Source organism: Mesorhizobium sp. GW821-FHT07A06 (genome assembly GCF_059419085.1).
This window is the reverse complement of sequence record NZ_JBWKRC010000006.1, coordinates 163707-217259: the sequence shown is the minus strand read 5'-3', so window position 1 is coordinate 217259 and position 53553 is coordinate 163707. Positions and strand designations below refer to the sequence as shown.

Annotated in this window: 60 protein-coding genes (2 of these 60 running past the window's edge); 26 read left to right on the top strand and 34 right to left on the bottom strand. The window is 63.7% G+C overall.

Going from position 1 to position 53553, the window contains the following annotated elements; all coding sequences use genetic code 11:
* From AC07SZ_RS21035 to AC07SZ_RS21020, 4 genes are all read right to left on the bottom strand, one after another.
* On the bottom strand, nt 1-228 hold the 5' portion of the coding sequence (locus tag AC07SZ_RS21035; RefSeq protein ID WP_494915684.1) for a glycosyltransferase family 4 protein. It extends 795 nt beyond the left edge of the window; only the first 228 of its 1023 coding nucleotides appear in the window; it begins with the start codon at nt 226-228; its stop codon lies beyond the left edge, outside the window.
* Between the two features lie 221 nt (nt 229-449).
* Nucleotides 450-1865: an ATP-binding protein gene (locus AC07SZ_RS21030; RefSeq protein ID WP_081295141.1), complete on the bottom strand. Its 1416-nt coding sequence runs from the start codon at nt 1863-1865 to the stop codon at nt 450-452.
* Nucleotides 1866-2010: 145 nt separating this feature from the next.
* Nucleotides 2011-2730: a response regulator gene (locus tag AC07SZ_RS21025; RefSeq protein ID WP_056578934.1), complete on the bottom strand. Its 720-nt coding sequence runs from the start codon at nt 2728-2730 to the stop codon at nt 2011-2013.
* Nucleotides 2717-3250: a MarR family winged helix-turn-helix transcriptional regulator gene (locus tag AC07SZ_RS21020; protein ID WP_056579037.1), complete on the bottom strand. Its 534-nt coding sequence runs from the start codon at nt 3248-3250 to the stop codon at nt 2717-2719. The genes AC07SZ_RS21025 and AC07SZ_RS21020 overlap by 14 nt, the downstream gene beginning before the upstream one ends.
* Nucleotides 3251-3510: 260 nt before the next feature.
* Between AC07SZ_RS21020 and AC07SZ_RS21015 the strand changes: the two genes are divergently transcribed.
* From AC07SZ_RS21015 to AC07SZ_RS21005, 3 genes are all read left to right on the top strand, one after another.
* The gene (locus tag AC07SZ_RS21015) at nt 3511-4404 is read left to right on the top strand and encodes a branched-chain amino acid aminotransferase (RefSeq protein WP_494915683.1); all 894 of its coding nucleotides are present in this window, start codon (nt 3511-3513) and stop codon (nt 4402-4404) included.
* 145 nt (nt 4405-4549) lie between these two features.
* Complete coding sequence (locus AC07SZ_RS21010; protein WP_056578928.1) at nt 4550-4864, top strand: hypothetical protein; 315 nt, start codon at nt 4550-4552, stop codon at nt 4862-4864.
* A gap of 142 nt (nt 4865-5006) precedes the next feature.
* Complete coding sequence (locus AC07SZ_RS21005; protein ID WP_056578925.1) at nt 5007-5645, top strand: MBL fold metallo-hydrolase; 639 nt, start codon at nt 5007-5009, stop codon at nt 5643-5645.
* Between the two features lie 145 nt (nt 5646-5790).
* Here the strand turns inward: AC07SZ_RS21005 and AC07SZ_RS21000 are convergent, their stop codons facing one another.
* From AC07SZ_RS21000 to AC07SZ_RS20990, 3 genes are all read right to left on the bottom strand, one after another.
* Complete coding sequence (locus AC07SZ_RS21000) at nt 5791-6219, bottom strand: BA14K family protein (RefSeq protein WP_056578922.1); 429 nt, start codon at nt 6217-6219, stop codon at nt 5791-5793.
* Nucleotides 6220-6405: 186 nt separating this feature from the next.
* Entirely contained in the window at nt 6406-6618 is a 213-nt protein-coding gene (locus AC07SZ_RS20995) for a cold-shock protein (RefSeq protein ID WP_008877668.1), read from the bottom strand.
* Between the two features lie 323 nt (nt 6619-6941).
* A complete protein-coding gene (locus AC07SZ_RS20990) occupies nt 6942-7154 on the bottom strand; it encodes a cold-shock protein (RefSeq protein WP_006202520.1) in 213 nt (70 codons plus the stop codon).
* Between the two features lie 502 nt (nt 7155-7656).
* Here AC07SZ_RS20990 and AC07SZ_RS20985 point away from each other — a divergent pair.
* Nucleotides 7657-8067: a Kazal-type serine protease inhibitor family protein gene (locus AC07SZ_RS20985; RefSeq protein ID WP_494915682.1), complete on the top strand. Its 411-nt coding sequence runs from the start codon at nt 7657-7659 to the stop codon at nt 8065-8067.
* Nucleotides 8068-8083: 16 nt separating this feature from the next.
* Here the strand turns inward: AC07SZ_RS20985 and AC07SZ_RS20980 are convergent, their stop codons facing one another.
* The 6 genes from AC07SZ_RS20980 to AC07SZ_RS20955 form a co-directional block, all read right to left on the bottom strand.
* A complete protein-coding gene (locus AC07SZ_RS20980; protein WP_172372347.1) occupies nt 8084-8701 on the bottom strand; it encodes a flavodoxin family protein in 618 nt (205 codons plus the stop codon).
* A gap of 154 nt (nt 8702-8855) precedes the next feature.
* A complete protein-coding gene (locus tag AC07SZ_RS20975) occupies nt 8856-9074 on the bottom strand; it encodes a hypothetical protein (RefSeq protein ID WP_056578918.1) in 219 nt (72 codons plus the stop codon).
* A 90-nt stretch (nt 9075-9164) separates the two neighbouring features.
* Nucleotides 9165-9302, bottom strand: a complete 138-nt coding sequence (locus AC07SZ_RS20970) for a hypothetical protein (protein ID WP_171883285.1) — start codon at nt 9300-9302, stop codon at nt 9165-9167.
* A 42-nt stretch (nt 9303-9344) separates the two neighbouring features.
* Nucleotides 9345-9611 carry a hypothetical protein gene (locus AC07SZ_RS20965; protein WP_056578914.1) on the bottom strand — a complete coding sequence of 89 codons (267 nt, stop codon included), beginning with the start codon at nt 9609-9611 and terminating at the stop codon, nt 9345-9347.
* A complete protein-coding gene (locus AC07SZ_RS20960) occupies nt 9608-9877 on the bottom strand; it encodes a hypothetical protein (protein WP_056578911.1) in 270 nt (89 codons plus the stop codon). Before AC07SZ_RS20960 ends, AC07SZ_RS20965 begins: the two co-directional genes overlap by 4 nt.
* 162 nt (nt 9878-10039) lie before the next feature.
* Nucleotides 10040-10246 carry a cold-shock protein gene (locus tag AC07SZ_RS20955; protein WP_056578908.1) on the bottom strand — a complete coding sequence of 69 codons (207 nt, stop codon included), beginning with the start codon at nt 10244-10246 and terminating at the stop codon, nt 10040-10042.
* A gap of 327 nt (nt 10247-10573) precedes the next feature.
* Here AC07SZ_RS20955 and AC07SZ_RS20950 point away from each other — a divergent pair, with 327 nt between their 5' ends.
* A complete protein-coding gene (locus AC07SZ_RS20950; protein ID WP_056578905.1) occupies nt 10574-10798 on the top strand; it encodes a hypothetical protein in 225 nt (74 codons plus the stop codon).
* A gap of 187 nt (nt 10799-10985) precedes the next feature.
* On the top strand, nt 10986-12620 hold the full coding sequence (locus tag AC07SZ_RS20945) for a tetratricopeptide repeat-containing sulfotransferase family protein (protein ID WP_494915681.1): 1635 nt from the start codon (nt 10986-10988) through the stop codon (nt 12618-12620).
* Between the two features lie 55 nt (nt 12621-12675).
* Here AC07SZ_RS20945 and AC07SZ_RS20940 read toward each other — a convergent pair whose 3' ends face one another.
* The 8 genes from AC07SZ_RS20940 to AC07SZ_RS20905 form a co-directional block, all read right to left on the bottom strand.
* Nucleotides 12676-13029, bottom strand: coding sequence for a DUF1428 domain-containing protein (locus AC07SZ_RS20940; protein WP_056578899.1), 354 nt, complete (start codon nt 13027-13029; stop codon nt 12676-12678).
* Between the two features lie 102 nt (nt 13030-13131).
* Nucleotides 13132-13548, bottom strand: a complete 417-nt coding sequence (locus AC07SZ_RS20935) for a VOC family protein (RefSeq protein ID WP_056578896.1) — start codon at nt 13546-13548, stop codon at nt 13132-13134.
* A gap of 161 nt (nt 13549-13709) precedes the next feature.
* Complete coding sequence (locus AC07SZ_RS20930; protein ID WP_494915680.1) at nt 13710-13892, bottom strand: hypothetical protein; 183 nt, start codon at nt 13890-13892, stop codon at nt 13710-13712.
* A 94-nt stretch (nt 13893-13986) separates the two neighbouring features.
* Nucleotides 13987-14373 (bottom strand): nuclear transport factor 2 family protein, encoded by a 387-nt coding sequence (locus tag AC07SZ_RS20925; protein WP_056578891.1) that lies wholly within the window; start codon nt 14371-14373, stop codon nt 13987-13989.
* A 109-nt stretch (nt 14374-14482) separates the two neighbouring features.
* Complete coding sequence (locus AC07SZ_RS20920) at nt 14483-16009, bottom strand: ABC-F family ATP-binding cassette domain-containing protein (RefSeq protein WP_056579028.1); 1527 nt, start codon at nt 16007-16009, stop codon at nt 14483-14485.
* Between the two features lie 373 nt (nt 16010-16382).
* On the bottom strand, nt 16383-19664 hold the full coding sequence (gene uvrB / locus AC07SZ_RS20915; RefSeq protein WP_494915678.1) for an excinuclease ABC subunit UvrB: 3282 nt from the start codon (nt 19662-19664) through the stop codon (nt 16383-16385).
* A gap of 126 nt (nt 19665-19790) precedes the next feature.
* On the bottom strand, nt 19791-21419 hold the full coding sequence (locus tag AC07SZ_RS20910; RefSeq protein WP_494915677.1) for a DUF2778 domain-containing protein: 1629 nt from the start codon (nt 21417-21419) through the stop codon (nt 19791-19793).
* A 160-nt stretch (nt 21420-21579) separates the two neighbouring features.
* On the bottom strand, nt 21580-21939 hold the full coding sequence (locus tag AC07SZ_RS20905; protein ID WP_155772538.1) for a hypothetical protein: 360 nt from the start codon (nt 21937-21939) through the stop codon (nt 21580-21582).
* Between AC07SZ_RS20905 and AC07SZ_RS20900 the strand changes: the two genes are divergently transcribed.
* From AC07SZ_RS20900 to AC07SZ_RS20885, 4 genes are read left to right on the top strand one after another with little or no spacing between them, the layout of a single operon-like run.
* Nucleotides 21938-22807, top strand: a complete 870-nt coding sequence (locus AC07SZ_RS20900) for a protein-L-isoaspartate O-methyltransferase family protein (protein ID WP_494915676.1) — start codon at nt 21938-21940, stop codon at nt 22805-22807. The genes AC07SZ_RS20905 and AC07SZ_RS20900 overlap by 2 nt on opposite strands.
* A 54-nt stretch (nt 22808-22861) precedes the next feature.
* A complete protein-coding gene (locus tag AC07SZ_RS20895) occupies nt 22862-25567 on the top strand; it encodes a polyamine aminopropyltransferase (protein ID WP_056578879.1) in 2706 nt (901 codons plus the stop codon).
* Complete coding sequence (locus tag AC07SZ_RS20890) at nt 25567-26502, top strand: hypothetical protein (protein ID WP_056578877.1); 936 nt, start codon at nt 25567-25569, stop codon at nt 26500-26502. The genes AC07SZ_RS20895 and AC07SZ_RS20890 overlap by 1 nt, the downstream gene beginning before the upstream one ends.
* Before the next feature lie 24 nt (nt 26503-26526).
* Nucleotides 26527-26805: a hypothetical protein gene (locus AC07SZ_RS20885; RefSeq protein ID WP_056578874.1), complete on the top strand. Its 279-nt coding sequence runs from the start codon at nt 26527-26529 to the stop codon at nt 26803-26805.
* A 21-nt stretch (nt 26806-26826) separates the two neighbouring features.
* Here the strand turns inward: AC07SZ_RS20885 and AC07SZ_RS20880 are convergent, their stop codons facing one another.
* Nucleotides 26827-27756 (bottom strand): LysR substrate-binding domain-containing protein, encoded by a 930-nt coding sequence (locus tag AC07SZ_RS20880; RefSeq protein ID WP_081295143.1) that lies wholly within the window; start codon nt 27754-27756, stop codon nt 26827-26829.
* Between the two features lie 100 nt (nt 27757-27856).
* Between AC07SZ_RS20880 and AC07SZ_RS20875 the strand changes: the two genes are divergently transcribed.
* Together AC07SZ_RS20875 and AC07SZ_RS20870 are read left to right on the top strand one after the other, a co-directional pair.
* Nucleotides 27857-28657 carry a TauD/TfdA family dioxygenase gene (locus AC07SZ_RS20875; protein WP_494915675.1) on the top strand — a complete coding sequence of 267 codons (801 nt, stop codon included), beginning with the start codon at nt 27857-27859 and terminating at the stop codon, nt 28655-28657.
* Nucleotides 28587-29051: a TauD/TfdA family dioxygenase gene (locus tag AC07SZ_RS20870; RefSeq protein WP_494915673.1), complete on the top strand. Its 465-nt coding sequence runs from the start codon at nt 28587-28589 to the stop codon at nt 29049-29051. The genes AC07SZ_RS20875 and AC07SZ_RS20870 overlap by 71 nt, the downstream gene beginning before the upstream one ends.
* Before the next feature lie 197 nt (nt 29052-29248).
* Here AC07SZ_RS20870 and AC07SZ_RS20865 read toward each other — a convergent pair whose 3' ends face one another.
* A complete protein-coding gene (locus AC07SZ_RS20865; protein ID WP_494915672.1) occupies nt 29249-30505 on the bottom strand; it encodes a hypothetical protein in 1257 nt (418 codons plus the stop codon).
* Nucleotides 30506-30677: 172 nt separating this feature from the next.
* Here AC07SZ_RS20865 and AC07SZ_RS20860 point away from each other — a divergent pair, with 172 nt between their 5' ends.
* Nucleotides 30678-31739: a CapA family protein gene (locus tag AC07SZ_RS20860; protein WP_494915671.1), complete on the top strand. Its 1062-nt coding sequence runs from the start codon at nt 30678-30680 to the stop codon at nt 31737-31739.
* A 192-nt stretch (nt 31740-31931) separates the two neighbouring features.
* Entirely contained in the window at nt 31932-32882 is a 951-nt protein-coding gene (locus tag AC07SZ_RS20855; protein WP_056579022.1) for a DUF3137 domain-containing protein, read from the top strand.
* A gap of 15 nt (nt 32883-32897) precedes the next feature.
* Here AC07SZ_RS20855 and AC07SZ_RS20850 read toward each other — a convergent pair whose 3' ends face one another.
* Nucleotides 32898-33392, bottom strand: coding sequence for a YegJ family protein (locus tag AC07SZ_RS20850; RefSeq protein WP_056578863.1), 495 nt, complete (start codon nt 33390-33392; stop codon nt 32898-32900).
* Between the two features lie 430 nt (nt 33393-33822).
* On the opposite strand from AC07SZ_RS20850, the gene AC07SZ_RS20845 reads away from it, so the two are divergent.
* The 3 genes from AC07SZ_RS20845 (at nt 33823) to AC07SZ_RS20835 (ending at nt 36594) form a co-directional block, all read left to right on the top strand.
* Complete coding sequence (locus AC07SZ_RS20845; RefSeq protein WP_494915670.1) at nt 33823-34062, top strand: DUF1344 domain-containing protein; 240 nt, start codon at nt 33823-33825, stop codon at nt 34060-34062.
* Nucleotides 34063-34252: 190 nt separating this feature from the next.
* The gene (locus tag AC07SZ_RS20840) at nt 34253-35875 is read left to right on the top strand and encodes an FAD-binding oxidoreductase (RefSeq protein WP_494915669.1); all 1623 of its coding nucleotides are present in this window, start codon (nt 34253-34255) and stop codon (nt 35873-35875) included.
* Nucleotides 35876-35970: 95 nt separating this feature from the next.
* Complete coding sequence (locus AC07SZ_RS20835) at nt 35971-36594, top strand: hypothetical protein (protein WP_056578857.1); 624 nt, start codon at nt 35971-35973, stop codon at nt 36592-36594.
* A gap of 3 nt (nt 36595-36597) precedes the next feature.
* On the opposite strand, the gene AC07SZ_RS20830 is transcribed toward AC07SZ_RS20835, so the two are convergent.
* The 4 genes from AC07SZ_RS20830 to AC07SZ_RS20815 all read right to left on the bottom strand — a co-directional run bounded on the left by AC07SZ_RS20830 (nt 36598) and on the right by AC07SZ_RS20815 (nt 39939).
* Complete coding sequence (locus AC07SZ_RS20830) at nt 36598-37119, bottom strand: hypothetical protein (protein ID WP_494915668.1); 522 nt, start codon at nt 37117-37119, stop codon at nt 36598-36600.
* Nucleotides 37120-37250: 131 nt separating this feature from the next.
* Nucleotides 37251-38249 (bottom strand): alpha/beta fold hydrolase, encoded by a 999-nt coding sequence (locus AC07SZ_RS20825; protein ID WP_172372375.1) that lies wholly within the window; start codon nt 38247-38249, stop codon nt 37251-37253.
* Nucleotides 38250-38367: 118 nt separating this feature from the next.
* Complete coding sequence (locus AC07SZ_RS20820; RefSeq protein ID WP_494915667.1) at nt 38368-39498, bottom strand: hypothetical protein; 1131 nt, start codon at nt 39496-39498, stop codon at nt 38368-38370.
* 6 nt (nt 39499-39504) lie between these two features.
* Nucleotides 39505-39939 carry a DUF4383 domain-containing protein gene (locus tag AC07SZ_RS20815; RefSeq protein WP_056578846.1) on the bottom strand — a complete coding sequence of 145 codons (435 nt, stop codon included), beginning with the start codon at nt 39937-39939 and terminating at the stop codon, nt 39505-39507.
* Between the two features lie 744 nt (nt 39940-40683).
* On the opposite strand from AC07SZ_RS20815, the gene AC07SZ_RS20810 reads away from it, so the two are divergent.
* Nucleotides 40684-41622 (top strand): diacylglycerol/lipid kinase family protein, encoded by a 939-nt coding sequence (locus tag AC07SZ_RS20810; protein WP_494915666.1) that lies wholly within the window; start codon nt 40684-40686, stop codon nt 41620-41622.
* A gap of 93 nt (nt 41623-41715) precedes the next feature.
* Here AC07SZ_RS20810 and AC07SZ_RS20805 read toward each other — a convergent pair whose 3' ends face one another.
* Genes AC07SZ_RS20805 through AC07SZ_RS20795 form a run of 3 tightly spaced genes read right to left on the bottom strand, consistent with a single transcriptional unit; the run spans nt 41716 to nt 45457 of the window.
* Complete coding sequence (locus AC07SZ_RS20805) at nt 41716-42633, bottom strand: NAD(P)-dependent oxidoreductase (RefSeq protein WP_056578840.1); 918 nt, start codon at nt 42631-42633, stop codon at nt 41716-41718.
* On the bottom strand, nt 42630-43844 hold the full coding sequence (locus tag AC07SZ_RS20800; RefSeq protein WP_056578836.1) for a mandelate racemase/muconate lactonizing enzyme family protein: 1215 nt from the start codon (nt 43842-43844) through the stop codon (nt 42630-42632). Before AC07SZ_RS20800 ends, AC07SZ_RS20805 begins: the two co-directional genes overlap by 4 nt.
* Nucleotides 43841-45457: a GMC family oxidoreductase gene (locus AC07SZ_RS20795; RefSeq protein ID WP_056578833.1), complete on the bottom strand. Its 1617-nt coding sequence runs from the start codon at nt 45455-45457 to the stop codon at nt 43841-43843. The genes AC07SZ_RS20800 and AC07SZ_RS20795 overlap by 4 nt, the downstream gene beginning before the upstream one ends.
* A gap of 205 nt (nt 45458-45662) precedes the next feature.
* Between AC07SZ_RS20795 and AC07SZ_RS20790 the strand changes: the two genes are divergently transcribed.
* The 3 genes from AC07SZ_RS20790 to AC07SZ_RS20780 all read left to right on the top strand — a co-directional run bounded on the left by AC07SZ_RS20790 (nt 45663) and on the right by AC07SZ_RS20780 (nt 47546).
* The gene (locus AC07SZ_RS20790) at nt 45663-46604 is read left to right on the top strand and encodes a phosphoribosylaminoimidazolesuccinocarboxamide synthase (protein ID WP_056578830.1); all 942 of its coding nucleotides are present in this window, start codon (nt 45663-45665) and stop codon (nt 46602-46604) included.
* Between the two features lie 211 nt (nt 46605-46815).
* Nucleotides 46816-47211 (top strand): acyl-CoA thioesterase, encoded by a 396-nt coding sequence (locus AC07SZ_RS20785; protein ID WP_056578827.1) that lies wholly within the window; start codon nt 46816-46818, stop codon nt 47209-47211.
* A 131-nt stretch (nt 47212-47342) separates the two neighbouring features.
* Nucleotides 47343-47546: a hypothetical protein gene (locus AC07SZ_RS20780; RefSeq protein ID WP_056578824.1), complete on the top strand. Its 204-nt coding sequence runs from the start codon at nt 47343-47345 to the stop codon at nt 47544-47546.
* A gap of 169 nt (nt 47547-47715) precedes the next feature.
* On the opposite strand, the gene AC07SZ_RS20775 is transcribed toward AC07SZ_RS20780, so the two are convergent.
* A complete protein-coding gene (locus tag AC07SZ_RS20775) occupies nt 47716-48084 on the bottom strand; it encodes a winged helix-turn-helix transcriptional regulator (RefSeq protein ID WP_056579017.1) in 369 nt (122 codons plus the stop codon).
* A gap of 92 nt (nt 48085-48176) precedes the next feature.
* On the opposite strand from AC07SZ_RS20775, the gene AC07SZ_RS20770 reads away from it, so the two are divergent.
* Nucleotides 48177-48782: an NADPH-dependent FMN reductase gene (locus tag AC07SZ_RS20770; RefSeq protein WP_494915664.1), complete on the top strand. Its 606-nt coding sequence runs from the start codon at nt 48177-48179 to the stop codon at nt 48780-48782.
* 68 nt (nt 48783-48850) lie between these two features.
* Here the strand turns inward: AC07SZ_RS20770 and AC07SZ_RS20765 are convergent, their stop codons facing one another.
* Both AC07SZ_RS20765 and AC07SZ_RS20760 read right to left on the bottom strand, forming a co-directional pair.
* Complete coding sequence (locus AC07SZ_RS20765) at nt 48851-49660, bottom strand: MBL fold metallo-hydrolase (RefSeq protein WP_494915663.1); 810 nt, start codon at nt 49658-49660, stop codon at nt 48851-48853.
* 65 nt (nt 49661-49725) lie between these two features.
* A complete protein-coding gene (locus AC07SZ_RS20760) occupies nt 49726-50133 on the bottom strand; it encodes a winged helix-turn-helix transcriptional regulator (RefSeq protein ID WP_056578815.1) in 408 nt (135 codons plus the stop codon).
* A 97-nt stretch (nt 50134-50230) separates the two neighbouring features.
* Between AC07SZ_RS20760 and AC07SZ_RS20755 the strand changes: the two genes are divergently transcribed.
* The 4 genes from AC07SZ_RS20755 to AC07SZ_RS20740 form a co-directional block, all read left to right on the top strand.
* A complete protein-coding gene (locus AC07SZ_RS20755) occupies nt 50231-51211 on the top strand; it encodes a quinone oxidoreductase family protein (RefSeq protein ID WP_494915662.1) in 981 nt (326 codons plus the stop codon).
* Nucleotides 51212-51372: 161 nt separating this feature from the next.
* Nucleotides 51373-51921, top strand: a complete 549-nt coding sequence (locus AC07SZ_RS20750; RefSeq protein WP_494915661.1) for a winged helix-turn-helix transcriptional regulator — start codon at nt 51373-51375, stop codon at nt 51919-51921.
* Nucleotides 51918-53021, top strand: a complete 1104-nt coding sequence (locus AC07SZ_RS20745) for an HlyD family secretion protein (protein WP_494915660.1) — start codon at nt 51918-51920, stop codon at nt 53019-53021. The genes AC07SZ_RS20750 and AC07SZ_RS20745 overlap by 4 nt, the downstream gene beginning before the upstream one ends.
* A gap of 7 nt (nt 53022-53028) precedes the next feature.
* Nucleotides 53029-53553, top strand: the start of a protein-coding gene (locus AC07SZ_RS20740; protein WP_494915658.1) for a DHA2 family efflux MFS transporter permease subunit. Its footprint extends 1038 nt past the window's final position; the window shows 525 of its 1563 coding nt (coding positions 1-525); its start codon is at nt 53029-53031; the stop codon falls past the right edge of the window.

Genomic DNA, 53553 nt, shown 5'->3' with positions numbered 1-53553 from the left:
GATGTGGTCGGCCTTGTAGCCGTCGATCAGCTTCGCGACATGGCCGGGCGTGGTCAGCGCCAGGCGGATGTCGGGATAGGTCGGCAGGGGCAGCGTGCGAAAGATGTTGGGCGTCAGGAAATCCACCTCGACGTCAAAGGACTTGAGCGTTTCGGTGAGCCGCTCCAGCGTGTGGACGACGCCGTTGACTTGCGGGCGCCAGGCGTCGGTGACCATCAATATGCGCATGGCGGCCCTTTGCTGGAAAGGTCGACTGTTGCCTTGAGACGATGCCGGAACGGCGACCAGCCTGCCGCCCTCGCTTCGCTCCAGCGCACCCGGGTGGGCACGGGGTCGAAGTGAGGCGGTTGGGCCGAATCAAGTGTGGTCGCGCGCTTCATGCGCGCTCTTCACCATGATTTCATGACGGGCGGATGAAGCTTGATCCTTCGCCTGGTACTTGCTCTCGCCTAGGCCGGGACCTTGATCACCGCGCGCAGGCCGCCGAGCGGACTGTCGTCGAGGGTGATGTCGCCGCCATGGCTGCGGGCGATGTCGCGGGCGATCGACAGGCCGAGCCCGGTGCCGCTGGCATCAAGGTTGCGAGCTTCGTCCAGCCGAACGAAGGGCTTGAACACGTGCTCGCGCCTGTCGACCGGAATGCCGGGACCGTCGTCGTCGACGGTGACCACGAGCGAACCACGGCCGTGGTTGGCATCGACCTCCACCGTCTTGGCATAGCGGAAGGCGTTGCCGATGACGTTGGACAGCAGCCGCGCGAAGGCGTTCGGCCGTACATGCACCGTGGGGTCGCCGGAAAGCGTCGTCGACAGCTTGCATTTGCGCAAGGCGGCTTCCTCGCCGAGCTTCTGGAAATAGGCTTCGAGATCGAAACGTCCCGGGTCCTCCGAAGCTTCGCCGCGGGCAAAGGCGAGATAGCCTTCCAGCATCGACTGCATGTCATCGATGTCCTGGTTGAGTGCGGCCTTGGTCTCGGCCTTGCCGCCGGCCAGCGCCAGCTGCAGCTTGAAGCGGGTGAGGATGGTCCTGAGGTCGTGGCTGACGCCGGTCAGCATGGCGGTGCGCTGTTCTATCTGGCGCTCGATGCGCTCGCGCATCTGGATGAAGGCAAAGCCGGCACGGCGAACTTCTTCGGCGCCGCGCGGGCGAAAATCGCGCGGCATCGGCCGGCCCTTGCCGAAGCTTTCGGCGGCCTCGGCGAGCGTCAGGATCGGCCGGATCTGGTTGCGCAGGAAGGGGATGGCGATCATCAACAGCACCAGCGAGGTGCCGACCATCCAGATCAGGAAGATGTGGGTGTTCGAAGCATAAGCCTGGCTGCGGCGCACGAACACGCGCAGCACCTTGCCTTCAAGCTGGACGCGCACCTCGACGATGTTGGAATTGCCGACCGTGTCGATCCAGAACGGCCGGTTGATCTGGCGGGTGATCTCGGCCGAGAGCACGTCGTCGAGGATCGAGAAGAACGGTTTTGGACCGGGCGGCGGCAAGGGATCCGGCGGCAGCAAATCGACCTTCAGCTGCATGCGGTCCTGCGCGATGCGGATGATGTTGGCGTAATCGGCGTCGTGCGGGTAGGTCTCGACCAGGTCGATGATGGCGGCAATGTCGCGCACGGTGGCCTGCGACAGGCGCTGCGTCACCGTTGCCCAGTGGCGTTCCATGAAGACGAACGCGACCACCGACTGCAAAAGGATCATCGGTGCGATGACGATGATCAGCGAGCGCGCATAAAGGCGCTTGGGCATGTAAAGCGAAACGAGGCGCCAGAACCGGTTCCAGATGCGCGGCACCGCCTTGAGCGTTCGCGTGGCGCGTGCGCTCAAGCCGTCATTTCCCGGCTGTTCCAGTTCCGTGGTCGCCATTGGCTCTTTTCATTTCGCCCGCGGCACTAGATCAGAACGACGTCTGGTTCAATCGCCTTCCTGATCCAACTCTTTGTTGAAGCATGATCTTTCCGAAACCGATTCCCATTTTTCGGGATCATGCCCTAGAGCCGCGCCCGATATTCTATTCCACGCTGAGCCGATACCCAATACCGCGCACGGTCTGCAGCCAGACCGGGTTGGACGGATCGCGCTCGATCTTGCGGCGCAGCCGGTTGATCTGCACGTCGATGGTGCGCTCGCCGACTTCCGAATCGTCGCCGACCAGTTCGTGGCGCGGGATGGTCTCGCCGGCCCGCGCCGCGAAGATCGCCAGGATCTCCTGCTCGCGGTCTGTCAGCTTCAGCGCCTCGCCGCCTCGCTTCAGTTCGCGCCTGGCGATCTGGAAGGTGTAGGGACCGAAGACCAGCTGTTCGACCTTGGGCGTCGTCGCCGGGCCGCCGCGACGCAGGATGTTGTTGATGCGCAGGATCAACTCGCGCGGATCGAAGGGCTTGGGCAGGTAATCGTCAGCGCCGGCCTCCAGCCCGGAGATGCGGCTGTCGGTTTCAGACAATGCCGTCAGCATCAGGATCGGCACGTTCTTTTCGGCGCGCAGCGATTTGGTGAGATCGACGCCGCTTTCGCCTGGCATCATGACATCGAGTACAAGCAGGTCGAAATCGAGGCCGGCGAGCTTGCGCCTGGCTTCGCCGGCATTGCCGGCGACGGTGACGCGAAAGCCGTTTTCGGTCAGATACTGTTTGAGAAGATTGCGGATGCGCGTGTCATCGTCGACCACAAGCAGATGCGGCGCATCGTCGTCCGGTGCGACCGCCTGATCGACCCTCTCAGTGCTCTCCATGGCTTTTTCCTGACATTTTTGCGGACCCAACGTCGATCTGAGCTCTCAGTTCCGGATTGACCATCGCTTCGAGGAAGCGTTCCACCAAGGTCCGTTCGGTGGCGCCGGAATCTTCCAATGCAGCACGGATGCGGCGCGACTGTGGCCGCGCCAGCGCCAGTGCCAGTGCCCGGCCCTTGGCTGTCGGGTAGAGTTCGCGCTGGCGGCGGTCGCGCGGGCCCTGCAATTGCACGATATGGTCGGTGTCGATCAGCTGCTTGAGCACCCGCGCCAGGCTCTGCTTGGTGATCTTCAGCACGTCGAGCAGTTCGGCAACCGTCAGGCCCGGCCTGCGGTTGACGAAATGCAGCACCCGGTGGTGGGCACGGCCGAAGCCATAGTCGGCCAGGATCTGGTCGGGATCGGAGGTGAAGTCGCGATAGGCGAAGAAAAACAGTTCGATGATGGCGAAGTCGATGCCGTCCTCGACTGACATCGCGGTCCTGATCGGTTTTCCGGCAGATGGGCTTCGATCCGTCATCATTTCTCCATGGGAACGGGAGATTATGTCAGTACTATTGACGTAATTTCCCTGCAATGGTAATTTTTGACAAGCTTTTGGGCGGATTGCGAACGAAAAGGCAAGGCAAGCCGGTTTTTCCGGAATTTCCTGAGTTTGCCAGAGCGCGATTATCCGCCTACGCTTCGAGACACCGGCCGGCGTCTCAAATCGTACCGCGCGGCCAAAAAGAACACGCAACGACACTGAGATATTCGGGCTGCGGCCCGCGGGAGGTTACCATGGCATCCGTTCCCTTCGATCAACTGGACGGTTTCATCTGGATGAATGGCGAGTTCATTCCGTGGGGCGACGCCAAGATCCATGTGCTGACGCACGGTTTGCACTACGCCAGCGCCGTCTTCGAGGGCGAGCGCGCTTATGGCGGCGAGATCTTCAAGCTCAACGAGCACACCGAGCGCCTGCATGAATCGGCGCGCCTGCTCGGCTTCAAGATTCCCTATTCGGTCGCCGAGCTCAACGATGCCTCGACCAAGCTTTTGAAGAAGCAGGGTTTCCAGGATGCGTATGTCAGGCCGATCGCCTGGCGCGGCAGCGAGCAGATGGGCGTTTCGGCGCAGAACAATCGTATCAACGTCGCCATCGCCATCTGGCAGTGGCCGAGCTATTTCGACCCGGCTCAGAAGCTCAAGGGCATCCGCCTCGACATGGCGGAATGGCGCCGGCCCGACCCGCGCACGGCGCCCTCGAAGTCGAAGGCCGCCGGCCTCTATATGATCTGCACCATGTCCAAGCATGCAGCCGAAGCAAAGGGCTATGCCGACGCCATGATGCTCGACTGGCGCGGGCAAGTGGCGGAGGCAACGGGCGCAAACATCTTCTTCGTCAAGGACGGCAAGATCCATACGCCCACGCCCGACTGCTTCCTCGACGGCATCACCCGCCGCACGGTCATTGGCCTGGCCAAGGATCGCGGCCTGGAAGTGATCGAACGCGCCATCATGCCGGAAGAACTCGAAGGCTTCGAGCAATGCTTCCTGACCGGGACAGCGGCGGAAGTAACGCCGGTTTCGGAAATCGGCCCTTACCGATTCGAGGTCGGCGAGATCGCCAAGAACCTTATGAACGACTATTCTGCCGCGGTTCAGCCCAAGCACGCGATCGCCGCAGAATAACGATAGTCACAGCTTTTCACGCAAGCAGGGGCGGTTTTCGAGCCGCCCCTTTTATTTCAGCGTTTCTGCATTTGACTTTCATCCAATTCGGCGTCTCATGATGGTGTCGGCCCGGGAGGCTGGCAGCTATGGAGGGACTCATCTTATGGACATGAACACGCTTCTTCCGATCATCATCCAGATCATTACAGGCATCATCGGTGGTCAGGCGGTGGGTGCTGCGATCAAGACCGCGGCGCTTGGGCAGCTGCCCAAAATCCTGGGTGGCGCCATTGGCGGCGTCGGCGGCGCGGCGATCCTGGGCAGCCTGCTCGGCCACGGGGTCGATCCGGCTGCGGCAGCGGCTGCGACGAGCGGCCTGGGCAGCGCGCTCAACCTGCAGAACATCGTCGGCGGCGCCGGCGGCGGCGCGATCCTGACCGGCATCATCGGTGCGGTCCTGGGCGCCATGAAGAAGTAAGGTCCGACGGTCTCAGGTTTGTTCAAATGGGCGGCTTCGGCCGCCCATTTCTGTTTTTCAGACGACTGACTGTTCGTCTTTCGGGGGGTGGACGCGTTTCGCCGGCACCTCTACATCACGCCAGGGATACGAAAGGACGATCATGGGTCAGCTCAATGCCGGCATCGTGCCGGTCACACAGTTTCAGCAGAACTGCACCATCCTGTTCGACATGGACGACAAGCGTGGTGTCGTCGTCGATCCGGGCGGCGACATCGACAAGGTGCTGGAAGTGCTGAAGGACAATGCGATCAGGGCCGAGGCAATCTGGATCACGCATGGCCATATCGACCATGCCGGCGGTGCCATGGAATTGAAGGAGGCGCTCGGCATCGACATCATCGGTCCGCACGAAGCCGACAAGCCCCTGCTCGACAATCTGGAGAACCAGGGCAAGCGCTATGGCATTGTCGGCTCACGCGACTGTGTGCCCGACCGGTTCCTCACCGAGGGCGAGACCGTGTCGTTCGGCGGCCACGTCTTCGAGGTGCTGCATTGCCCCGGCCACGCGCCGGGCCACGTCGTCTACTACAACCGCGCGGCCAAGTTCGCCCATGTCGGCGACGTGCTGTTCCGTGGCTCGGTCGGCCGCACCGACCTGCCGGGCGGCGACCATGCGACGCTCATCGCCTCGATCAAGGACAAGTTGTTGCCGCTGGGCGACGATATCGGCTTCATCTGCGGCCACGGTCCTGGCGGCCGTTTTGGCGAGGAGCGCAGGACCAATCCGTTCCTGACGTGAACCACACCCGGGCGCCCAACAAAAAAGCGCTGGCCTTGCGGTCAGCGCTTTTTTGTCTGGGGCAGGGAAGCCCTAAGCGCTTTCGCGCTTTGTTTGGTGCAAGTCGTTGTCCCAAAACCGCTGCGCGCTTTTGGGCGACACGCACTCAGTTGGCGGTGCAGAAATGCTGCTCGCCATCATTGCCGGTGAAGGTGCCGGTGCGGGAGTTGAAGGTGCGGTAGCGGTCGGAGCAGTATTCGTACCAGTCACGCGTCCACGGTTCGGCATAGCGATCGGCATAGACCACCCGCGGCTCCGCATAGTAGCGGCGGACCGGAGCCGGGCGGATCCGCACGTCACGATCGTAATAACCGTCATCGTAGTAGCGGTCGGCGTAAGGCGGGGGCTGGTCATTGGCCAGCGCGCCACCGATCAGGGCGCCGGCGGCGAGGCCAAGCACGCCGGCGGCAATGGCGTCGCCATTTCCGTGGTGGCGGTGATGGCGCCACTCATCGGCATTGGCCGCGGGCAGGGCCACGAGCATCGTCGCGGCCATGGCGGCGGACAGCACGGCTGTCTTGAAAATTCTGTTCATCTTGGTCTCCTTCGTACCGGGCCGTGCAGTTTTGCAGGGGATGCGGTCCGGCTTTACCCAAGACTAATATGCGACCGTGGCTGAACGGAGGCTGAACGGATTTCGCCCCGCCTGTCCGAGAGGGCGTCAAGAACCACGCTCCAAATGAGCTGGGCTGCCCTGCTGGAGCCGACAGCGTGAAGCCGCTCAGCCGACAGACAGGTTGACCGCCTTGGGCCCCTTGCCGCGCTTGTCCGGCTCGGTGTCGAATGTTACTTTCTGCCCATCTTCGAGACCGGGAAGACCCGACGCCTGCACGGCCGAAATATGGACGAAGACATCCTTCGCGCCATCGTCCGGCGTGATGAAGCCGAAGCCTTTGGCATGATTGAAGAATTTGACGGTGCCGGTCTGCGGCATGGGAAGCTCCTTTGATCCCATAAACTCCAGTCTCGGGCCGGCAAATGCCCGAGAGGAAATTTGTCCTTTATTTTAGCGTCATCGGCAAGAGAAAGTTTTTTAGGCACTTAGAGCGCCTCACGCTTTAAGCCCTTGTTATGATGCATGTCGTCGATCCAAAGCCGGATCCCTTTGGGGCGGCATGCATTCATGCTGCATCGCGGGCATGAAAAAGGCGCGACGAAAACCGCCGCGCCTTTCAAAACCTGTCCGCGTGCCCAGAGGCTGGGCAAGCTCTGGAGCCTCGTTCGCTCGCCCTCAGGGAAGCGCGGCGCGCCGATGGTTCAAGCAGCGCGGAGGTTGACCGCCTTCGGGCCCTTGCCCATGCGATCCGGCTCGACGTCGAAGGTGACCTTCTGGCCGTCGACGAGCGTGCGCAGGCCCGATGCCTCGATCGCGGAAATATGGACGAACACGTCCTTGGCGCCGCCGTCTGGCGTGATGAAACCGAAGCCTTTGGTCGCGTTGAAGAATTTAACGGTGCCGGTCTGGGCCATTGGGGAAACTCCTTCACCCGTTCAGTCTTTGGTGGTCCTGCCCGCCACCTGGCGTCGAGGGCAGTTCCCGGTGGTTGCTTCGGCAGTCATGCATTGGCGCATGGTCAAACCCCCCGCCGAAAACGGGGCCGTCAGAGATTCACAGTATCGGGGAAAGGTCGTCCAAAACGTTCCGCTCTCCGGGTCGCAAATGCCCGAACACGGAATTTATCGCACGGAAACGTGAAGGTTGCAAGATAGCGCCGCGGGCCGCCACATTGGGCGCATCCCGACGCAAGAATCGACCGATCTGGGCGTCGACCGGCCGCAAATAGGCCTGCTTGCCCGGCCGGTCATCGGCCCACGGACAAGGTCACTCATGGGCCAGCGTTGCCAGCGGCGCGGTCGAATGCCCGCCATGGCCCAACCGCCATTTGCCGTGTGGACAGCCGCGAACGGGGTTGCATTTGAAGGGCGAATGGCGAGGATCGAAATCGGGGATGGGATCGAGGGAGAGATCAGCATGAAATTCCTGGCGTCGGTTTTTTCGAGGCAAGGGTTTGCCATCCTGTTCCTGTCGGCGCTGCTGGCCGCCTGTACCGTCGTCGTCGATGACGGGCCGGGACCTCGTCCACGTCCGCCGCGTCCAGAACCGCAATTCTGCACCAGGCAATACGAGCCGGTCTGTGCCCGGCGCGGCGGCGATCGCCAGACCTTCGCCAATGCCTGCCTTGCCGACCGCGCCGGTTACCGCATCGTGAGCGACGGTCCTTGCCGCGACGGCGGTGGCGGTGGTGGCGGTGAAGAGCAGACGTTCTGCACCCGCGAATATGCTCCGGTCTGCGCCCGCCGCCACGGCGAGACGCGCAGCTTCCCCAATGCATGCGAAGCCCGCGCCGCGGACTACCGCATTGTCGGCGATGGGCCATGCTGAGGAGGCGGGAACTCCGTTACTTGTCCACGCCGATATAGGCTTTGCCCTTCAACAGGGCAGCCAGATGTGCCGCATTTGATGCAGCCATCTCGATCATTCCGGTGACCTTTTCGGGGGTCGCCGGCAGGTCGACATAGTTGACGTCGCCCATGGCTTCGCCCACCCAGTAGACGCCGCCATTGGCCGGTATGGTGAAGCCGACATCGTTGAGCGCCTGGAAGCATTCGGCATGGCAATGGTGTGCGCCGTCCTCATTGCCGACGATCGCCACCAGCGCCACCTTGCCGGCAGCCGGCATGCGGCCCTTGTCGTCGGCCTCCTCGAGAAAGGCATCCATGCGCTCCATGACGCGCTTGGCGACGCTGGAAGGCTGACCCATCCAGATTGGCAGGCCAAGAATGAAGATGTCCGCAGCGATGATCTTCGCGCGCAGGTCGGGCCAGTCGTCGCCCTTGCCCATGTCGGAGAGCACACCGGCCTTGATGTCGTGATCGAGGGCGCGCACGACCTCGCCCTTCACCCCATGCGGCTTGAGCGCCGAGAGCAGATCGGCGACGATCTTGTCGGTGGAGGATTTTTCCTTGTCGCCGGAGGCTTTCAGGGAACAGTTGATGGCAAAGGCGGTGAGGGACATTGGCGGCTCCTGCGTGTCGATATGCAGGGTGAACGTCGCGGGCCGGTCGCGGTTGCGCGGCAATGATGCAGGTGTGGCTGCCCGGAGCAGTTCCAGGAAAAGTGTGAACGGTTTTCCGCCCGGAATTGCGTCGAAACCAAAGCGCTAGGCGGCCCTAGACCGGATACTCTCCATCGGCCGGACCGGCATAAAGCTCGCTGCCATGCTCATCCGAAATGCGCAGGCGGTCGGGGATTTGCGGCATGGCCAGGCTATGGAACAGAGCGGCCGCGCCCTGCAGGGCGGCGCGTAGCGTCGGTGCTTCCAGCGACACCCTGTCGAGCGTCGCCTCCTCGGCGTCGCGCGACCGGTAGAACTCGATGACGAAGTTCAAGCAAGCCTCCGTGACAGGACTTGGCAAGGGCCTCTTTTGTCAGCCGCCTGCCTCAGAGCAGGGATGGCGCGCGCGAGGCACCCCAGGCTGTCAGCCCTTCGATTTCGGCTTCAGGCCGCTCTCGGCCTGCTTGACCGACGAGCCGAACGGAGAGGCGGGCTTGGCCACCACCTTGTCCTTCTTGGGTTTGCGTGTTTCGCGGTTGCTGCGCTGTTGGCCCTTGGCCATATTGTCTGCTCCTCGTGCGGGTTGTCTGACGTTGCTGAGGTCTCAGGCCGCCGGATTGTTGCCAACCACCGGATTGCCGGCCGGTTCGAGATTGTCTTCGGTGGTGACCCGTTCGTGGGTCTCCTGGTCACTGCGGATGCGGTATTGCGGCGAGCCGTCCTTGACCGGCAGCCTGCTCTTGATCTCGAACAGTTCGGCCGTCTTGAGGAGGAGGCCGCCACGGCTTTTCATGCGCACGGTCTGGCCGATGGCGAAGAGATGCGAGGGGGTGTCTGTGCGCGGACGCGCATTCTGCTGGAATCGGATCATGCTGCATTCTCCCGGTCGCGCTTCAGCGCGTTTTCGAGTTCGAGGTGGTCGATGGCGACAAGCTGGCTGGTGGCCGGGTTTTTCACCGCCCTTGCAGGCAGGTGAATAAAGGTGGCGACGCGGCGCCAGGCAATGCGTGACACGCCCTCGATCAGTTCTTCGTCCTGATCGATGTCGTAGTCGCCAGCCGGCAACGGTCCTTCCAGCCCGCCGAGCATGAAGGGAGCCGCGAAATGCGCGATGGAATGGGTTGTTCGGTCCGACATTGTCCTGGCCTTGATGTGCCCACGCGTTGGGCGTCATGTAAAACCCAATGCAAAAAAAGCGGGGACAAGCCCCGCTTTCCTATCTCCGGCTATCGCTGGAAATAAGCCTCTTTCGAGAGCTGCCAGTACATCCGTGGTCAGCGTTCATCGAATTCGGCCTGATCAGATCAGTTGCAGATTGGCGGCCGAATCGCGGCCCTTGCCGTCACGCTCCAGTTCGAACTGAAGCTTCTGGCCTTCCGCAAGCCCCGGGAAACCGGCGCGCTCCAGCGCGCTGACATGGACGAAAACGTCCTTGCCGCCATCGGCCGGCTGAATGAAGCCGAAGCCCTTCTGGCCATTATAGAACTTCACGGTTCCGGTGTTCATATGTGTCTTTCGCGTATCGAGAGATCGTCGCGCGGCGAAGGTGCGGCGCGTCCGGTAGCAACGATTTGGAATGAGATTTGGCGGGTCGAGAACCTCTGACGCCGCGAGATGCCAATTCTGGCCAAAACGATGTCCTTTATGTAGATCGATCGGGCGACCACTTCAAGGTGATTCAGGAAATAAACTCGCCGCAGCCGAAAAATAGATCGCTATAGACGTTCAGATATTTCTGCTATGGTTTGGCATATTTCTAAAAATTCTTGAGAGCGCGCTGGGGTATTTTCCCAGTGCTCATATTTTTATTTACTCCGGAATAAGGATAGAACCATGGTTTCCACAAGAAGCTCAAGGGCGAAGACCGTCGCGGTCAATCCCGTCATCAAGCCAATCGCCATACATGCCATTGCCGTTGGCCCCAATGGCCAGCCGATGATCGTCAAGTCGGCACGGCTGACCATCAGAAGCGATGAGGCGGCAAGGCGAACGATCGCCGATACCGATGGCACCGCAAGGCGGGCCAGACAGGTCGCCGAGACCAACCGGCTGATCTGATCGCGTTCAGGGCGATGGAAAGGCCGCGGAACCACACGGAGACTTGAACCCGCCGCGCCAATGGCCTAGATCGCGGGAGGCGGACAAACACGGCAGGTTTCCCATTAACAGAGATCAGAGACGAGCGGCGGGTGCGGGAGCCAGGTCTGGCGCGGGCGGACAGCCGCCGCTGGGCCTCGACCAGTATGTGCAGCAGGCGCTGCAACTGCACCAGGCAGGGCGCCGGCAAGAGGCTGAGTCAATCTACCGGCAGGTGCTGGCGCGTCAGCCCAGACACGCGGCCGCGGCACATTTCCTGGGGCTGCTGCTGCATCAGACCGGACGCAGTGAAGAAGGGCTGGATCTTCTCGAGCAGTCCGTGAGCCTGCAGCCCACGAATCCCGATTTCCTCAACAATTTCGGCACGGTGATGCGCGACCTCGGCCGCGTTGCCGCGGCCATCGATTTCTTCCGTGGAGCGGTCGATCTGCGGCCGGACCAGCTCGCGGCGCGCGACAATCTCGGCTCGTCGCTGAACCAGCTCGGCCAGTTCGAGGAGGCCGAAGAGATTTATCGCGGCACGGTCGCGCGCAATCCATTTCATGTGCGCGCCCGCATTGGGCTTGCCGAAACCCTGCAGGAAGCCGGGCGGCTGGATGAGGCGCTGGCGACTTTTCGCGAGTCGCTGACCATCCGCCCCAAGGATGCCGACCTGCTGCACGGGCTCGGCGTCGGGCTTATGGAAAAGGGCAAGCTTGACGAGGCGGCCGATCTGTTCCGGCAGGCGCTGGCGATCAATCCCGGCATGGCCACGGCCTGGCTGATGCTGACGCAGGTCAAGCGCCAGAAGGAGCGCGATGCCGAATTGGCCGGCATGGAAGCCCAGCACGCCAAGGCGCCACAGGACAGCCTGGCACGCATGCAACTGTCCTTCGGCCTCGGCAAGGCCAATGACGATTTGAAGGACTACAACAGGGCCTTCGATTATTTCGCCGAAGGCAATGCCATTCGCCGCAAGGGCATCAACTACGATCCCGTCAGGACGCGTGCGGATTTCGAGGCGATGAAGACGGCATTCGATGCCGGGTTCTTCGAAAGGCACAGACCGAGCCCAATCACCGATGACGCGCCGATCTTCGTCGTCGGCATGCCGCGTTCGGGCACGACGCTGGTCGAGCAGATCATCGCCAGCCATCCGAAGGTCTATGGCGCGGGCGAGCTCAGCATCTTGAAGAAGGCGGTCGGCAAGCAGTTCCCGTCGACCATGCCGGGTGGCTTCCCCTGGGGTGTATCGGACGTGGACGATTCGGATTTTGCCGAGGCAGGCCAAGCCTATCTCGACATGCTGCATGCCCGCTATCCGCATATCAGCCACGTCACCGACAAGATGCCGGGCAACTTCCTGCTAATCGGCTTCATCCACATGATGATGCCGAAGGCCAGGATCATCCACGTCGCCCGCGATGCGGCGGCAACCTGCCTGTCGATCTACAAGGTGCATTTCCGGGGCGACAGCCACCGCTACGGCTACGACCTGGGCGAACTCGCAGATTTCCACAATCTCTACACCGATATCATGGCGCATTGGCACAGCGTTCTGCCCGGCGTCGTGCATGATGTGCGCTACGAGGATTTCGTCGCCGATCAGGAAGGGCAGAGCCGGGCCCTCATCGACTATCTCGGCCTGCCATGGGACGATGCCGTGCTGTCCTTCCACGATACCGACCGGCCGGTGCGCACGGCTTCCGCCGCGCAGGTGCGCCAGCCGATGTATCAAGGCTCGGTCGATCTGTGGAAGCGCTATGGCGATCGGCTGAAGCCGCTGCTCGACAAGCTAGGCTGATATTGAGGTGAGGCCGGCCTGACCTCAATCCAAACCTACCTTGGGGCCGAGCAATTCAAAGCTCTATGAACGGCTTGAAGCCGCCGAAGATCATGCGCTTCATATCGAAGGGCATGGGGCCCAGATCGGGTGTCAAACGCGGGTCGGCCATCACCTTGGCCATCACCGCATCGCGGCTTTGCCTGGATTCATAGACCGCCCAGGCGAAGACGACGATCTCGTCGTCCGTTGCCTGGACGGCACGCGGAAACGAGGTCACCTCGCCATAGGGCACGTCGTCGCCGATGCATTCGACATAGGCCAGCGCGCCGTGTTCCATCCATATGGGGCCCGCGAGGTTGGCGAGCTTCTTGTAGTCGTCGAGTTTTGCTTTTGGCACGGCCAGCACGAAACCATCGACATAGGACATGATAAACTCCTCTGTTGAAAAATGAGCGCCGGGTCGGCGGGGGTACGACCCGGCGCGGTGAGCGCGTCAACCCTGGCGGGCGACGCCTGCTCGCCAGGGAACCTATTTCACCGGCGCGTTCATCGCCCAGGCGACGCCGAACGGATCCTTCACCTGGCCCCAGCGGTCACCCCAGAACATCACCTGCAGCGGTGTCACGATCTCGCAGCCGGCATCGACGGCGCGTTGCCACCAGGCGTCGATATCGTCGTTGTCGAGATGGAGCTGCAGCGTGTAGCCTTGCGCATCCTTATGCGGGTGGCCGTGTTCGGGATAAGCATCGCCCAGCATCAGCGTCGAGCCGTTGATGTGGAGATGGATGTGCATGGTGCGGCCTTTTTCGTCAGCCGGATAGGCGAAGACTTCCTCGGCTCCAAAGGCCTTCTTGTAGAATTCGGCGGCCTTGATGGCGCCGTCGACCTGCAGATAGGGGGTCAGTCCGCCAAGCACTTCGGCTCGTGGTGGGGTCTGGTCGGTCATGTCTTGCTCCTCTTTGCATTTGGCTTGGCCTTGCAAAGCCTAGGACGCACGAGGTGACGGCAATTCTACATGGCCGCGAAAATTTTTTTAGCGGGCCGGGCCCGGGCAGGCCGGACGACTGGAGGTCTTGAGCGACAATCGCATGGACAGGCTGGCCGCGGTCATATGACCTTGGCCGCGAAGGTGGTTGCACGACGGCTGTTCTGCGCGTCGAAGAGTTCCGGAAAGCCGATGTCCTTGCGCAGTTCGGCTGGCAGCGAGAGCAGGATGCGTTCGCTGCGATGGCGGGCTCGTGCTGCCGCATATTGGGTGGCGATGCGACCGATGGATGAAAGGACGGACATGACAAGGTTCTCCCTGGGTTGATGCCGGCATCATCGTGTAGGCATCCCAAGGACGAGGCGGGTTCAGGCGATCCGACAGGTCGTCGAAATTATTTCAGCTGACCGAGGCGGCCAGCGCCGTGTCGTAATATTCCACCATCTCGATGACCTTGCCGTCGCGCAGGGTCCAGAAGTTGGCGGCGCGCATGACGAATTCCTTGCCGGTGGTTTTTCGCGTCAAATGGATTTCGACCTGCGCCGCGACCTTGTCGCCGCCGTCGATAATGTCCACCGGGACGAAGTTCCGGTATTCGAAATCACCGTCGAGCCCCATGAGGCGGGCAAGGAATTCCTGCTTGCCGTTGCCCGTGCCGATATAAGGCGCCTGCGGTTCGGCGACCCAGCGGAAGACGACGTCGTCGGAGCAGTGGGCCAGCGCGCCCACGATGTCGCGTTTCGCATAGGCATCATAAAGGGTCTTGACGACGTCCACCCCGCGCATGACCGGTCTCCTCCCTCGGCTTGCGAAACCCTGAGGATGCGCCTTTTTCGGCTGGCGGGAAAGTGCGGGCCGGCAAGCTCGAATGCCGGCCCGGCCAAAGGCATCGCCTTCAACCACCCGCGTCAGCCACTTGGCGGAAAAAGTCCTCGGGGTCCTCGACCTCGGTCAGGCGCCGCTTCTCGATCAGCCAGAAGCGGTTGCCGATGGCGCGGATGAAGGAGCGGTCGTGCGAGGCCAGGACGCAGCTGGCCTGGTGCTTGAGCAGTTCTTCCTCCAGCGCTTCCTGGCCATCGATATCAAGATGGTTGGTCGGCTCGTCGAGCAGGTAGAAGTTGGGGTTGGCGAGCCTCAGCGCCAGCATCATCAGCCGCGCCTTCTGGCCGCCGGACAGGACGCCGATCTTTTTCTCCTGCATCTCGATGACCACGCCGGCGCCGGCAAGCAACGAGCGGGCGCGCTGTTCGCCAACATCATAGCGGCGCGACACCATCGCCAGCGGCGTGTCGTCGCCGCTGATGCCCGACAGCGCCTGGTCGCTGTAGCCGAGCACCGTCGACGGCGTCACCTTCACATTCGCGATCGTGTCGGGCTCGACGACGGCGTTGCGGATCAGGCCGACGAAGCGCGATTTGCCGACACCGTTGCGGCCGAGCAGAATGATGCGGTCGCCCTGGCAGATATGGCGCTTGCCGGTCCTGAACAGCAGCGTGCCGTCCGGCGTTTCCACCGCCGCGTCGTCGAGCGTGATCAGAACCTTGGCGTGGGTGCCGCGATTGGCCAGTTTTATTGCGCCGGCCGATTTCTCGCGATGCGCCGATACCGCCGCCTCTTCCAGCTTTTCCGCCCGTTCCTTGAGCTGCCTGGTTTTCACCGTCAAAAGGTCGCTGCCGGAATTGATGCCGATGTTGTTGAGCTTGGCGGCTTGCTTTCGCAGCTGCTGGACGACCTTCATGTCACGTTCGAACTTGCGTGCCGTCGAGGCGTCGACCTCGTCGAGCGCCTGCCTGGCGCGGGAGTAGGGCAGCGCAAACACCGGCGATTGTTCCGGCCGCAGGAACAGCGTCCGGTTGGTGGTGGCGTCGAGGAAGGCGCGGTCGTGGCTGGCGATGATAACAGGCACTTCGCGCGGCAGGGCGTTCAGCCAGCTTTCCAGTTGGCTGATGCGGGCAAGGTCGAGATGGTTGGTCGGCTCGTCGAGCAGCAGCACGTCGGGATCGGTGACCCAGACGCGGGCAATCAGCGCCAGCCTCTGCCAGCCGCCGCTCAGCGCCCGCATTTCCCGTTCGCGCATCGGCTCGGGCACGTCGAGCGAATCCAGCACCACGTCGACGCGCCACATCTCGCTGTCGGCCTGCTCGGGCGGCAAGGCATCGGCAACCACCTGATGGAAGGTGCGTCCAAGCAAGGCAGGGGCAACGGCCTGCTCGACATGGCCGACGCGCAGGCCGCGTGTGCGGGTGATGTCGCCGGAGGTCGGTTCCATCTCGCCGGTCAGGCATTTCAGCAAGGTCGACTTGCCGCGGCCATTGGCGGCGACAATGCCGAGCCGGTCGCCAGTGCCGATGGTGAGGTCGAGGTGAGCGAAAAGCGGCGCACTCATGGTGACGCCGAGGGATTTGAGGCTGATCAGGGCCATTGGATTCCGCTTTTTGGTTGGCGCATGATCCTTTCCGAAAACCATCCGGGTTTTGGGGTCATGCGCTCTTGCCGGAGACACCTCCGGATGCACTTTGACGGTGCGCGTGCTGGCCATCAGGCTCGGTGTTGCGCACCACGAAGGGCAGACCAAAAAATCGAAGCGGGAAAAAACCCGGACCGTCCCTGGTCAGCCCTGCAAGCTAGCTCGCAGGGCAGAAATCGGGCCACGCTGACGATGGTGACGATGAAACGTAAACACGTGAGCCCTCCTTTCAAGACGTTCGAGTGTGTGGAGCGATTACACCAAAGGCAGGGGTGGAGGCAAGTGGAGCGAAGTTTCCTTCTCCGACAACGGGAGAAAGGGAAGAGCGCTACCACCCCGGCCGCCCCGTCTTGCCCGGCCGGCGCTTCTCTCTGCGGGCATCGCCTGGATCCTCGTAGGAGCCAATGCCGGCGCGCTGGCGAACGATTGGTTTGGCGGAATCGTCGCCTTCCTTCGCGGCCCCCTCTGTCCTGCCGGCCCTCGCTTGGGCGGAGATCGGCTGGGGCTTTGCCGGCATCTTTCCCTCGACCGGCTTTTCGGTGCGCCGCACCGTCATCTCGTCGAGCGAGTTTTTCTTGAACAGCGGTTTGACCGGCTCGCCGGGAATGCCGAAATCGGAGCCGTGTGCTTCCTGGGCGGACTGTTTCTTGAACAGCGAGCGCGACACGGCACCCGCCGGCGTCGGCATGTCGGTGCCCGGGCCCATGTCGTCAATCGATGGCTTGGCGAAGAGCGGCTTCTTCACCGGCACGGCGCCATCGGCGCCCATCTCGTCAAGCGCCGGCTTGCGGAAGAGGTTGGGCCGGGCCGCCTTGGCTGCCTCTTCGGCGGCGCGCGCTTCGTCGAGCTTCCGGAACCGCTCCTGCTCCTCCGCCGTACGGTGTTTGGCAACGCCCTTGTTGTGCTTGCCCTTTTCGCGGCCCGAGACCGGGCTTTCCATGTCGGCGTATTTGGCAAGCGGGTCTTCGGAGATCGAGAGTTCCATCTCGCGCAGACGCTTGATCTCGTCGCGGATGCGCGCGGCCTTCTCGAAGTCGAGATTGGCGGCGGCGTCGCGCATCTGCTTTTCCATGGCGTCGAGATGGGCCTTGAGGTTGTTGCCCATCATGGCGCCGGCGCTGTCGGTGAACTGCGAGATGTCGGCGCGGACGTGGTCTTTTTCGTAGACCGAGTCGAGAATGTCCGAGATGCGCGACTTGACCGATTCCGGCGTGATGCCGTTGGCCGCGTTCCATTCCATCTGCTTTTCGCGGCGGCGGTTGGTCTCGGCCATCGCTCGCTCCATCGAGCCGGTGACCTGGTCCGCATAGAGGATGACCTTGCCGTCGACGTTGCGGGCGGCGCGGCCGATGGTCTGGATCAGCGAGGTCTCCGAACGCAGGAATCCTTCCTTGTCGGCGTCGAGAATGGCGACGAAGCCGCATTCGGGAATGTCGAGGCCCTCGCGCAGAAGGTTGATGCCGACCAGCACGTCGAAGGCACCGAGGCGCAAATCGCGCAGGATCTCGATGCGCTCGAGCGTGTCGATGTCGGAGTGCATGTAGCGCACGCGCACGCCCTGCTCGTGCAGGTATTCCGTCAAATCCTCGGCCATGCGCTTGGTCAGCACCGTGACCAGCGTGCGATAACCGGCGGCCGTGGTCTCGCGGATCTCGCCGACGACATCGTCGACCTGGCTTTTCGCCGGGCGCACCTCGACCGGCGGATCGATCAGGCCGGTCGGGCGAATGACCTGCTCGGCGAAGACGCCGCCGGATTGTTCCATTTCCCAGCTGCCAGGTGTCGCCGAAACAGCGACGGAGAGCGGGCGCATGGCGTCCCATTCCTCGAAGCGCAGCGGCCGGTTGTCCATGCAGGAGGGCAGGCGGAAGCCATATTCGGCCAGCGTCGCCTTGCGCCTGAAGTCGCCGCGATACATGCCGCCGATCTGCGGCACGGTGACGTGGCTTTCGTCGATGAAGACCAGCGCATTGTCGGGAATGTATTCGAACAGGGTCGGCGGTGGATCGCCCGGCTGGCGGCCAGTGAGGTAGCGCGAATAGTTCTCGATGCCGGCGCAGGAGCCGGTGGCTTCCAGCATTTCGAGGTCGAAACGGGTGCGCTGCTCCAGCCGCTGTGCTTCGAGCAGGCGGCCGGCCCGCTCCAGTTCCACCAGCCGGTGCTTGAGTTCTTCCTTGATCGACTTGATCGCCTGGTTCAGCGTCGGGCGCGGCGTCACATAGTGCGAATTGGCGTAGATCTTGACGCTCTTCAGCTCGCCGGTCTTCTGGCCGGTCAGCGGGTCGAACTCGGTGATCTGCTCGATCTCGTCGCCGAACATAGAGATGCGCCAGGCGCGGTCTTCCAAGTGGGCCGGAAAGATCTCGATCGTGTCGCCGCGCACGCGAAACGAGCCGCGCACGAAATTGATGTCCTGGCGCTTGTATTGCTGGGCGACGAGATCGGCGAGCAAAGCGCGCTGGTCGAGCCGGTCGCCGATCTGCATCTGGAAGGTCATCGCCGTATAGGTCTCGACCGAGCCGATACCGTAGATGCAGGACACCGAGGCGACGATGATTACGTCATCGCGCTCGAGCAGAGACCGCGTCGCCGAATGGCGCATGCGGTCGATCTGCTCGTTGATCGAGGATTCCTTCTCGATGAAGGTGTCGGTGCGCGGGACGTAGGCTTCCGGCTGGTAGTAGTCGTAATAGGAGACGAAATACTCCACCGCGTTGTCGGGAAAGAATTTCTTGAACTCGGAATAGAGCTGCGCGGCCAGCGTCTTGTTGGGCGCCAGGATCAGGGCGGGGCGCTGCGTCTCCTCGATCACCTTGGCCATGGTGAAGGTCTTGCCGGAGCCGGTGACGCCAAGCAGCACCTGGGTGCGGTCGTTGTTTTCGACGCCTTCGACAAGATCCTTGATCGCGGTCGGCTGGTCGCCGGCCGGTTCGAAATCCGACACCATCTTGATGGTGATGCCGCCCTCGGACTTTTCCGGCCGGGCGGGACGGTGCGGTGTCCACAACACACCGTCCTTGTGCAGCGGATTGCCGGATTCGATCAGTGCCGACAGAGCGGCGACCGTCGCCGTGACGCCGCTCGACGTCATCGTCTCGGCTTCTTCCAGCGAAACATCGAGGCCGGCGACCGGATTGAGGCCCGCCGCCGCGCGTTCGCGGGCGGTGGCCGCGCCGCCCATCGAGGTGCCGCGGGCGGTGCGTCCGGGCGCGGCGGAGCGTTGGGGGATCTTCTTCGACTTGGCGCTTTCCCTCCCCCTCGAGGGGAGGGTGGCGGCAGAGCCGCCGGGTGGGGTCGGTTCGACCGGGCTCGGCGCTTCAGCGGTGCCTTCCGCGGCGACCCCCTCTGTCGCCTTTGGCGACATCTCCCCCTCGAGGGGGGAGATTAAGGGGCGGCCTTCGCGTTCCGCCTCCTGTTCGATCTGCTCGGCCCAGTCGGCGATCGAACCAGTCAGCGGCGTACCCGACAGTTCGGGCTGAGGCATCTCGGCGAAGCCGCCCCTGTGCAGCGGCTCCGAGGCGTCGAGGAAATCTGTCAGTGGGCTGCGCCGCTTCGGCGCGGCGCGGTCGTCCGCCGTCGGCGGCGTTCTTTTTTCGGGGGATTTGGCCATGACCCGAATATGGGAGGTCTTGGTGAAAATGGAAAGAGCGCGATGTGGCAAGCCGCATGCCCCGACGCAGCTCCTGACAGAAGGCTGTCAGGAGGAGGCAGTGCCAGGATTGCCTGCCTGTCGCGGTCAGGCGCCGCGTGCGTTGTCCGCCGCCACGCGGGTCGCCGATCCGTTCAGGCGCGGCACCACGACGAGCCGCGTGACCTTGCCCTTCTTGAAGGCGGCGAGGAAGCGGGCATAGTCCCTGAAGACGACACAGCCATTGGACTCGGCGCGGCCGCCGCGCAGCATGTAGGTGTGGGCGAGCAGGCCGTTGCGGTTGTACTTGTTGCCGCCATTCACCGGTGTCAGGCGTATGGCCTCGACACCATGGAAGCGGGATTCGCGCAGCGACAGATTGTAGGTGTTGGGCGGCGTCGGGCCGCGATCCTTGACGTCGACATAGCGCGGTTGGTCGACCATGGCGCCGAGACCCGAATGTGCCTCGAGCCGCTGGCCGTCGGGCATGTAGACGGTCTTGGCGCTGATGTCATAGACGGCGACGCCGTGGCCGGCTCCGCTTCCGGCGCTCGGCCCGTTGAACAGGTTCCTGAACGCCTGGCCGAGGCCGCCAGAGGGCGTATCCGGCCTGGCATAGGCCAGCACGTCGCCGCCTTCGCCAGACCGGCCGGCGCGGGCTGGCCTTGCCGGCTGGGCTTGCTGGCCCGGCCTTGCCTGCGGCGCCGGCTTCTGCTGGGCGAGTTTGGGCTGGGCAATCCTGGGCTGCGGCGCCGGCTCATCCTGCTCCACGGCCTTGGGTTGCGGCGCGTCATATTGCGGACGACGGGTCGGCAGCGGCACGTCGTCGGTCAGCGCATCCGGCAAGGAGGCGGCATCACCGGGCTGTTCCTGCTGGGTCTCGACAGGCGCAACCGCGACATCGGCGGAGGATTCGGTCATCGGCAGCGGCGAGGCGAATGCTTCGTCCTCGACGGGCATCGACTGCACGAGGGCCAGCGCCAGTTGCGCATTGTCAGGCGTCTCCGACTGGGCAAAGCCCATCGGCGCGGGCGCGGTCTGCACGACAACCGAACCGGTATCGGCAGGAGCGAAGCGTTCCGCCGCTGGAGCCGGCATGTCATCGGACAGGCTGGCCATGACCTGAACGGAAGGCACCAGCGAGGCCTCGGTAATCCGCGGCGCGGCCTTGGAAATCACCGGGCGGGCGTCGGCCGTGGCAACAGGCTTGCCGGCACCGGCAAGGGCGGCGGCAAGCTTGGTCGGCGACAGCGACGCTTCCACGCGTTCGAAACGCTCCTGCGCTTTCGACTTCACAATTGGCTGTTCCGGTTCTGCCTGCGCCACCAGGCGTGCGGATTTCTTCGCCAGCGGGCTCACGCGGGCCAGCTTGAAGCAACTGGCGCCGCATTGCACGGCATGATCGTGCAGCGCCTGCGCGCCGCCATGGGCATTGGCGAGCACGAAAGGCGCCGAGGATATGAGGAAATGCTGCTTCAGCGGATCGGCCAGCGCCAGCGAGCCAGGCATGGACAGCGTCTGCGGCAGGCCGCCCGATGTCGCCGACAACGAGGCGCCCACGGAACTGAGGCCGGCCATGGTGCCGACCAGCCAGAGGCCGACGGCAGCGCTGACACCGGGCACCGCGACCCAGCGGACGAGCCGTTGCGGGTTGAAGGAAGGGGTGCGAGGCGCATCGACGAACTCGCCGCCCTCGCGCTGGTCCCGGATTATTTTTCGTTTACTCGACAACGCCATGCAACCAATCTTGCTCCAATCGGTTTTCCCCGTACGTGGCCTTGTCAGCCGCGACGACCATTCTGCGAGTGATCCCAGGTGGTCCCCGACGCGTTTGCCGCGCCTGTCGTTGGTTGCCGATTGCTTCAAAATATGGACAAAGTTGGTTAACCAATCCCTCTCAAAACCAACCAAGAGACGTGGACTTTGTGCCAAAAAAGGCTCGTCCACGATCATGCACGCGGTATTGCAGCCCTTCCGAAGCAAGTTTGCTGCCTGTTTTTGACGGCCGAGTCAAGCGAAACAGCCTGCGCCAAATCAGCAAAAAGCCACCCGGGATCATGCTGGGTGAGGGGTGGTTGCCGATCGTTTCGGCCGAAAAAGACCCTGTCGATCGGCCGAACTGTTGCCCTCCTGCCACAAAATCCTGAGCCCGGCGGCTGCCTTCCGGCGGCCATTGACTCGTTTTGGGAGGCGGTGCAATCGGATTAAAGTGCTTGGTTTTGGGGTGGCAAAGGCCACTTTTGGAGGCTTTTTCCATGAAGCGTCGCGACTTCTTGGCGCTGTCGGCGGGTGCTGCGGCGTTTTCCATTCTTCCGGCCTCGGTCAGGGCCAATGTGCCGGTTCCCTACGACCGCAACGCCGAACTCCCATTCAATGACAAAAAATCGTTCATCGACTGGATGGTGGCCAATCGGGGCGAGGATCCGAAGTTCCTGGCCGAGCGATTCGATCGCTTCCAGGTCATGGTCTACAACAAGGACGTGCTGGACGACCGCAACAAGCGTGCTTTCCTCGCCACTCCGCGCGAGGAATTCGTGCTGCCGCAGAATCTGGCGCGAGCCTATGATCATGCCTTCCTCGACATCGGCTACGGCGTGACCATTTCCGGCCCGCATCTCGTCGGGCGCATGACGACGGCTATCGATGTGCAGTTTGGCGAAGCCGTGCTCGAGGTCGGCACCGGCTCCGGCTACCAGTCGGCCTATCTGGCCAATCTCACTGACAAGGTACACACGATCGAGATCATCCATCCGCTGGCGCAGCGCACCCGCCGCACCTATGACGCGCTGATCGATCGCGGCTACAGCGTGTTCGGCTCCGTCACCAGCCGCAGTGCCGACGGCTATTATGGCTGGGAGAGCGTCGGCCCGTTCGACAAGATAATCGTCACCTGCGGCATCGACCACATCCCGCCTTCGCTGCTGCAGCAGCTCAAGCCCAACGGCGTCATGGTCATTCCGGTCGGTCCGCCGGGCGCCCAGCACGTGCTGAAGGTGATCAAGCAGCAACTCGCCGACGGCACGTTCAACATCGTCCGCTCGGACATCTACAATGGCAAGGTGGTGCCGTTCGTGCCGTTCACCAAGCTGGAAGGCGACCAGATCGTCGGCACGCACAACGGATGAGTTGCCGCGCCGGTCCAAGCCTGTTGGGCTGAACCGCCGCATCAAGGGGCTTGAATGACGGCTGTCGTATCGACCTCCCGGCCAAGCATCGCCTCGCTCGAGGCGCCGCGGTTCGCGCACTATTTGGCGGTCGGGCTGATCGCCGGCGCCATCATCGCGCTGCAGATCGCGGTGATGCGCGTCTTCGCTGTCGGCAGCTGGTCGCATTTCGGCTCGCTGGTGGTCAGCCTCGCCATGCTCGGCTTCTCGCTGTCCAGCGTCGTCATCTTCGCCGGCAAGGGCTGGTTCGATCGCCATTGGCAAGTTGCCGCCACGGCGGCCCTGCTGCTGATCGGCCCGCTCGCGGTCGGCTCCAACCTCATTGCCCAGACAGTGCCGTTCAACGCCATCTTCCTGGTTTCCGACCCCGAGCAGAAGTGGCGACTCCTGGCGAATTTCCTGCTCTATCTCCTGCCGTTCCTGGCCGGTGCCTTCTTTCTCGGCATCGTCTTCCTGAAAAGCCGCACCGCCTTCGGCCGCGTCTATTTCGCCGACCTTACCGGTTCGGGGCTGGCCGGCCTCGTGGTTCTGGTGTCGCTTTATCTTTTCGCGCCGGAGACCATCATCGTCGTGCCGCTGCTTTTGTGGGCAGCCGGGGCGCTGCTGTGGTTCCTCGCGTTCGGTGCCTGGAAGAGTGTCGTCGCCGGCGTGGTCGTCGCGGCGCTGTCGATATCAGGCTATCTCATGCTGCCCGGCCTGCTCGGCATCCCCGACATCGCCGTGTCGCAGTACAAGGGTGTCGCCTATGCCCGCAACTTCCCGGACGGCAAGCGTATCTACCGCAGCGTCTCGCCCTTCGGCGACCTGCAGGTCTATGCCAGCTCCTACATGCATTTCGCGCCGGGCCTGAGCGACAACGCCGCCTTCGGCATGCCCGAGGTTCCGGCCAACACCTATGTCGGCATGTATCGCGACGGCGAGGGGCCGGAAGGTATCATGCGCAATCTGGCGCCGGCCGAGCAGGTCTATTTCCGCTACCTGCCGATGCACTATCCCTATGTCATCAAGGACAAGCCCAAGACATTCGTCGTGCAATTCGGCGGCGGTATCTCGACGCAGGCCGCGCTCAATGCCGGATCGACCTCGGTGACCGTCGCCGAGAGCAACCCGATGACGTTGCGGGCGTTCCGCGATCCGGTGCTGAAGGACGTGACCGGCGACATCCTGGCCGAGCCTCGGCTCAAGGTGATCGACTATGACGGGCGGCTGTTCCTCGCCAACACGACAGAGCGCTACGACGTCATCGACCTCAGCCTCGCCGACAGCGTCGGCCTGTCCAATCCCGGCGGCTTCGCCATTTCGGAGAAATACGCCTACACGCATGAGGCGATGCTGAGCTACATGCACGCCCTGGCCGATGGCGGCGTGCTGTCGGTGACCTTGTGGAACAAGGAAGAGCCGCCGAAGTCGGTGCTGAAGCTCTATGCGACCATCGCCGAGGCCGCCAGGACGTTCGACAGCCAAGGCGCGGCCAACGACATCTTCGCCGTGTCGAGCTACCTGTCGACGACAACGGTGCTGTTCAAGCGCGGCGGCTTCACCGAGGCCGAGATCAAGACGCTGCGGGACTACACGAGGTCGATGTCCTGGGAGGAAGTCTATTATCCGGGAATGGCTTATGACGGTTCGGGCGCGCAAAAGGTGCTCGATGATTACCGTGCCTCGATCTTCGGCAGCGGACAGGACGCGACGCTGACGCTGCCCGCCGCCGATGCGACCGCGCCAGCCGACGCTACCGGGCCTGCAAACCCCGACTGCGATCCGACGGCACCCGCCGATCCGACGCTCGATGCCTGCGCGGGCGCCGGCGGCGAGGCCGGCCCGCAGGTGTTGCCGGCGACGGAACTGCAACGCATGACCTGGCATGCGCTCTTGACCGGTGGCTGGCAGAAGCTTGCCAACGATTATGTCTTCGACGCACGAGCGCTGAGCAACGACCAGCCCTATTTCGCGGCCTATGTGAAGGTCGCCGACCTGCCGCGCACGCTGGACCGGCTCGACCTGTTCCAGGACGATTGGGGCTACCTGCTGATCTGGGCGACGCTCGGCATCACCTGCATCACGGCCGCATCGCTGGTGCTGCTGCCGGTCATCTTCGGCTGGCGCATCGTGTTCTCGCGCTCGCGCGGCAAGCTCGGCACCATCCTCTATTTCGCCTGTCTCGGCCTCGGCTACATCATGGTCGAGGTCGGGCTGATCAGCCGCTTCACCGTGGCGCTCGCCAATCCGACCGTGTCGGCCTCGGTGCTGATCTCCTCGATGCTGGTGTTTTCCGGGCTCGGCAGCCTGTTCGCCGAGCGCATCTTCGACCGCGCCAGGACGCTGCTGCCCGTCGTGCTGCTGGCGGTCTGCGTGCTGCTCTTCGCCTATGGCTTCTATCTGTCGCCGGTGCTCGACCGGATCGGCGCCTATCCCTATGCGGTGCGGCTGCTGCTCTGCTTCCTGCTGGTGTCGCCGCCGGCCTTCCTGATGGGCATGCCGATGGCCATCGCCATGACCTGGCTGGCGCGGCTCGGCAAGGAGCATCTGTTCGTCTGGGCCTGGGGCATCAATGGCTGCTTCTCGGTCATCGGTTCGGCCGCTGTGCCTATCATCGCCACCAGCTTCGGGCTGAGCGCCGTGCTGCAATGGTCGGCGATCGCCTATCTCATCGCCATCCCGGCCTTCTTCGCCGTGCTGTTGCCGTCGAAGGCGCCTGATGTGCGGCTGGTGGCGGCCTGATGCCGGACCGGCGCGCCATCGTTGCCGGACTGCTGGCCACGGCGGCGTTTCCTGTGGCAAGCCAGGGGGCGCGCTTGCACAAGGCCATCTCGACCATCGTGCCGTTCAAGGCGTCACCCTTTCCCTACCGGGGCAAGCTGCCCGACGGCTCCGCGCCGTTTCTCGACGTGACGGCGGCGGACGGAAGGCGCGGTCACACCTCGCCGCGCGGCGGCATCTATTGGGAGAACGAGACCTATTCCGACCGCTCGACGCTGCTCGCCGTGCCAAAAGGCTTCGATCCGGCCAAGCCGGCGGTCATTGTCGTGTTCTTCCACGGCAATGGCGCCACCTTGCAGCGCGATGTGGTCGGTCGCCAGCGTGTCGTCGCGCAGGTCGAGGCCTCCGGCCTCAACGCCGTGCTGGTGGCGCCGCAATTCGCCAGCAACGCGCAGGATTCCAGCGCCGGCAATTTCTGGACGCCGGGCTATTTTGCGGAGTTCATGGCCGAGGCGGCGCAAGGCCTGGCCAAGCTGACCGGCGCCAAGGTGGCGAAATTCGACGCCATGCCGGTGGTGCTGGTCGCCTATAGTGGCGGCTACAATCCCGCCGCCTTTATTCTCAGGAATGGTGACGTCGGCGACCGGTTGCTCGGCGTCATCCTGCTCGACGCCGTCTTCGACGAGGCCGACATCTTCGCCAACTGGGTCGCGCGGCACCGGAAGCGTTTCTTCGTCAGCGCCTATGGCAAATCCTCGGCCTCCGGCAATGCCGAGATCAGGCAGTTGCTGGCGGGCCAGGGCATCAACGCCAGTTCCGATCCGCCACGCCGCCTCGAAGCCGGGACGGTTGTCTTCCTTGCCTCGGACGCCGCCCACGATACGTTCGTCACCCGCGCCTTCGTCGGCAATCCGGTGCAATGGCTGCTTGCCCGGCTGTCTGGATTCCAGCGCTAGATTTGGAGGTTTCAGTTCCCGGCCATGCTTCTGACCGCCATCGTCATTGCCCAGATATTGGACCCGCTCAGGATTCTGCTGGTCGGGATCGCCTATTTCCTCAGCCGGGTGGCCAAGCGGCCAAATGTCGGCTGGCTTGGGTTGCTCGTGGCGATTGTCGTCATCGCCGCCGGATTTCCGTTCGTGATATTCGGCCAGTCCGGCGACATCGCCTGGACGACCGCTGCGATCGGCGTGATCTCGAACGCGCTCATTGCCGGCGCGGTGGCCGGGCTTCTACGGCTACAGCGGCTGTTTTTCTAAAGGGCGTCGGGCGATAGAGTTTCACCGCGGCAGGGCGCCATCGATGCCGGCGCCGGCCGCCGCCAGAAGCGCCGCCGCCACCGTCGCGGCGCTGCGTGCTTTCGGGCCGTGTTCGGGCCAGGCGAGGCGGCGCCTGATGGTCAGGGCCGGTACTTCGCGCGCGATCTCGATGAGATGGCCAGCGTCCAGATGGCGGCGCAGCACCAGTTCGCTGGCCAGCAGCGCACCCATGCCTGCAATCGCCGCTTGCGCGGCGATGATGGTCAATCCGAAGCTCGGACCCTGGTCGATGTCCTTCCTTTGCCGCGCCGCAGCAACGAACCAGTCCCGCCAGTTGGGGTAGACATCGTCGCCCATCATCGGGTCGATATGCAGCAGCGGCATCCTGTCCAGCACTTCGGCCCTGTCCGGCCCGGCACGATCCTGGACCAGCGTCGGTGCGCAGGCGGGGATGACCCGCTCGGTGAAGAGGTCGAGTGCGGCGATATCAGATGCCGATCCCTTGCGATAGCTGATGGCAAGGTCCACACCTTCCTCGGCCATGGCATCGAGCGCAACGGAAGCGACGATGCGAACCTCGAGCCGCCCCAAGGCCGGCCGCACCATGGCCAGGCGCGGCGCCAGCCAAAGCGAGGCGAAAGACGGATCGGCCGAGATGGTGAAGGTTTCGGCCTGTCGTTCGAAGCGCAGCCGGCGCATGCCGGAGGCCAGCGCATCGAAGCCGCGATCGATATCGGGCAAGACGGCCTCGGCGGTACGGGTGAGCACGATGCCGTTGCCCTCGCGCCGGACCAGCTTGACGCCCAGCCGTTCTTCCAACTGCCGGATCTGGTGGCCAATAGCGCCGGGCGTGACGCCCAGATCCTCGGCCGCGCGCGTCAAGCTGCCGGCTCTGGCGGCGGCCACCAGCGCCCGCAACCCCGATAGCGGTAAATCCCTAAGCGTCGTCATGTTTTGAATTTAGCTCAAAGCTTGGAGAAGGAAACTCGTTTGATTACGGGATTTTCCTTGCCTAGGCTGGTCGAAGGAATTCAACCGCAGGGGACGCCAGATGCTCGACACGCCAAAGCAACAGCAAAGACATGCCGTCGCGCCGATCCGCGCCATGCGCGCGGAAGGCGCACGCATTGCCGTCGAACTGGCGGACGGCCGATCGGCAAAACTCTCGACGCGCTGGCTGCGGTTGGCCTGCGAATGCGGGCAATGCGGCGACACCGCCTCGGGCAAGAGGTGGCTGACGCCGGCTGATGTCGACAAGGCAATCCATGCGGAAAGTTTCGATGTCTCCGTGCCGGGGCTGGTCACGGCCATCTGGCAGGACGGGCATGTGTCGCATTACGATTCGACCGTCCTGGCGGGTCATGCCGGCGGCTCGGGTCCGGCCCGTTTCCGGCCGCAACTTTGGAATGACGATCTCACCGCACGGCTCGGTCGCTTCGCCTTCGACGCGGTGGTCGCGAATGACGAAGCGCTGTTCCAGTCGCTCCGGGCGCTAAGGGACCATGGCATCGCGATGCTGACCGGCGTTCCGGCCGAGACGGAAGCAACGGCGCGGGTCGCGGGCCGCTACGGGCCGATCCGCGAGACCAGCTACGGCAAGGTGTTCGATCTCATCTCGCGGCCCGATGCGCGGGTGGCGGGCGAGACGGCGCGGGCGCAGATCCCGCACACGGACGAGCCGTTCCGCTACGCGCCGCCGGGCTTCATCTTCTTCCACGCCATCCGCACGGGCGCCGGCACCGGCCTCGCTGATGGTCGACGGCTTTCATGTCGCCGAACTGATGCGGACGCGCACCCCCGACCTGTTCGATCTCCTGGCGCGGCACGGCGTTACCTTCCACCGCGAACATGAAGGCGAGGTGTTCTTCAGCGCCGAGGCGCATGTCATCAGCCTAGATGCCGCAGGCGCGGTCACCGGCATCCGCTACAATGACCGCTGCCTGGCGCCGCAATGGGCGCCCCTTGACCGGATCGATGGGCTGATCGAAGCGCTTGCCGAACTGACGCGGCTGATCCGCGATCCCCAGAACCAGTTCCAGCACCAGTTGCAGCCGGGCGAAGTGCTGGTCTTCGACAACCAGCGCGTCCTGCATGGCCGAAGCGCCTTTGATCCAACGCTTGCAGTGCGGCATCTCAGAAGCTGCAACATCGACCGGGATGGTGTGCACAGCGCGTTTCGGACGTTGGCGCGGCGGTTTGCGCCGGAGGAGGCCGAGGCGGTGCTGTATCAGGGGGCGATTTTCTGAGGGCTCACAAGATGAGGGCTCCTCGCCCCCACGAGAGTGGGGGAGAGGTGGCTCGGCGAAGCCGAGACGCAGAGGGGGCGGCGCGGCGTTGAATAATCAGAGCGAACTTGCCGGCGCCGCAGCCCCCTCTCCGACCGCTTCGCGGCCACCTCTCCCCCGCTTTGCGGGGGCGAGGAACCCAAGTTCTGACAGGCCGCTCAATTGAACCACAGCGCGAACGTCAAAAACCCGCCGCCGCCGAACTCGCGCTGGATCTGGTCGAAATCCTCGCTGGTCAGGATCCTGCCGGTCTCGAGATAGGGCGCAATCCCCGGGCCGGTGATCGACAGCACCAGGTCGAAGGGCTTGGGTTCGTCGAAGAAGCGTTTCATGTTGATGCCTTTGCCGGTGATGCGGAAGTGCGGCAGCAGCGCACGGCCCTCGAGCAAATCCTCGGCCATGGTCAAGGCGGCGAGCCAGGCTTGAACCTGTTCCTCGCCGACTTCGAGGCCCGTCAGCGGGTTTGCACCCTTCTGCTGCGGGCCGGGCAGCCATTCGCGGTCATTGTCGGTCTCGGCGCGGATCGCCTTCCAGTCCTCGCGCGACAGCCGGATCATCTCGAGCAATTCCTGGCGCGCCGCCTTGCGGCGTTCCGGCTCGACCACCGGCCAGTTGATCATGTGCACCATCGAGATGAAATCGGCGATGCGCCATTCCGAGGAGAAGATGTTCGAGCCCATCTCGCTCGGCGGCGGCACGAGAATATCCTGCAACGGCAGCCTGGCGCGCGGGAACAGCATGTGGAAGGAGCCGTCGAAAGTGTTTTTGAAATCATGCGCCAGCCAGAAATCGGCCTGCGCCATCAGGAACTCGGCATAGCCCTGCAGCCAATAGCCGTCGGCGCGGTCGAAGCGGAAGGTGAGCGCGGGTGCGCTATCGCCTTGCGAGATGCTGCCACGCGACAGCGCGGCCATGATCGCCGCCATGCTCTCATCCGGGGCGATGGTGCCGTCCTCGTTGAGGTCGATGCCGACATGGGTGAGGTCGATGACCATGCCGATATCGGCATCGGCCGGCACCGAGCCCAGCGTGGTGGCGGATTTTTCCAGCCGGTCGCGGAAGGTGACCAATATGGCGCGGAACTGTTCGTAGGTCAGCGGCTCGGGGTTCGGATTGGGCGGCACCGGCAACTGCATCAGCGGCAGCATGAAGGATTGCGGGCTTTCGAAACCGTGCCGGTGCAAACCGCTGGCGAGCAATTCAAGCGCCGTGAAGAATTCGCCGGCGCCGGCGGCATAGGCCGATGCCGGATCTTTCGGTGCGGCCGCCTCCAGCGTCGACAGGGCGCTGTCGCGCGCCGCCACGGTCTTGGCCTGGAACAGTGCGGTTGCCGCTTCGGGCATGGCCGCGCCGGCGGAAGACAAGGGCAAAAGCACAATGAGGGCGGATGCCAGCAGGCTCGAAATTCGGTTCATCTTTTCCCCCAAAACTATGTGTCGCGCCGAGCAAATATACACCATTTGCGGCGTCGCGCCCGCCGGTGTCGGTGTGGCCCAGCCGGTCATCGTCGAAGATGTGCGATTGTCGACCGACACGCTTCAACCTGTCCGGCAGACCGTCTACACAAGGCAAACGATTGGACATTGCGTGTCGAACTATCCGCTTTCCTACAAATTGTCCTGGCTGCCGCGTTTCCTGAAACCGTCGCTTGGCGGTGGCGCCGATGGGTTTGCGCCAGCGTCGGGAACGCTCATGGAGCCGCTACCCGCACAGACCGTGCGGCTGGCCTTCGTCGGCGACATCTCGGCGGTGGCCAACCGCGGTGCGCCGGACTGCGACCCGGCGATCAAGGCGCTGCTTGGCGGCGCCGACCTTGTGATCGGCAATTGCGAAAGCCCTGTCGTGGACAGGCCAAGCGCGGTGCTGGGCACCAGGCTCGGCACGCACCACGCGATGAGCGAGCGCTTTCTGGCCGAGGCGCTCGCCGCGACCGGTCTTGCGCGCGAAAGGCTCGTGCTTTCGCTGGCCAACAATCATGTGCTCGACCAGGGCGTCGCGGGTTTCGACGAGACGGTGGCGGCACTGAAGCGGCTCGGCATCCGCACCATCGGCCTGGCCGCCAATGGCCCGGTGCAGATGGTCAAGGTGGGGCCGCTGGATGTCGGCCTGGCGGCCTTCACACTGTGGCGCAATACCGACGAACACCTGTTTGCCGGGCGCGTTTCGATGGCCAGCGATCCAGAAAGCTGGCCGCGCGTCGATCTTCTCTGCGCGGTGCCGCATTGGGACTGGGAGTTCCGGCATTTTCCGCGCGCCGGGACGCGGGCTTTGGCCAGGCGCCTGGCCGGGCAGGGCGTCGGGCTGATCGCCGGCCATCATGCGCATGTGGTGCAGCCGGTGGAACGAATGCGCAACGCGATCGTCGCCTACGGGCTCGGCGATTTCCTTGGCACCGCGCTTGCCCGCCAGCCGTGGCCGGGGCGCATTGGCGGGATTTTCGTGGTCGATGTCAGCGCGGAGGAGGGGACGCGTGGTGCTGTAGCGGCTTACCGGATGCATCCGTTCGTGCGGCTGCGGGGCAAGGGCCATGAGCGGCTGGTGCCGGTCGAGGAGTTGGACGGTGGGATGCGGGGAAAGTTCGAGCAGCGGCTGAGGGCGATCTTTCCTTCTCCCCTTGTGGGAGAAGGTGTCGCCGAAGGCGACGGATGAGGGGTGCTCCAGGGAATGCCAGCGTCTCACTCCGCTGGAACACCCCTCATCCGTCTCGGCGCTGACGCGCCGATCCACCTTCTCCCACAAGGGGAGAAGGAAGAAGCGCCATCCGTCTGGCGCCGCTCCTGCAAAACCAGCTATCATGAATATGTCGAGACAGCGGGGGCGGCGGTGGAAACAGCGGATTTCATGCCTGATGAAACTGTCATCGCCGGCATCCGGAAGAATATCGAGGCCTATGAGGCGGCGCGGGCCTCGGCGGCGCGGCAGGTGCGCTGGCGGGTGCCGCTGTTCGTCGGCCTGACATTGGCGGCGGTGGTGGTGATCGCCTGGCTGTTCAACAAGGTCGCGGACCCCAACGAGCAATGGTTCTCGACGCCGCATGTGTTCCTCTATTTCATCGGCTTCGCCGCCTCGATCCTGCTCTACTTCCAGGCCATCAAGCCGGCGACGCGGCTGCAGCAATCGTTCCGCGACACGCTGCTGCCGATCATCTTCGGCTTCATCCGCGAGGTGCGTTACCAGCATGGCGGCAGGCCGAACTCGTTCGACCGGCTGCCGCGTGAGGCGGTCGGGCCTTTCAACCGGCAAGCCTTCGACGATGTCGTTTCCGGGCGCTACGAAGAGTTTCCATTCGAGCTTTACGAAGCCGAACTGCGGGAAGGGACCGGCAAGGGCTCATCGACCGCCTTCAAGGGCGTCATCGTCGCCTTCGAGGCTGTCGAGCCGTTCCCGGGAATCCTGGTGGCGACGCGGCGCACCAACGCTGTCGTCGGCTTCTTCCGCGGCCTGTTCGGGTCCAAGCTGCAGGAACTGTCGTCGGGTGAGCCGTTGATCGACGCGGCTTATGAATTCCGCACCGACAATATCGAGGCGGCACGGCCGCTGGTGACCGGCCGGTTGGCGCAGGCGCTGAAATGGCTCGGTGAAACCTGGCCGGACGATCCGGCCCGCGTCGCCCTCAATGGCGGGGACGGTTTCCTGCTGTTGCCGCAGGCGAAGAATTTCTTCGAGCTGCCTGAGATTTCGGTGCCGCTCGACTACACCAGGCATGTGGCGCCGATGATCTCCGACATGGGCGCCATGCTGGCGACGGCCGCACTGGTGCGCAAGATCGGTGTGAAGGACGAGGCAGGTTGATCTGCCGACTCGTCGTCAGCAGTCGAAGCCATAATTCTCACGATAATAGTCGACGTCTTCCTTCGCCATTGTCTTGAACAACACACAGACGGTGAAGCTGCCGACTTGGCGGCCGTTTTTGGTATAGCCCCAGTCGGAAACATCGTTGCGGGTGAATTCGAGCTCCTGGCCGGCCACGACGTTGTGGACGGCCTGCGGTTCATTCGCCAATGTTCCGGCAAACCCGGTCGCGGTCCGATGGAAGGGGATGATCCAGAAATGTTCCGAGGTGTCGCCGTCCCTGACCTCGACTTTCAATTTGTAGTCTGACGTTCCAGCTGGTGGTGCGTCCGACAATGCCAGGAATTGATCGAGGCTGGCGCGCGCCTGGGCAATGGCCGCCGTCATATCCGGGTCATCCCTGGCGACGTTAACGACCTTGTCGTCGCCCTGCTGGGAATCTTGCGCCCTGGCCGAAATCGGAGCCAAGGCCAACATCAGGGACAGCATGGTGCGAACCGCGAGCTTCATGAGCTTCCCTTTCCACAATAGTCGACACCATCGTGCATCGGTTTCGGGTTTTCAACCGACGGATGGTGTTCGTCCGGCGTTTCACCGATCCATGAAACAAAATTTGTCCCGATGGACTCCCATCAGGCTGTTTCGTGATGTCGGGGATGCGGATTGCGGCAGTGGCGTGATGGTTGGAGGCCGTCCGCCGCAATCCGGTTAAAGGACTCTATTCATGGAATGAAGTGCGCTCATCGGGGAAACCGAGACGCTTGGATGTCACACCGGCCGCAAGCAATGTGTCAGAATTAAGCCTCTGATTTTGTTTGCAAAAATTCATCCAACGTGATTTGCAGCCAGCAGGCTTTGCGGCCAGTGTCGGCTCGTTCGGTGCTGTCGTCGTTGCCCAAGGCGACGGCCCGGAAAATTGAAACAGCACGGAGTGCTATCGATGAAGAAGACCCTCGCAACCACAGCCGCTCTGCTCGCCTTCCTCGGCACGGCCTATGCCGCGTCCGTCCAGGGCACCATCCAGGCGGTCGATCCGACGACCAAGTCGATCACGCTCGACGACGGCAAGATCTACCAGTTGTCGCCGGAAGCGAAGATCGGCAAATTGAAGGTCGGCGCCAAGGTGGCGGTAACTGTCGACGACAAGACCGGCATGGTGACGTCGATCAAGGCTTCGTAGAGGCTTCGCCCTTCTCCCCACGGGGAGAAGGGCCGGCAGGCGGATGAGGGGCAGCGCAACCCAGCGAGACTAGCCCCGTGATGTCGGAACATCAGCCACCGTGATGCCGAAGTGGCGCCACGGCTCTGCCCAGCCCCCCTATGGTTTTCGCCAAAGAGCCGCGCTATCCCTTGGGCAACGGGGGATCCGCATGGCTGACGAACGGAAAGGGTTTCGCCTGTCGCGCCGGTTGGTGCTCGGCGCGGCGGTGGTCGGTGGCGCGATGCTGTGGGGCGGCACCACCATGGCACGGCTGGCGCGCGGGCCTTCGGGGCCGAAGAATGCCGGACGTATCGCTGATATCGACGGCATAGCCCTGCCGCTGAAGCCACCGGAGAATGTCCCAGCCTTCGATCCCTCGCTGCCCTGGTCGGCCAGGGGCGGCGATATCAACGATGCCAGCGGCCTGTCGCGGACACCGGTCTATGGCGTGGTCGAGGTCAGCGAGGAAGATCATATCGCCAAGGCGTTGGCCTTCGCACGCGCCAACGGGCTGAAAGTATCGCTGGCCGCAATCCGCCATTCGATGGGGGGGCATGCCTTCGACGACAACGCCCTGGTGCTCGACCTCAGGAAATTCAACAAGGTCACCGTCGACGCGGCGGCCATGACCATGACCTTGCAGCCGGGCGCGCGCTGGCATGATATCCAGAACCTGCTGCATCCGCGCTTCGCGGTGAAGGCGATGCAATCGACCGACATCTTTTCAGTCGGCGGCTCGTTGTCGGTCAACGCGCACGGCATGGACCATCAGGCGGGCTCGGTGGCCGGCTCGATCCGCTCCATGCGGGTGATGCTGGCCGACGGGTCGGTGTCCACGTGCTCGCCGAGCGAGAACACGGACCTGTTCCGCCACGTCGTCGGCGGCTACGGCCTGTTCGGCGCGGTGCTGGAGGCGACGCTCGATATCGTCGACAACGTGGTCTACCGCACCTCGCGCGAGATCATCAGATCCGACGATTTCCCGAGATTCTTCGCCGATGTGCTGGAGCCGAACAAGGATATCGGCCTGTTCTACGGCCACCTGTCGACGGCACCCGGCAATTTCCTCGAGGACATGATCGTCTATCGCTACGACAAGGTGGCCGACCAGCCGCCGGCCGACCAGCCTGAAATCGGCGAACCGGAGGGCGTCGGACTGAAGCGGGTCATCATCAACCTGGCGAAATGGGGCAGCGTGTTCCAGGAGCTGAAGTGGTTCACCGAAAAGACGCTGGAGCCGAAGTTCGAAAGCTGCACGGTGGCGCGTACCTCCGCCATGGCGCAAGGCGAGGCCTGCCTCGTCACCCGCAACAATCCGATGCATGATTCGGTGCCGTATCTGTTCAACGATTTGGCTGACGAAACCGATATCCTGCACGAATATTTTATTCCACGCGCCGCCTATGTCGGGTTCATCAACGAAGCCCGCGAGATCCTGCGCAACCAGTCTTTGCCGGTGCTCAACGCCTCGGTGCGCATCGTCCACAAGGAGGATGTGGCGCTGACCTACGCGCCGGAGCCCGCCTATTCGCTGGTGCTCTACATCAACCAGCCCACCGATGCCGACGGCAATGCCAGGATGCGGGCGCTGACACGGGCGCTGATCGATGTGACGATCAAGCATGGCGGGCGCTTCTTCCTGCCCTACCAGTTGCATTACACGGCCAGGGAGTTGCTGGCCTCCTATCCCGAACTGCCGGCCTTCCTGGCCGCGAAGCGGCAACATGACCCGACGGAACTGTTTTCCTCGACCTTCTATCGTGCCATCAAGGCGCTGAGCGGGATGGCGTAGGAGCAGTTCCAGGAAAAGCGTGAAGTGGTTTTTCCGGGAAACCGCGCAGCGCTTTCCCCAGGGAACTGCTCAGGAATAGAGCAGGAGAACAATCAATGCGTATGGTATCAGCGGCGGCCCTCACTCTTATCGCGCTGTGCGCTGGGCCGGCAGGGGCCGAGGACCTCAAGGCGTTCAAGCTGACCATCGACGGCGTGGCGGTCGATATCGATCCCGGTGAGAGCACGACCATTACGCTGCCCGGCGGCAAGCAGAGCAAGGTGACGCTCGAGCGCAACGACTTCGCCACCTTTTCCGGCGACAGTTTCTCCTTCGTCCATCCGAGCGGCATTTCGGTGACCAAGACTGATCTGGGCGAAAACATCACGCAATATCTGATGGCCTCGGCGCTGGGCACGATCGTCGTGGTGCAGGAATACGGCAAGATGAACCCGGTGTCGCTCAACCAGCTGATGCTGCAGGAGATGACCAGGGAATCGGTGCAGGCCGGCGCGGAGCTGACGCAGCAGCCGACGACGCGCAAACTTGCCGACGGCAAGGAACTGACCGGCATCCGCGCCGAGGTGAAGACGCGCACCGATACCGCTCATTTCGAGATCGTCGGCTTCGGCCTCGCCGATCAGGGGCTGTTGTTCATCACGCGCGTTGCCGGCGAGGACGCGGCCACGGAACAGCCGCTGATCGACAAGTTCTGGGAGAGCCTGAAGCTGAAGATGTAGGGGCTACAGTCCCGTCGGCACCAGGCCGGCCAGCCAGTTCACGGAACGCTTTGCCGCGTCGGCGGTGGCGGAAGCCGCGCTGCCGAGATCGGTCTTGACCACGGCATAGCCGTTCTTGGTGCGGTAGAGCACGCCGGTTCCGCCATCGACGACCTGCTCATAGGCGACGGGCCGAGCAGCGTCCGCTTCGACCGCCGTTGTCGGCGAGCCGACCGGGACGCTTGGCCGATGGCTCAATTCCGGCGGCAGCGGGCTTTCGCTGCGAACGACCCTGTCGGCCGGCTTCAGTTCCGGCTGGGATGCAATCGCGGCCAGATGCGAGGATGACGACGAGCCCTTGGTGCGGCAGATGCCGGAGACCAGCGGATAGTCGAAGTTGCGCTCGTGCAGGATCTGGCTCTTCATCGCGGCTTCGCACTCGGCGATGCTCGACCATTTGGCGGGCGTCTCGCCGATATATTCGCACAGTTTGGCGTCGCAGTCGCAGCCGACAATGGTCATGGCGACAAGGGCGGTCTTGATCACGGTCTTGTCCCTTCGAGGTGCCCCAGCGCCCATTCGGTGCATGCCGGGCTTTCAGGCGGCTTGCACCCTCCATCGCGCGCGAACAAGGCGGGATTTTGCCGCGATTGTGGAATGAGCATGGCGGCGCGTGCCTATTGGGCTGCCGGCAAGGTCCGTTTGAGAAAACTGGCGATCAGCCGGACCACGTCTTGCGGGCGCTCGACCTGAGGGATGTGGTTGACGCCATCGAGAACGGCCAGCTCGGCATGTGGAAACAGCGAGGCGATCTCCTGGCCCTGTGCCAGCGGCGTGGTCGTGTCATCTCGGCCCCAGATGACGAGAACCGGCGGCGTGAAGGCGCGATAATTCGCCCGATTGGCGGCAAGCGATTTCCGCTCGTCATTGTAGAGGCCGCTGAGCAGCCAGTGGCCAACGGCATTGGTGGTGCCCTTGACGTTCAAAGGGCGCGTGTAGATCGCAATGCGCTCCGCCGTGACGAGATCGTCATTCTCGATGAACTGGCGCAAACCGAACCCGGTCATGAACGGATTGGTGAAGGTCGAGGCGGTCAGGAGCTGGCGCGGCCAGTCCCTGTCGAGCAGGGATGCGAACGGCAAGGCCGGCGCCTCGGTCTGGCCGAGGCCAAGCGCCGCGTCGAGCAGGATCAGCGCGTCGATACGATCCGGGGCGGAGAAAGCGGCCTCGATCACACCGCCGCCACCATAGGAGTGGACGCCGACGCTGAAATGGCGAAGGCCGAGCGCATCGGCGAAGCCGAGGACGCGCTTTGCGTGGGCGGCGCGCGAATAGTCCTGGTTGGCAGGTCTTTCCGAATAGCCGAAGGGCGGCATGTCGACCGCGATAACGCGAAAGCCCTGCTCGCCCAGCGGAGCGGCGATATCGCGGTAGGTTTCGGCCCAGGAGGCCGTGCCATGGAATAGAAGCAGGGGTGGCCCGTCCTGCGGGCCCCAGACCTGATAGTGCATCTTCAGCCCGTCGACGGTCGCGAACAAGGATCCCGGCGGAGCGGCCTCCTGGGGTGACCGCGTTTCGCGCAAGGCCGCGGCGCCGCGAAAGCCGATGGGCACGACAACGATCAGCACGACCAGCGTGAGTGCGAGCCAGCCGACAATCCGGATCAATCGACGCATGGCTAAAGCGCGTCGCGTTGAAACGGATTCATGCGACGCTCTTTAGGTCTTTGTTTTTATGCATGTCGTTCTCCCAAAACCGAGGTCACTTTTGGGCGACATGCATTGGGCTGTCGCCTCAGTAGTCGTAGACATGTTCGAGCCTGGCGCCGGCCTTGATCAGTGACGGCAGCACCAGATGCAGCTTGCGTACGGCAACGACCATGCCGGTGCGGCGTGTCGCGGTGTCGGCCGGCAGCGGATAGCTGAACAGGATGCGCATGCCTTCGGGAACGGCGATCGAGTCGGTCGAGAGCATCGTGACCATGATCTCGTCATTGCCGCCGATCTCGACGAAGGAGACACCCTTGTCGATCAGCCGCGGGATCATGTCGGTGAAGACCTGATAGCGCTTGGTGACGAAGATGGTGCCGTCGGCTCCCATGTCTCGTTCCAGCAAGGTGTCGGGCTCGTTGCGGGTGGCTTCGCCGACCGGTCCCTTGGCCCAGACATGGATGTCGAGGAAAGCCGGGTCGGAGGTGGCGGCGAGCGCCTGCTTTATCAGGCCGGCATAGCCCTGCTTGATGGTGTCGGCGAGACCGAAGGCGAGCTTGCGCTCGCTTGTGCGGACGGAACTGTCTCCCGGCGCCGGCCGCACGGCAAACAGGCCGGCGCGTTTCTCGCCATAGGGAAACTGGTACCACGGCACTTGGTCCAGGAAGGCGGCGTATTCGGCCGCCACCTTGGCCTGGTAGATGTCGGCGGCGGTGCGCTTGGCCGATGTCGCCTCGGTGATGCGGCCGACCGTGTTCTCATAAGCCCATTGCAATATATGCTCGATCGAGTGGCTGGTGCCGATGATGACCAGCATCTGGTGGTTGGCGTAGTTGAACTTGTAGGGAGAACTGGCGCGGATCACGGTCGCGTAGTCCTGCCAGAAGCGGCCGACATAGGACCAGTAGGGAAAGCCGCTCGGCTGGTCCTTGGCGACGAAGCCGGCATATTCGCGCGCGGCGTAGACGATCGCCCATTCCGGATAGGTGAGGAAGGTCGATTCCTCGGGCCGCTGGTAGCCGGGGATCTCAGCGCGGACCTTGTCGGCCAGCGCCTTGGGTGGCGCGCCATCGGCAATGCCGGGCAGCGGCGTCTTGTCGAGCGACGGCGTCGTCAGGAAGCCGTAGGCGAGCCCCGCGATCGGGATCAGGATGACGATGACGATCAGCCAGAGGACCGTCTTGATGAGGCGCTTCAGCCAGCGGAACAGGAGCATGGCCGGTCAGGCCGTGGCGAAGTGGTCGTGTATGCGCTTCGACAGCCAGAAACCGACATAGACGGCGAAGCCGCCAATGACGATGTGCGGCAGGTTGGCGAAGAAGCGGGCAGGGAATTCGATGTCGTTGAGGGAGCGGAAGCCGTTGATGAAGATGCCGGCGTCGAGACAGCCGGAACCGGTGATCAGCCCGAGTACGCCGTCGAACAGATAGACCGAGCCGAACAGCTTGAAATAGAACACCGCCTGGCGATGCGAGATGAAGGCAGCGGCCAGCGCCCAGACGCCCGAGAAGGCGTGCAGCAGGTCATCGTACCATTGCAGTGAAAACAGGCCGAACAGATTGCCGTTGGCATCGTTGAACGCCGGTATGTAGCCGATGGCGACGACGGCGAAGAACAGGAAGGCATAGCCAACGGCAAGCTTCTGGATGAGCGTCATGAAGTCTCCCCCTTCTACGAGCTCGTTTTCAAACGGACTCTGACGACATCGAACGTTAGCCGATTTTGCCGCCGGTTGCAGCCCCAGCCGAAAACACCGTAAAAATTGTGGGAAACAGATTTCAAGGACAGTCGGCGCCGGGATTTCTCCCAGCGCCTCCCTGTCAGATCAGGACACGGTCGCGGCAGCAACTTCCGTTAAGTCGTCGCGCCATGCCGGCCTTGATTTTGACGGTCCTGCCAGCCGCCACCCGAAGGCAGCGTCCGTTCCAGACCACGCCGGTCTTGGCCCTTGCAGGCCTTGCCCTGCGTGCCATCGAAGGTTTTTGCCGTCCTTCATGGCAGCATCGGTCCGCCGTCGGCGTTGGCACGCTTTCCGCGGCCCCGTAGGTCTCGGCTACCGTCCCTCAAAACAGGCAAGCCTGCTCTCGCTTCGGGCCGTACGGGCCTCAGGAAATCCGCCTTTCACTTCCGCCTTTCGGCTTGGCGATCGGTAGCCGCCTGAGATGGGTTTAACGTACGCCGGGTAAGGGTCTCGGGAAATGGCCACGAGCCTGTGGATAGCGGGATTATCGGGGACCGTTTGCCGCAAGCCCGGAATTCCGGCGCTGGCTGCCTTAGACAGCCTGCCCGCTTTTCAATGCTCGCAATGACAGCGCCCCTTGCTCCGCCGGCGGGAGCGGGTTTCAATGCCGGCAAAGGATCGGGCGCCGCCTGCAAGGCGCCTTCCGGGGGAGGATACGCGTTGAAGGTCGGGGTGGTTCTCAATCCGATTGCCGGTGGCGGCTGGCTGAAGCGTCATTGGCCTGACGTTGCCGCCTCGCTGAACAAGCATTTCGGCGATTTCGAACTGCGCGAGACGCAGGCCGAAGGAGATGCCGAACGCCTGGCGATCGACCTCGCGGCAAGTGGCTTTGACCTGGTGATCGCTGCCGGCGGCGACGGCACGGCAAGCGAGGTGGCCGACGGGTTGCTGCAGGCATTCCAGGAGAGCGGCAGGACGACTGAACTCGGCCTTCTGCCATGCGGCACCGGGATCGATTTCGCGCGCGGGCTCGGTCTGCCGAAGGCGGTGGACGCGACCCTGAAGCGGATCGCGGAGGCGAAGGCCAGGGCCATCGATGCCGGCCGCATCTGCTACATCGACGATCATGGGGCGCTGGCGAGCCGCCACTTCATCAACATCGCCAGCCTGGGTCTGTCAGGCGCTACCGACCGCGCCGTCAATGCCGACAAGCGCAAGGGCAAGATGTCGGCCAAGACGCTGTTCCTGTGGCGCACCGTGGTCGAGTTCGCCCGCTACCGCTTCCAGGATGTCCGGATCACGGTGGACGACGGCACCCCTGTCGAAGCGCGCGTGGCGCTGGTGGCGGTGGCGAACGGAAAGTTCTTCGGCGGCGGCATGATGATCGCGCCGGATGCCGAACTGACCGACGGGCAATTCGACATCGTCATCCTGCGCGCGGCGGGCAAGCTGAGGCTGATCTGGGACCTCCGCCTGCTCTATGGCGGCCGGCATCGCAACCATCCGGCGATCACGATCCTGCGCGGCAAGAAAGTGGTTGTCGAACCGCTGGGTGATGTGGAAAAGAACGGCGCGTTGGTCGACATAGACGGCGAGTCGCCCGGGCGCATACCGGCGACCTTCGAGATCCTGCCCGGGGCGCTGACGCTCAGATATTGAATCAAGGCGTTGCCAGATTGATTCAGGTGTTTTCGAAACTGAATCCGGCTACCGATTCAAGCTGATGAAATCGCTTGGTTTTCTGGCTTCGGCTCAGATTTCCAATTTGGCCGGGAAACCGGGCGCGCGCAGGTCGGCACCGACGGCATCCTCAAGCAATTTGACGATCTGGGTCGACCAGGCGCCGCCGCCATAGGCTTCCTTGCCTTGCTGGAAAATCGCGTTGACGCGGGACGCCAGTTCGAGCGGCACGCCAAAATCCTTGCCCATGCCCAGCGCGAAGCCAAGGTCCTTCAGCGCCAGGTCCATGGTGAAGCCGATGTCGTAGGAGCCGTTGAGGACGAGCTGGCTTTCGGTCTCGTGGACGAAGCTGTTGCCGGAGGAGGCAACGATGGCGTGATAGGACTGGGCGAGGTCGAGCCCGCCCTGCCTGGCCAGCATCAGCGCTTCGCCGGCGGCGACGAGATGGATGAAGGCCAGCATGTTGGTGATGACCTTGATCACCGCCGCCGAACCGATCGGCCCCATCAGGAAGGACCGCGCGCACATCGCCTCGATCGCCGCGCGATGGCGTTCGTAGAGCGCGGCATCGCCGCCGACCAGCGCGGTGATTTTTCCGACCGCCGCCAGATGCACGCCGCCGGTAACCGGGCACTCCAGCGTCTCGACGCCCCTGGCCAAGGCGAGGGCGGCAAGCCGCACGATCTCGTCGCGGCCATTGGTCGACATCTCGATCCAGGTGCCGCCTGCAGGCAGGCCTTCGAGCAACCCGCCTGGGCCGGCCAGCACCGCTTCGCTGACCTTTGGCGAGGGCAGGCAAGAGATGGCGTTGCCGGCGCGGGCGGCCGCTTCCGCGGGCCTGCTCGCGGCGGTGGCGCCGAGCGCAACGAGGCGCTCGACCGCCGCCGGGTCGCGGTCGAAGACCGTGACCGCAAAGCCGTTGCGGACCAAGCTGGCGGCAAGGTTGCCGCCGAGATGGCCGAGGCCGATGAAGGCGTAGCTTTCGCTCACGGCATCAGCGGCGTCTGCATCATCTGCAGATGCAGGTCCTTGCCGGTGTACGGATGGGCGTCGCAGACCGCTTCGTTGAGCTCGACGCCCAGCCCCGGTTCCTTCGACGGGATGACATTGCCGTCCTGCCACTCGATCTTCTTCTTCAGCAACGTGGCGTGGAAGCCGTCCCACTGCTTCAGCGATTCCAGGATCAGGAAATTGGGCAGCGTCACCGCCAGCTGGATGTTGGCCGCACCCACGATCGGCCCGCAATAACAGTGCGGCGCGATCTGGATGTGGTAGGCCTCGGCCATGGCGGCGATCTTCTTGGTTTCGAGAATGCCGCCGGAGCGGCCAAGATCCGGCTGCAGGATGGTCGCGGCGCGGTTCTCGATGACGCGGGCGAATTCGAACTTGGTCGTCAACCGCTCGCCGGTGGCGATCGGGATGGACGTGCCGCGCGCGACCTGCGCCATCACCTCGGGCATGTCGGGCGGCACCGGCTCCTCGAACCACAGGGGATCATAGGGCTCGATGGCGCGGGCCATGCGCAGCGCGCCGGATGCGGTGAATTGGCCGTGCGTGCCGAAGAGGATGTCGGCGCGGTTTCCCACCGCTTCGCGGATCGCCTTGATCATGCGGGTGGCGACATCGATGTCGAGCAGGCGCGGCTGGTGGCCGTCGAAGGCGGTGTAGGGACCGGCCGGGTCGAGCTTGACGGCATTGAACCCCTGCTCGACATATTCGAGCGCGCAGGCGGCCGCCATTTCGGGGTCGTTGTAGACGTTCCTGCCGTCCGGCGCGTCCTCGGAGTGGACGCTGCCGGTGTGCGGGTAGAGATAGGTGTAGGAGCGCAGCGTCTCGTGCACCTGGCCGCCGAGCAATTTGTAGACCGGCTTGCCGGCCTCCTTGCCGACGATGTCCCAGCAGGCCATTTCGAGTGCCGAGAAACAACCCATGCCGGTCACGTCGGGACGCTGGGTGAAGCCGGAGGAATAGGCGCGGCGGAAGAAGTTCTCGATGTCGTGCGGATCGTGGCCGATCAGATAGCGTTCGGCCATGTCCTCGACCAGCCTGGCGGTGACGTGGGCGGAGAAGGTGGCGTTGTAGGCCTCGCCATAGCCGACCACGCCGCCGTCGGTGGTCAGCTTGACGAAGATGAAATACTTGCCGCCGATGCCGGGCGGGGGGTTGCCGACAACCCAGGTCTTGACGTCGGTGATCTTCATTTTTGGTCCTCCAGAACCAGTTCGGCGCCTTTCCATCCGGTCATGACCGAGGCGGCGTTGGTGTTGCCGGTGATGTTGTCGGGAAAGATCGAGGCGTCGATGACGCGCAGGCCTTCGAGCCCATGTACCTTGAGGCGCGGATCGACGACGGAGCGAGAGGGATCGGGCCCCATGCGGCAGGTCGAAACCGGGTGATAGACGGTGCCGGAGCGTTTCCTGAAATCGGTGATCAGGTCGGCGTCCGACTGGACCGACGGGCCGGGCAGGACTTCTTCCCTGATGATTTCCGCCATCGCCGGCATCGAGGCGATCTTGCGCACGAACTTCACCGCCGCCAGCATCTCCTCGACATCGGCGTTGGTGGAATAGGCGTTGGCGACGATCCTTGGATATTCCAGCGGATTGCTGGAGCGGATCATGATCTCGCCCCGGCTCGACGGACGGCAGTTGGACAGGCCGATGGAGAAGCCCGGCCAGGGGTCAGGCGTCAGGATCGGCCGCTCGCCGCTCTTCGGGATGACGGTCGAGAACGCCTGGAAATAAAGCTGCATGTTGGGGCGCGTAAATGTCGGGTCGGTGCGGAAGAAGCCGCCGCCATGGTTCATCGACAGCGACAGCGGCCCGGAACGGGTCAGGATGTACTGCATGCCGACCAGCAGCTTGCCCCACCAGGGGCGCAGGATCTGGTTTAGTGTCGGCACATTGCCCTTGAAGGTGTAGTTGATGCCGACATGGTCCTGCAGATTGGCGCCGACATTCTCGTTGGCATGGACGACCGGGATGCCCAGCCCCTTGAGCAAAGCCGAAGGACCGATGCCGGAGAGTTGCATGAGCTGCGGCGAGTTGATCGAGCCGGCGGAAAGGATGACTTCGCGGCCGGCGCGTGCCGTTTTCGTCTGACCGTTCCGCAGATATTCGACGCCGACGGCGCGCTTGCCCTCGAACAGGATGCGGCTCGCCAGCGCGTTGGTTTCGACGCGGAGGTTTGCACGCTTCATGGCCGGGCGCAGGAAGGCGCGGGCGGCGGACATGCGGCGGCCGTTCCTGGTCGATATCTGGTAGGTGCCGACACCTTCCTGGGCAGCACCATTGAAATCGGGGTTGAGCGGCAGGCCGGCCTGCTGGCCGGCGGCGAGATAGCGCTTGGTCAGCGGGTGGACGGCGTTGGTCGTGTTGCTGATATGCAGGGGGCCGCCGGTACCGCGCCATCTGTCGGCGCCCGCCTCATTGTCCTCGAGCGCCTTGAAGACGGGCAGCAAATCGTCATAACCCCAGCCGGGATTGCCAGCGGCGCGCCAGTCGTCGAAATCCTCGCGCGCGCCGCGGATCCAGACCATGGCGTTGATCGAGCTCGACCCGCCGAGCAGCTTGCCGCGCGGCCAATGGTCGACATTGCCGCCGAGGCCGGGATCAGCCTCGGTCTTGTAGTTCCAGTTGACGGCGGGGTCGAAGAAGGTCTTGCCGTAACCGAGCGGCATCTGCACGTAGAAACGGCGGTCCGTGCCGCCGGCCTCCAGAACCAGCACCGAGAAACGGCCCGAGGCCGACAGTTTGTCGGCGAGCACCGACCCGGCCGAGCCGGAGCCGACGATGATGAAGTCAAAAGTCTGCATGATGGAAATGGGTGGCTCCGGAAAACTGGCAGCAGCCTAGACGTGACGGGTTCGCCGCGTCGCCGCGCCTTCCGGCATGCGTTGTGAAAAAAGCGACTGGGATGCCGGGTCGGGTTGCGGGGAATCCCGACAATCGCGCTTGATATGCATGGGGTCGACAGCTTATGCGATGGCATCAGCCAATCCGAGGAAGTCTGGAAATCATATGCGTACGCTGCCGGATGCCTTCATTCCCGAACTGCCGGGCCACTACAAGGGCAAGGTCCGCGAAAACTACGACCTCGCGGATGGGCGGCGCATCATCATCGCCACCGACCGTCTCAGCGCCTTCGACATCATCCTGACCTCGATACCGTTCAAGGGCGAGATCCTCACCCAGACGGCGCGCTACTGGTTCGAGGAAACCGCCGATATCTGCCCGAACCATGTGCTCGAATATCCCGACCCGAACGTGGTCGTAGGCACGAGGCTTGACATCCTGCCGGTCGAGATCGTCGTGCGCGGCTATCTGGCGGGAACCACCAGCACCTCGATCCTGACCCGCTATCGTCGTGGCGAACGCGACATGTATGGAATGCGGCTGCCGGACGGCCTGCGCGACAATGAGAAGCTGGCCGAGCCGGTGATCACGCCAACCAGCAAGGCCGCGGATGGCGCCCATGACGAGCCGCTGTCGCGGGCCGAGATCCTCGAACAAGGTCTTCTCACCCAGGCGCAATGGGACACCGTCTCGGATTACGCCTTGCGGCTGTTCGCCCGCGGCCAGGCGCGCGCGGCCGAGCGCGGCCTGATCCTGGCCGACACGAAATACGAATTCGGCACCGACAAGAACGGGAAGATCATCCTGGCCGACGAGATCCATACGCCCGACAGCAGCCGGTACTGGATCGCGGCGAGCTACGAACAGGCGCTGGCAAGCGGCACCCGGCCGGACAGCTTCGACAAGGATTTCATCCGCTCGTGGGTGGCGGCGCGCTGCGATCCCTACAAGGACCCGATCCCGAGGATTCCGGACGAGATCGTCGAGCAGGCCTCCAACGTCTATAGGCAGGCCTATGAGGCGATCACGGGCAAGGCGTTCATCCCCGACGTTTCCGGCGCCACGGTTCTCGATCGCATCCGGGCGAACCTGGCAGGTTATTTTTGAGAGGTGCGCCTTTCAGCCAGCGCCTGGTCTTACGCCGCGCAGTCGACCCCCACTCCAAAGCCCGGAGCCGCTGAAAATCAGACACCGCCGGGCGAATGCCAATGTTAGACCATGGCCCGTGGGGGCGAGGAAACAGCAGCTGCTGCGCGTTGACCTGTTCGTGCAGCGGCGATACGGGATCGATGACCATCACCTCACAAGGATTCTGCCCATGGTGCACTACGCGGAAGGACGGCCGATCGGAGACCTGACGCTGCGCACGCTGGCCATGCCTTCGGACGCCAATGCGGCCGGCGACATTTTCGGCGGCTGGGTGATGGCGCAGATGGACCTTGCCTGCGGCATCCGCGCCGCCGAGCGCGCCAGGGGCCGCGTGGTGACGGCGGCGGTCAAGGAGATGTCCTTCGCCAAGCCGATGAAGATCGGCGACACGCTGTGCATCTACACCCATGTCGAACGCGTCGGCCGCACCTCGATGACGCTGAAGGTCGAGGCCTGGGCGCAGCGCTATCTCTCCGACCTGATGGAAAAGGTGACGCACGCCGATTTCGTCATGGTGGCGCTGGACGGCGAGGGCAAGCCGAAGGCCGTGCCGGCCGAGAGTTGATGAAAGCCATTCCCGCAAGCCCCGTTCTCCCAGTCCAGGAGCAATTGTAACATCATCCGCGCGGGCGATGCGCTCCGCGACATCCAATGGTTGCCTTCACGCCTGATTGTGCCGGCGTTGGAGGGGCGACAATGCGTCAACACATACTGAACAGCTGGCTGGTGGCAGCCCTTGTGGCCGTGATCTGCCTGCTTGGCGTCACCGCCTATGCAGCAGTCAAGGAGGACCTTCCGCGCACCTCGTGCCTGCGTGCCGGCAAGGGCGTCAGGCAGCCAGCCGCGACATGCGCGATCTGCAGCCCGGCGCCTTGCGAGAGCCTGGCGACAGGAAGCTGAAGGGTCATCCTGGATTTACGATTGTCTTCGTGGAAGCAGCGCCGAGCGTTGGCCGGCCTGAAGCGCCATCGGACAAGCTTGCGAGGCCTCGTTTAGAGAGCCACGAATTTCCAGCCAGCAGGCGACTTCACGCAACGCGAAACGCCCGACACCTTGCCATGCAAGGGTTTCAGCCGTGCATGCCGTCGAATTTTTCACGTGCCGCCCGCACACGCTGCGTATTCCTGCGCGCCCATTCGCCAAGCGCGCTGACCGGGATCAGCAGTTCGTGGCCGAGTTCCGTCAGCTCGTAGTCGACGCGCGGTGGGATGGTCGGGAACACGGTGCGGGTGACGAAGCCGTCGCGTTCCAGCCCGCGCAAGGTCGTGGTCAGCATCTTTTGCGAGATGCCGCCGACAGCGGCGCGCAGCTCGTTGAAACGCAACGGTCCGTCGCCAAGTTTGCCGACCACAAGCACGGTCCATTTGTCGCCGACGCGCTGCAGGATTTCCGAGACGGCGCGGCAGTCCTCGGTGTTATGCGGGTGCCTCAGTAACAAAACGGTGCCTCCTTGCGCCTGCAGTTGACAGTATCTCATATAGCTCCGGTATCTAAACGATACCAGCTTTTTACTGGAATGGAGAGCCCCCCATGTCAAAGCCGAAAATCGCCATCATCGTCGGTTCGACGCGCGCCGCGCGCTTCGCCGATGTGCCCACACAATGGATCGCAAAGATCGCCAAGTCGCATGCCGACATCGATGTCGAGATCGTCGACTTGCGTGACTTCCCGCTGCCCTTCTTCGACGAAGTGGCCTCTTCCGCCTGGGTGCCGTCGACCAACGAGGTGGCGCAGCGCTGGCAGAAGAAGGTCGCCGAATATGACGGCTTCATCTTCACCGCCGCCGAGTACAATCACGGCCCGACGGCCGTGCTGAAGAACGCCATCGACTACGCCGCCAACGAATGGAACAAGAAGCCGGCCGGCTTCGTCGGTTATGGCAGCGTTGGTGGTGCCCGCGCCGTCGAGCAGCTCCGTCTCCATGCCGTCGAGTTGCAGATGGCGCCGGTCAAGTCGGCTGTCCATATCGCCTGGGGCGACTTCCTCGCCGTGCGCCAGGGCGAGAAGAAACTCGAGGACCTCGAGCACCTGAACCAGGCCGCCACCGCACTGGTCAACGACGTCGCCTGGTGGGCCAAGGCTCTGAAGAAGGCACGCGACGCCGACGTGGTCGACGAAGAAATCGAGGCGGCCTGATCGCCTTTTGAGATTATCCTCCCAAGGGATATGGGGCGGCGCTTGCGCCGCCCTTTTCATTAAAGCGGTTATAGCGGCTCAAATCGAAAGCCGCCGCCGGACCGCACGACACGGCCAATGCCGGGCGAGTCCAGATGCGCGCCCGCAACGAAGCAGTGATCGTCCGCCGCAAGCGCCAGCAGCCGCAACCGGCTCTCGCGCGCCTGGTCCTGATCCCCATCGAATTCCCACGTCACGTCAGGCCGATCGAACTGAAGCGACGGGACGTGGACGGTGTCGCCCCAGATCAAAATGCATTCGCCGCCGCTCGAAACGCGAAAGCAGCTGTGACCGACCTCGTGGCCATGGGCGCCGATAATGTCGACATGGGCTCCGAGATGGTCTCCGGCTTCGAAAAATTGCGCCATCTCGTGGAATCGCTCGAGCCGCGCTACGGCGCGGAAGAGGCCGAGTTCCTGCCTGGGAACGAGCAGGCGTGCCAGGCGCGGGAAGGCGTCCCGGCCGTCGGCAAGCACAAGGCCATGGATGTGGTCGAGATGTGTATGGGTGAAGCAGACGGTGCGGATTTTTTCGACATCGATGCCGGCTTCGTCCAGCGCCTGGGGAAGCCGGCCCATGGTCGGGTGCCAGGCATTCGCGGCGCCGGTATCGATGAGTATTGTCTCGTTCCCATCGTCAATCGCGAAGGCGTTGACGGAGAGCCTGAGCTGACCGCCAACCAATGCGACCTGTTCCGGCAAGTCATCGCCAAATGGCTGGTCGCCGCGTTGCCGGAGCCGACCGACCGGCATGTCGACATAGCCGTCACGCAAGGCGGTGACGCGCAGGTCACCAAGAGTGTAGGTGGAGTGAAGTTTGCCCGAAGCTATGCGATGCATTTGCCGATCCGTTCTGCAAATAGTCTGCGATGGGCAACCGGCGTCGGCAACCCCGTCAATCCGGTTCAGGCCATGTGTGCGTGCTGCGCCCGCCTTGGCCGGATGATGCAGTCAGCGAGGCGATGCTTCTCGTTCAGCTCGTCGGCGTGGTGCTGGCCCCACTGACAGAGCGCCAGCAGGATCGGCTCGAGGCTGAGGCCGAGGCTGGTCGCCGAATATTCGACGCGGGCGGGTACCTCGGCGAAGATCGCGCGGCTGACGAGACCGTGCTCCTCCATTTCGCGCAGCTGCTGGATCAGCACTTTCTGGGTGATGCCAGGCATCATCGCCTTCAACGCCGACAGCCGCCGGGGGCCATCGAAGAGATGATAGAGGATGACCGCCTTCCAGCGCCCGGCGATCACCTTCAGCGCCCGTTCGGCCGGCAGCATCGGCAGTCTCTTGATCGGCGTCTTCCTGGCTGAACCGGCCATGGTCACCTCCTGGTCAGCAGCGGACTAATGAGTGTGTAGTCGCGGCCTCGCAGATAGTGGCAAACCATCGCCGATGCCAGTGCGATTGGAGTTTGCCATGAAAGCCGTTCAATTCAGCCGTTTCGGCGGTCCCGAGGTGCTGGAGGTCGCCGAGCTGCCCGCGCCGGTGCCGCAGGCTGGCGAGGTGCTGGTCCGGGTGAAGGCGGCGGGCATAAACTTCTTCGAGGTGCTGATGCGCGCGGACCGCTACGCCGTAACGCCGCAACTGCCGATGTTTCCCGGCGTGGAAGTGGCGGGGGTGGTCGAGGCGATTGGCCAAGAGGTGGATGAGGGGCTGCTCGGACGCCGCGTGGCGGTGCCGCTGTTCGTCTCGCAGCGTCCGCATGGCGGCTATGCCGAGCAGGTGACGATGCCGGCCGCTCTCGTTGTGCCGCTGCCGGATGCCGTCCCGTTCGAAGAGGCGACAGCCCTCATGGTGCAGGGGCTGACGGCCCTGCATCTGCTGCGCCAAAGCCCGCCGGGGGCCAAGTCCGTGCTGGTGCCGGCCGCGTCGGGCGGCGTCGGATCGCTGCTTGTCCAGCTTGCCGGACAAAAGGGGGCAAGCCAGGTGATCGCGGCCGCCAGCGACAGGGCAAAGTTGGATTTTGCCTTGTCGCTCGGCGCCGATAGCGTGGTCGACTACAGCCAGCCGGATTGGCCGGCCCGTGTCCGCGACCTTACGGGCGGCGACGGCGTCGACATCATCTACGACACCGTCGGCGGCGCGCTGACGGCGGCCTCTTTGCAGGCGTTGGCTGCGGGCGGAGAACTGGTGTTCGCGGCGCTCGGCCGCTACGGGCTCGCGGCGTCCGATCTGGAAGCCATGATCGGCCGCAACCAGTCGCTCAGGGGTTTCGCGCTGCTGCCGCTATTGCCGGCGGATGTGCTGCGAGCCGGCCTGTCCGAGCTGTTCCAGCTGGCGGCGAGCGGGCGGCTGCGGGTCGCGATCGGCGGCCGCTTCCCACTCGACCGGGCCGGCGAGGCGCACCGATTGCTGGAGGAGCGCCGCGCGACAGGGAAGGTGGTGCTGGTGCCTTGACGGGCGACCGTTAACACCTGTTTCACACAATGGGTCGGATCGAGCTCCGTCCACGATCTCCAACGAAGAACGGCATCCTTGTTTCCGATCACGGCTGAGTGACTTGCATAATGCAACTAACTTGGCTAATAGTCACTTTCATATTGAAAGAGACTCCGGCAATGGTTGCAAGAACAAGCTTCGAAACACGCCCGTGCCCCATAGCGCGCAGCCTCGACGAGGTTGGCGAGTGGTGGAGCATCTTGTTGCTCAGGGACGCGTTCCAGGGGCTGACGCGCTTCGATCAGTTTCAAAAGAGCCTTGAGATCGCGCCCAACATTCTGACGCGCCGTCTGAACAGCCTTGTCGAGCGTGGGCTGTTCGAAAAGCGCGCTTACTGCGAGCGGCCGCTTCGCCATGAGTATGTGCTGACCGCCAAGGCGCGTGATTTCCGTCCGGTACTGCTCTCCCTGCTGGCCTGGGGCAACAAGCACCTCGCCCCCGAAGGCCCGAGCCTGGTGGTGGTGGACAAGGCCGACGGGCGCTGGGCCGAACCCGTGCTGGTCGACCGCGAGAGCGGCAAGGAAGTCGACGGCGAGGGCTTCACCATGGCGACGGCACCCAAGGCCACCGATCGCATGCGGCGGCGCTACCGCTTCAGCAGCGAGGCCTCCGGCCTGCCGCTCATCGACAATTTCGATCCAAGCCGCGAAGAGGCGCGGAGCAAATGAACAAGGTTCTCTCAGCCGCCGAGTTGCAGCCGGCGCAGCCGTCGGCCGTCCAGCTTCCCGCGCCCGCCAAGAACCGGCGCAAGCCGTTCGCCATGCTGGGCGCCGCGATCGCGATCGGCGTCGCCGGCTGGTATGGCTTTCAGTGGTGGCTGGCCGGCCGTTTCCTCATGTCGACCGACGATGCCTATGTCGGCGGCAACGTCACGCCGCTGGCGCCACGGGTCGCCGGGCACATCGATCAGATCCTCGTCGAGGACAACCAGCATGTCGCCGCTGGCCAGCTCATCATCCGCATCGACGACCGGCCTTTCAAGGCGGCGGTGGAGCGTGCGCAGGCATCCGTCCAGCAGCAGCAGTCGGCGCTCGACAATCTCCGTGCCCAGGTCTCGCTGCAGAATTCGCTGATCGAACAAGCGCAGGCCGATCTCGAAGCCAAAAGTGCCGCCGCTACGTTCACCACACAGGACGCTCAACGCTATGCGGTGCTGGCCAGCACCAAGACCGGCTCGCAACAGGATGCGCAGAGGAGTCTCGCCGCCGACGGCCAGGCCAAGGCTTCCGTCGCCGCCTCGCGCGCCGGGCTTGCAGCCGCCAAGCAACAGCTCAATGTGCTCAACACGCAGATTACGGAGGCGACCGCCGCCGTGGCGGCCGCCAAGGCCGATCTCGATACGGCTGAGCTCGATCTCGGCTTCACGCAGATCCGCTCGCCCATCGACGGCCTCGTCGGCAACCGGCTGGCGCAGGTCGGCACCTATGTCTCGCCGGGCAGCTATCTCCTGACGATCGTCCCGCAGACGGGTCTGTGGGTCGATGCCAATTTCAAGGAAGACCAGCTGCGCCGCATGGCAGACGGCCAGGCGGCGACGGTCTATACCGACATTGCCCCCGACGCGCCTCTCAAGGGCCATGTCAGCAGCCTGGGACCGGCGACCGGGGCGATCTTCAGCGTCATCCCGGCGCAGAACGCGACCGGCAATTTCACCAAGATCGTCCAGCGCGTTCCCGTCCGGATCACCATCGACCCGGATCAGGCGCACAAGGTGGAGCTGCGGCCGGGCCTGTCCACCGTCGTGACGGTCGATACCGGCTCGCGCTGAGGACGCCATGGCCGAGCGCGCCGAACCACAATCCTTCATCGCCAGCATCCTGCCGTTCATGGTGATGTGCGTGGGGATGTTCATCGCGCTGCTCGACATCCAAATCGTCGCGTCCTCGCTGCAGGACATAGGCGGCGGCCTGTCGGCGGCGCAGGACCAGATCGGCTGGGTGCAGACCTCCTATCTGGTGGCGGAAATCATCGTCATCCCGCTGTCGGGCTGGCTCACCCGGGTGTTCTCGACACGCTGGCTGTTCACCATCTCGGCGGCCGGCTTCACGCTCGCCAGCATGCTGTGCGGCTTCGCCTGGAGCATCGAAAGCATGATCGTGTTCCGCGCGCTGCAAGGGCTGCTCGGCGCGTCGATGATCCCGACGGTCTTCACCTCGTCGTTCCACTATTTCCAGGGTCCGAGGCGGGTCTACGCGGCCGCGGTGGTCGGCAGCATCGCTTCGATCGCACCAACGCTCGGGCCCGTCATCGGCGGCTGGATCACCGACACGCTGAGCTGGCACTGGCTGTTCTATGTCAAC

What these genes read in the sequence shown, in the direction of transcription:
- AC07SZ_RS20935 (WP_056578896.1), bottom strand. Translation starts at nt 13,548, where the DNA reads ATGACCGACCAGACCCCACCACGAGCCGAAGTGCTTGGCGGACTGACC.
- AC07SZ_RS20910 (WP_494915677.1), bottom strand. Translation starts at nt 21,419, where the DNA reads ATGGCGTTGTCGAGTAAACGAAAAATAATCCGGGACCAGCGCGAGGGC.
- AC07SZ_RS20850 (WP_056578863.1), bottom strand. Translation starts at nt 33,392, where the DNA reads ATGAAGCTCGCGGTTCGCACCATGCTGTCCCTGATGTTGGCCTTGGCT.
- AC07SZ_RS20895 (WP_056578879.1), top strand. Translation starts at nt 22,862, where the DNA reads ATGACGGCTGTCGTATCGACCTCCCGGCCAAGCATCGCCTCGCTCGAG.
- AC07SZ_RS20825 (WP_172372375.1), bottom strand. Translation starts at nt 38,249, where the DNA reads ATGCGTCGATTGATCCGGATTGTCGGCTGGCTCGCACTCACGCTGGTC.
- AC07SZ_RS21000 (WP_056578922.1), bottom strand. Translation starts at nt 6,219, where the DNA reads ATGAACAGAATTTTCAAGACAGCCGTGCTGTCCGCCGCCATGGCCGCG.
- AC07SZ_RS20925 (WP_056578891.1), bottom strand. Translation starts at nt 14,373, where the DNA reads ATGCGCGGGGTGGACGTCGTCAAGACCCTTTATGATGCCTATGCGAAA.
- AC07SZ_RS20840 (WP_494915669.1), top strand. Translation starts at nt 34,253, where the DNA reads ATGGCTGACGAACGGAAAGGGTTTCGCCTGTCGCGCCGGTTGGTGCTC.
- AC07SZ_RS20950 (WP_056578905.1), top strand. Translation starts at nt 10,574, where the DNA reads ATGGTTTCCACAAGAAGCTCAAGGGCGAAGACCGTCGCGGTCAATCCC.
- AC07SZ_RS20980 (WP_172372347.1), bottom strand. Translation starts at nt 8,701, where the DNA reads ATGTCCCTCACCGCCTTTGCCATCAACTGTTCCCTGAAAGCCTCCGGC.
- AC07SZ_RS20930 (WP_494915680.1), bottom strand. Translation starts at nt 13,892, where the DNA reads ATGTCCGTCCTTTCATCCATCGGTCGCATCGCCACCCAATATGCGGCA.
- AC07SZ_RS20820 (WP_494915667.1), bottom strand. Translation starts at nt 39,498, where the DNA reads ATGCTCCTGTTCCGCTGGCTGAAGCGCCTCATCAAGACGGTCCTCTGG.
- AC07SZ_RS20865 (WP_494915672.1), bottom strand. Translation starts at nt 30,505, where the DNA reads ATGAACCGAATTTCGAGCCTGCTGGCATCCGCCCTCATTGTGCTTTTG.
- AC07SZ_RS20785 (WP_056578827.1), top strand. Translation starts at nt 46,816, where the DNA reads ATGGTGCACTACGCGGAAGGACGGCCGATCGGAGACCTGACGCTGCGC.
- AC07SZ_RS20880 (WP_081295143.1), bottom strand. Translation starts at nt 27,756, where the DNA reads ATGACGACGCTTAGGGATTTACCGCTATCGGGGTTGCGGGCGCTGGTG.
- AC07SZ_RS21030 (WP_081295141.1), bottom strand. Translation starts at nt 1,865, where the DNA reads ATGGCGACCACGGAACTGGAACAGCCGGGAAATGACGGCTTGAGCGCA.
- AC07SZ_RS20900 (WP_494915676.1), top strand. Translation starts at nt 21,938, where the DNA reads ATGAAGCGTCGCGACTTCTTGGCGCTGTCGGCGGGTGCTGCGGCGTTT.
- AC07SZ_RS20755 (WP_494915662.1), top strand. Translation starts at nt 50,231, where the DNA reads ATGAAAGCCGTTCAATTCAGCCGTTTCGGCGGTCCCGAGGTGCTGGAG.
- AC07SZ_RS21010 (WP_056578928.1), top strand. Translation starts at nt 4,550, where the DNA reads ATGGACATGAACACGCTTCTTCCGATCATCATCCAGATCATTACAGGC.
- AC07SZ_RS20970 (WP_171883285.1), bottom strand. Translation starts at nt 9,302, where the DNA reads ATGGCCAAGGGCCAACAGCGCAGCAACCGCGAAACACGCAAACCCAAG.
- AC07SZ_RS20750 (WP_494915661.1), top strand. Translation starts at nt 51,373, where the DNA reads ATGGTTGCAAGAACAAGCTTCGAAACACGCCCGTGCCCCATAGCGCGC.
- AC07SZ_RS20960 (WP_056578911.1), bottom strand. Translation starts at nt 9,877, where the DNA reads ATGTCGGACCGAACAACCCATTCCATCGCGCATTTCGCGGCTCCCTTC.
- AC07SZ_RS20795 (WP_056578833.1), bottom strand. Translation starts at nt 45,457, where the DNA reads ATGCAGACTTTTGACTTCATCATCGTCGGCTCCGGCTCGGCCGGGTCG.
- AC07SZ_RS20815 (WP_056578846.1), bottom strand. Translation starts at nt 39,939, where the DNA reads ATGACGCTCATCCAGAAGCTTGCCGTTGGCTATGCCTTCCTGTTCTTC.
- AC07SZ_RS21025 (WP_056578934.1), bottom strand. Translation starts at nt 2,730, where the DNA reads ATGGAGAGCACTGAGAGGGTCGATCAGGCGGTCGCACCGGACGACGAT.
- AC07SZ_RS20790 (WP_056578830.1), top strand. Translation starts at nt 45,663, where the DNA reads ATGCGTACGCTGCCGGATGCCTTCATTCCCGAACTGCCGGGCCACTAC.
- AC07SZ_RS20955 (WP_056578908.1), bottom strand. Translation starts at nt 10,246, where the DNA reads ATGAACACCGGAACCGTGAAGTTCTATAATGGCCAGAAGGGCTTCGGC.
- AC07SZ_RS20890 (WP_056578877.1), top strand. Translation starts at nt 25,567, where the DNA reads ATGCCGGACCGGCGCGCCATCGTTGCCGGACTGCTGGCCACGGCGGCG.
- AC07SZ_RS20875 (WP_494915675.1), top strand. Translation starts at nt 27,857, where the DNA reads ATGCTCGACACGCCAAAGCAACAGCAAAGACATGCCGTCGCGCCGATC.
- AC07SZ_RS20985 (WP_494915682.1), top strand. Translation starts at nt 7,657, where the DNA reads ATGAAATTCCTGGCGTCGGTTTTTTCGAGGCAAGGGTTTGCCATCCTG.
- AC07SZ_RS20920 (WP_056579028.1), bottom strand. Translation starts at nt 16,009, where the DNA reads ATGGCCCTGATCAGCCTCAAATCCCTCGGCGTCACCATGAGTGCGCCG.
- AC07SZ_RS21005 (WP_056578925.1), top strand. Translation starts at nt 5,007, where the DNA reads ATGGGTCAGCTCAATGCCGGCATCGTGCCGGTCACACAGTTTCAGCAG.
- AC07SZ_RS20885 (WP_056578874.1), top strand. Translation starts at nt 26,527, where the DNA reads ATGCTTCTGACCGCCATCGTCATTGCCCAGATATTGGACCCGCTCAGG.
- AC07SZ_RS20770 (WP_494915664.1), top strand. Translation starts at nt 48,177, where the DNA reads ATGTCAAAGCCGAAAATCGCCATCATCGTCGGTTCGACGCGCGCCGCG.
- AC07SZ_RS20800 (WP_056578836.1), bottom strand. Translation starts at nt 43,844, where the DNA reads ATGAAGATCACCGACGTCAAGACCTGGGTTGTCGGCAACCCCCCGCCC.
- AC07SZ_RS20940 (WP_056578899.1), bottom strand. Translation starts at nt 13,029, where the DNA reads ATGTCCTATGTCGATGGTTTCGTGCTGGCCGTGCCAAAAGCAAAACTC.
- AC07SZ_RS20780 (WP_056578824.1), top strand. Translation starts at nt 47,343, where the DNA reads ATGCGTCAACACATACTGAACAGCTGGCTGGTGGCAGCCCTTGTGGCC.
- AC07SZ_RS20845 (WP_494915670.1), top strand. Translation starts at nt 33,823, where the DNA reads ATGAAGAAGACCCTCGCAACCACAGCCGCTCTGCTCGCCTTCCTCGGC.
- AC07SZ_RS20765 (WP_494915663.1), bottom strand. Translation starts at nt 49,660, where the DNA reads ATGCATCGCATAGCTTCGGGCAAACTTCACTCCACCTACACTCTTGGT.
- AC07SZ_RS20835 (WP_056578857.1), top strand. Translation starts at nt 35,971, where the DNA reads ATGCGTATGGTATCAGCGGCGGCCCTCACTCTTATCGCGCTGTGCGCT.
- AC07SZ_RS20990 (WP_006202520.1), bottom strand. Translation starts at nt 7,154, where the DNA reads ATGGCCCAGACCGGCACCGTTAAATTCTTCAACGCGACCAAAGGCTTC.
- AC07SZ_RS20965 (WP_056578914.1), bottom strand. Translation starts at nt 9,611, where the DNA reads ATGATCCGATTCCAGCAGAATGCGCGTCCGCGCACAGACACCCCCTCG.
- uvrB (WP_494915678.1), bottom strand. Translation starts at nt 19,664, where the DNA reads ATGGCCAAATCCCCCGAAAAAAGAACGCCGCCGACGGCGGACGACCGC.
- AC07SZ_RS20905 (WP_155772538.1), bottom strand. Translation starts at nt 21,939, where the DNA reads ATGGAAAAAGCCTCCAAAAGTGGCCTTTGCCACCCCAAAACCAAGCAC.
- AC07SZ_RS20760 (WP_056578815.1), bottom strand. Translation starts at nt 50,133, where the DNA reads ATGGCCGGTTCAGCCAGGAAGACGCCGATCAAGAGACTGCCGATGCTG.
- AC07SZ_RS20870 (WP_494915673.1), top strand. Translation starts at nt 28,587, where the DNA reads ATGCGGACGCGCACCCCCGACCTGTTCGATCTCCTGGCGCGGCACGGC.
- AC07SZ_RS20995 (WP_008877668.1), bottom strand. Translation starts at nt 6,618, where the DNA reads ATGCCGCAGACCGGCACCGTCAAATTCTTCAATCATGCCAAAGGCTTC.
- AC07SZ_RS20855 (WP_056579022.1), top strand. Translation starts at nt 31,932, where the DNA reads ATGCCTGATGAAACTGTCATCGCCGGCATCCGGAAGAATATCGAGGCC.
- AC07SZ_RS21015 (WP_494915683.1), top strand. Translation starts at nt 3,511, where the DNA reads ATGGCATCCGTTCCCTTCGATCAACTGGACGGTTTCATCTGGATGAAT.
- AC07SZ_RS21020 (WP_056579037.1), bottom strand. Translation starts at nt 3,250, where the DNA reads ATGACGGATCGAAGCCCATCTGCCGGAAAACCGATCAGGACCGCGATG.
- AC07SZ_RS20745 (WP_494915660.1), top strand. Translation starts at nt 51,918, where the DNA reads ATGAACAAGGTTCTCTCAGCCGCCGAGTTGCAGCCGGCGCAGCCGTCG.